The sequence below is a fragment of the Marinomonas sp. G8-14 genome (genome assembly GCF_055808935.1).
The window spans coordinates 288,358-346,028 of sequence record NZ_CM147891.1 but is presented as its reverse complement, the minus strand read 5'-3'; the positions used below and the strand labels follow the sequence as shown (position 1 = coordinate 346,028).

Sequence of the window (57,671 nt, the reverse complement as noted above, 5' to 3'; positions counted from 1 at the left end):
AAACTCGCTTATTCAAAAATACCAAAACTTTTAAGCCATCGAGTTGGATGAGTTAGCATGATCAAATTAACTGTAGACATAAACAGATCTATTCTAGGTCGTTTGTCGAATCTATTTGCGCTAACGGGTGGTTTTATCATGTTAATGCTGGCGGTGATTACCGTCGCCAGCATTATCGGTAGAACAACCATTGGTCAATCGATTGAAGGCGATTATGAAATCACTGAAATGGGTCTCGCCATGGCAATATTTCTTTTTCTGCCTGAATGTTACATCAGAAAAGGCCATGTTGTGGTTGATCTATTTACAGCACATTGCAAACCAAGCACGCTGTTTAAATTAGATACGCTTAGCGATTTGATTTTTACTGTAGTCGCGTTTCTCTTTGCCTATCGCATGAGCCTTAGCGGCCTCGAAGCCAAGGAATACATGGAGCAATCCATGTTACTCGCCTTACCTACTTGGTGGATATACGTTGTTGGCGTTGTCACCATGACACTTTGTGGCATGTGTGGTCTGTATAACCTGTTCCACGCGATCGTTGGAGACAAACATGAGTAATATTGAGCTGGCCTTTTTCATGATGGCAGCCCTGCTCGTTCTAATGAGCATCCGTATTCCGATTGCATTAACCATGCTCGTTTGTGGCGCGGTTGGCTACTCTCTTATTGGTGGCTTTCCAGCCTTGTTGGAATACCTTGGTACGGCGCCCATTTCTAAATTTTCTACTTACGATTTGTCGGTCGTCCCTTTATTTCTATTGATGGGAGAACTCGCTACCCGCTCAGGCATCACAGCGGAGCTATTCCGTACTTGTAATACTTGGATTGGTCGTCAACGGGGCGGTATCGCCATGGCCGCCATTGCAGGTTGTGCGGCATTTGGGGCAATTTGTGGCTCATCTTTGGCAACAGCGTCCACCATGGGTAAAGTGGCGCTCCCTGAAATGAAACGCCTTAATTATTCTGGCAGTTTAGCGGCTGGCGCACTGGCCGCTGGTGGAACTCTAGGTATCTTAATTCCGCCATCAATGGTATTGATCATTTTTGCAGTATTAACAGAACAAAATATTTCAAAAATGTTCATCGCGGCTTTTATACCGGGCTTTTTAGCAGCGGGTGGTTACATTCTTGCCATTGCTATCTATGTGCGTATTTATCCGAATTCCGGACCTAGAGGTGAAAAAACCACCTGGTCTCAAAAAATTAAATCCACGAAAGATGTGTGGCACATTACGGGGATTTTCTTGACCGTATTGGGTGGCATTTACATGGGGATTTTTACCCCAACAGAAGCCGCCTCCGTCGGGGTAATTTTAACCGCTATTCTTGCGCTTACCCATGGGAAAATGCGTTTAGATGGCCTGTTAGTCTGCTTAATGCGAACCGCTGTTTCTTCCGCTATGATCTTTTTCATCGTGTTAGGCGCGGATCTTTTTAGTGTCTTTATTGCCCTATCCAGATTGCCAGACTTAGGGGTTGAACTCATACAGAACTCAGGTTTATCGCCTTATACCATACTCGTCTGCATGCTACTGACTTACTTGGTAATGGGCTGTTTCTTAGACAGTCTAGCCATGATATTGCTGACCATTCCTATCTATTTCCCGATGATAATGGTGATGGATTTTGGCATACCGCAAGCGGACTTGGGGATTTGGTTTGGTATACTCGCGTTGATTGTCGTAGAGGTTGGACTGATTACACCACCAGTGGGTATGAACGTCTTTATCATTAAATCCTTTGATGATGCCCTAAAACTCAAAGACTGTTTCAAAGGGGTCATTCCCTTCTTGATCTCAGACTTTGTTAGGGTCGCCTTGCTGATTATCTTCCCAGGCATCAGCTTAGGACTGGTTCATCTAATTAGCTAATGGTCACCTCGACACAATAAGCAACAAAAAGCTGGCACAGCGCCAGCTTTTTCACCTATAGAGTCCTCAACAGTTTAGCATTACACCAATATCAATTTTTATATTACAATGCCTGTTTACCCAATAAAAAGAATGAGACCCACATGGCTGACGATACAAAAAACACAGACCAATCGGTAGATTTCGGCATACTCAATAACCTCGTTGGCTATCGCCTACGCCGTGCCCAACTGAACTTTTTTAGCAAGTTCTCCGAAGTATGTTCTGACTTGGGTATTAGCCCTGGTCTATTTGCCATTATAGCCATCGTAGAACGCAACCCTGGCTTAACACAAACCGCCGTGGCACAAGCCCTTGGCAATGACAGATCCGCCATGGTCGCTGCCGTGGATAAACTTGAAAAAATGGATATCCTAGAGCGCCGACCTGCTGTTAATGATCGTCGCTCATACGCCCTATTCATGACCAAATACGGCAAAAAGTTTTTCCAAACGCTCAGTGGACGAGTTATGGAGCATGAAAAAAACATGGCGTCACGCTTAGAAGGCGAACAAGAGCTAGAGTGGTTACTTAAAACCCTCGATATCTTATCTCAGTAAACAATAGAAAAGGGGGCAGGACAGGTAAGATGCCTCCCCCTTTCTCTTGCGCTACGTCAAGCTTTATAAATGAAACCCAAGCGTTATCGAGGTTTTTAAGTTATAAATAACAGACCCTTTTAAACAAAACGACAGGACCACGTTTTATGAAAGTTGCTGTTTTTTCCTGCAAACCTTACGACAAAAGAACCCTCGCCACCTTCACAAAAGACGCAGACGTGTCCATGACCTATTTTGAAAGTCGCCTCAGTATGGAGACGATCAGCTTAGTAAAGGGCTTTGATGCGGTGTCTTGTTTCGTCAACGACGACGTTAATGCCGACGTCATTCACTTGTTAAAACAACAAGGCGTCAACACCATCGCCTTGCGCTGCGCCGGCTTTAATAACGTCGACCTAGAAGCCGCCAAAGCCGAAGGCATCAAGGTATTTCACGTGCCAGATTACAGCCCGACCTCCGTTGCCGAACACGCTGTTGCACTCATTATGACCCTGAATCGCAAAACCCATCGTGCTTACCACCGAGTCAAAGAAGGCAACTTTGCCCTTGAAGGACTAATGGGATTCAACCTAGCCGGAAAGACCGTTGGCTGCATCGGCACAGGACGCATCGGCGCGGCATTTTGCCGCATCATGAAAGGCTTTGGCTGCCGTGTTCTGTGTTATGACTTATACCCATCACAAGAACTTATTGACCAAGGCTGCCAATACATCACACTGGATGAGATCTACCAACAAAGCGACATCATTAGCCTGCATTGTCCTTTGAACGCCTCCACTCATCACCTCATCAACAAACACAGCTTAGACAAAATGAAAGACGGTGTAATGATCATCAACACCAGCCGTGGCGCCCTGGTCCACGCGCAAGAAGCCATCGACGCTCTTTACAGCGGTAAAATCGGCTACCTCGGCTTAGATGTCTATGAGCAAGAAAACAAAATCTTTTTTGAAGACATGTCTTCCCACATCATCCAAGACAGCGTCTTCCAGCTCATGCTCACCTTTCCAAACGTCGTCGTAACAGGCCACCAAGGCTACTTCACCATCGAAGCACTCAACCACATCGCCCAAACCACCGTCGACAACCTACTGCACCACCAAAGTGACAGCAGCGGCGCAAGGCAATTGGCGTAAATACCCTTATTTCAACTAGATACGCTTGTTTAGTATGATGGCAGAATCATTAGCTAAACAAGCGAAAGGATAGTATTTTTGTGATACGACCTTTATCATTGTTCTCAAGAACAAAAGACTGTTGAGAGACCAAGAAATAATGTCAAAAGCTGATGAAAAAAGACTGCTATTAAAAATAGCGACACTCTATTACCAAGATGGTTTAAAGCAAGCAGACATAGCAAAAACACTACGATTATCACAATCTCAAGTGTCTAGAGCGATTACTCGATGTCTCAAAGAGGGCATAGTAAAAATCAGTGTTATTCAGCCGCCTTCTGTTTTTATTGGTTTAGAATCCCAAATTCAACAGCGTTTCAACGTCTCTAACGTAATTGTCGTCGACATTGAAGATAACCCCAGTGATGCACAGATCAAACGTGTAATAGGCTCTTCAGCCGCCCATTATTTAGATACATCATTACGAGACGGTGACCTAATTGGTATCTCTTCTTGGAGTGATACCATTCGCTCCATGGTCGACCACTTACACTCAACCAAAGCAAAAGCAAAAGGCGTTATTCAAGTGTTAGGTGGTGTCGGACACAATGGAAATATTCAGGCAACCATACTAACGCAAAACATGGCGGATATTCTGTCCTGTGATGCCTTTATGCTGCCAGCACAAAGTATTGAGCATTCTCTAGAAGACAAAAATAAACTGCTCAGCACAGACGAAGTATCAGAAGTAGTGGAAATGTTTAATAAAGTAAACCTTGCCATTGTCGGCATCGGCATGCTTGAACCATCGAACCTACTACGAAATTCTGGCAACTACTACGATACAAAGATATTAAAAGAACTGGCTAGCAAAGGTGCCGTAGGCGACATTTGTCTACATTACTACGATAAAGAAGGTAAGCCGGTTATTAAGCTTGAAGATGACCCTGTAATAGGTATGTCGCTAGAACAACTTGAATCATGTGAACTCGTCGTTGCCCTAGCGGGCGGCCTAGATAAAGTAGAAGCCATAAAAGGCGCTTTATCTGGAAACTACATTGATGTGCTAATCACTGATAGAATCACTGCTGAAGCGATTTTGAAACATTAACATAAGCGACATTTCTTAACAGCCAATGCCCACTCCTGATAACGATTTTGCCAGTAATCATATTTACCTTGTCTAGGGGTGAATAAAGTTCCATCACTTTCAAATGCTGAAAGCGCTTCCTTATTATTCCACCAGCCAATTGCAAGCCCAGCAAGATAACCAGCACCAACCGCGGAGACCTCAGCAACACCTCCTCTACGAATAGGAACACCAAGTAAATCTGCCTGGGCCTGCATCAACCAATTATTCAATGTTGGACCACCATCGACGCAAAGACACTCTATTGCTTCTGGTAATTCTTCGGCAATCATATAAAACACATCTGCTACCTGAAAGAGTACCGACTCAAAAGCCGCTCGAGCAAGATCTGCTCGCTCTGTTGCGCTTTTCAACCCACAAAAAATACCAGTCGCATCTAAATCCCAGTAAGGTGCACCAAGTCCAGACAAGGCCGGTACAAAAAATACAGAATGATCGATATCCGCCTGAGCAGCCAACTGGCACATAGCGTCCATGCTTTCGACACCTAGCATGCGTCGAGTCCAATCTATCGCCGAGCCAGTGTGAGTAATATTACCCTCTAGTCCATAAAATAATGTCGAATCCTCCCACGCTATTGTGGTACTGATCTCATTGCGAATACTCGGTAGTGTCGGCATCGCAGCCATCACTGAACTGCCAGTCCCATAGGTTGCTTTAACAACCCCTGTTTTATAACCGCCATGCCCAAACAAAGCAGCATGAGAATCGCCTATTTGAGATGCCACAGGAATACCTTGCTGAAGCACACCAAACTCACGAGTCAAACCAACGATATGAGAAGAAGCCACAACAGGAGGCAACGCTGCATTAGGAATCCCTAATCGCTCTAAAACAGTGTCATCCCAAACTTGCTTACCAATATTATAAAGCTGTGTTCGAGAAGCATTAGAAGCATCGGTCACAAATACGTTATTGGTCATATTCCAGACCATCCAAGTATTAATAGTACCGATGCAAATATCTCCTTTTTCCGCTCGAATATGACCATCAGGAATTTGTTGCAGAGCCATGGAGACTTTCGTAGCGGGAAACATCGGATCAAGCGTTAACCCAGTCGATTGTTGTACATAACGACTAAATACATCATCTTGACGCAAGATCTCACAAAGAGACTCTGAACGCCTACATTGCCAGCTTATGACTTGAGTCAAAGGCCTACCAGTACTTCTTTCCCAAAGTAAAACAGATTCCCGCTGATTACTGATTGCAATCGCTTCTATTTGAACACTTTCAGCAATCGAGCCAACTGCTAGTGCAATAGACTCTTTCATCTTTTCGATGATTTCAAGAGGATCCTGCTCAACCAACCCAACTGAGGGATGACTAATAGACAAAGGGACAGAACCTTTACCAATGACCTTTCCGAGCGGATCCAAAAGTAACGACTTAACATTTGTCGTTCCTTCATCTATGGCTAAAATCACCTTACGCATTCAATGTCTCGCTTTGCAACAGCTGTTGGCACACAGCAACAATCCCCATACTATCAATAGATAGCATTTTACGAGTATAAGGGCGGTCTCCTGCGGCGGCATAACCACCATCTTCTACACCAAGACGCACTAACTTAGCAACAATGCCCTGTTCCGCCATAATTTCAGCAACCACGCTACCCAGTCCGCCGTTAATATTATGCTCTTCCACACTAATAATGTGCTTCGTCTCGCCGAACATCTTAGCTAAAGTCTGTTTATTAAGAGGACGAATAGATGACACATTGACCACAGAAACGTCTATTCCTTGTTCTTTCAATACATCAGACGCAGCTACCGCTTCGTGAACCACAGACCCCAAAGCACAAATGACCACCTGTTTTCCCGAGCGAAGCAAAGACGGTTCACCAGCAACAAACTGATAATTTTCATCATGCAATTCAGGTAATGCTTTACCATCCATACGAATGTAAACGAGTGCCTCCTCTGCTATCGCATAATCGATGATTTGCTTACATTCTAGTGGGCAACTGGGTGCAAAAATCCTAATATTACCAAACCCTCTCATGACACTAATATCATCTATTGAGTGATGAGTACTCGCTAAAGGTCCGTAACTGGCACCAGAATTCAACCCAAATAACTTCACATTGGTATTGTTATAGCAAACATCCACTTTTACCTGCTCATTTGCACGAGAAATTAAAAAAGGTGCTGCATTACAAGTTACGGCCACTTTTCCCGCCAACGCCAAGCCAGCGGCGGTACCGACTAATACTTGCTCGGCAATCCCAACATTAACAAGGCGATCAGGAAAAGCATCTACAAAAGGTTTAATCTTTGCAGTAGAAGTTGAATCCGCAACGACAGGAACGAGATCTACACCATTTTGAACGGCATCGATAAAGCACTGCACCATAATATTGGCAAAATGTTCACTGTTAGACATCACTTAACTCCTTTAATGCAAGTTCCACTTCATCACCTTTAGGCACTCTATGATGCCATTCTGGACGCCCGGCAATAAAAGAAACCCCTGCACCTTTTATTGTATTGGCAATCACCACATTAGGTTTACCTTCTGCTTTAAGCCCTTCTAGAGTCTCAACAACCGAGGCCACATTATTGCCATCACATTGAGTGACATTAAAACCAAACGCCTGCCACTTTTTATCTAGCGGGTCCGTTTTCATAATTGATTCAGTGGATCCTGCTAGCTGCAAGTTATTCTTATCATTGATCACAATAAGGTTATCAAGTTTATAGTGAGCCGCCACCAAAGCCGCTTCCCAGTTACTCCCCTCCGCTAATTCACCATCTCCCGTTAGTACATACACTTTCCTTGGATTAGCATCACGTTTCGCTGCCAATGCCATCCCTACTGCAACAGGAAGACCATGCCCCAAAGCACCTGTGTTTAATTCCACTCCTGGGGTTTTCTGACGAACAGGATGACCCGGTAAATGAGAGTCATTATGTTGATACGTTGACAGCCACTCTTCAGGAAAATAACCCGCCTCAGCAAGGCAGCAATAATAACCACCAACAGCATGACCTTTAGATTGAATATAGATATCACGAGTATCATCAGTTAAACGATCTGGCGCACAATTCAATATACGAAAATACAAAGCGGTAACGATTTCTACCTGAGACAAATCAGCCCCTGTGTGCCCGCCTGCCGGACTGTTCGCATTTAGGTTAATTATCTTTCTTCGGACTGAACGCGCTTTGCGTTCAAGCCCCTCAACTTCTAGTTTAAAAGGATTCATATATCCTCCTGTTAAATAAGGTGGTATGAATTAAATTTCTTACATGAATATTTATTCGATTTAATCAAAAAAATCTGCTGATTTACCAGCAGACAAATCCACCATCAACCAATAAGTCTACGCCCGTACAAAATGACGCAGCATCAGAAGATAAAAAGATCGCAGGACCTACCATTTCGTCAACTCTAGCCATTCTTCCCATGGGAGTTTGACGCTCAAATTCTTTAGTTTGATGAATCATTTCTGGTCGAGTATTCATTGGTGTCGCTGTGTAGCCAGGACTGATAGAGTTAACACGTATGTTTTTATCGACCCATTCCATTGCTAGACTTTTTGTTAGATGGATTACGCCGGCTTTAGATGTGTTGTAATGAGCCTGCTCCAAGCCACGGTTCACAATCACGCCAGACATGGAAGCGATATTGACAATTGAGCCTCCACCGCTTTTTTCCATTAATTCAGCTTGAGCTTTACAAGAATGCCAAATACCAGTCAAATTAATATCAATCACTCGCTGCCATTGGTCTAGTTGCATATCTAACGCAGGATTGGCATTAGCAATCCCAGCAGCATTCACAGCAATATCAAGACGGCCATAAGTGTCTTCTGTCAACTGAACAGCAGATCGTAAAGATTCAAAATCACACACGTCGCCAGTATAAGAAATCGCGTCACCACCCATGCTTTTAATGCTTTGCACCGTGTCAGCTAAACCGCCGTCATCGCGTAAATCAAAACAAGTAACCTTAGCGCCAGCACTAGCCAAGGCCTGAGCAATGCATTGCCCTATCCCACTTCCAGCTCCAGTGACCATAGCCACTCGTCCAGATAAATCAAAAAGTTTGGCTGCATTTATATTGAAATCAAGCATCATATTTACCTAATTGAAGATATTTAAAATTTACAATCATAGACAAACCCTACCTATCCGAAGGCTGTCGCTAACTCCATCACCGAGACATCATTCGCCTTATCACGATCCAAAATCCCCGTCATTTTTCCTTCAGCCATGACCATAATGCGATTGGAAATGCCCAACACTTCTTCAAGATCCGAACTCACCACAATGACAGCAATGCCTTTATTAGCTAATTCAACGATGATTTCGTAGATAGAGGATCGAGCACCAACATCAATACCTCGAGTGGGTTCATCAAGGACAACTACTTTAGGATCTTTTGCCAGCCATTTAGCCAAAATCACTTTTTGCTGATTGCCACCAGACATTTCACCTGCGTTTTGCCCACCGCTACCCTTTACACCAAAACGAGCTATACCCGCTGCTGCGTATTTTTTGATACTACCAGGGCTAATAAAACCGAATTTGGAAATCGTGGATAAATTCGCATAGGCGATGTTGTCTTCTATGGAATGGTCGAGTACCAACCCCTGTAGCTTTCTATCCTCAGGCACAAGTACCACACCATTTTCAATAGAATGCGTAGGTGTACTAGGCGTAATATCCTTACCATGCAAAAAAACTTGTCCCGTTGCGATCGGGTCTGCGCCAGTTATCGCTCGAACCATTTCAGTTCTACCTGCACCGATAAGACCAGCAATACCAAATATTTCGCCTTTTTTAACGGAAAAATTAATATCGTGGAACGTACCATTTGGCGAAGATAAGTTTTTGACTTCTATGCATACCTCGTCTTTAGGCACCGGTATGGTGGGAAACATTTGGTTGAGATCTCGTCCTACCATGCTTTCAACAATAGTTCGAATTGGGACATCACCAGTATCAAAGTTCTCTACTGTATTTCCATCACGCATAACCACCAGACGGTCTGCCACCTTACGTATCTCTTCTAAGCGATGAGAAATATAAATAATCCCAACACCATCAGCTTTTAACCGTTCAATTTGTTTAAACAAGAGGCTCGGTCTCGGCTCCACCAAGGGCCGCCGTCGGCTCATCTAATATTAATAGCTTAGCGTTTAGAGCAAGAGCTTTAGCTATTTCTATCAGTTGCTGGTTGGCCGTTGAAAGACCGCGCACCAAAGTGGATGCCGAAATGTTCAGACCAAGTCTTTCTATCTGAGCTTGCGCTCGCTGCTCCATCTCTCTACGGCTAACAAAACCACCTTTGCTCGGCCAACGACCGATAAAGACATTTTCAGCAATAGATAGATGTTCCAGTAGTCGCAGCTCCTGATGGATAAGTACAAGGCCTGAATTAATTGCTTCTCGCGGACTATTAGGCGAATAAGTTTCACCCATCCATGTCATTTCCCCAGAGCTTTGGTGAAAACCACCAGCAATGATATTGGAGGTTGTCGACTTACCAGCGCCGTTTTCACCCAACAACGCCACGACTTCTCCGGGTAAACCTCAAGATCTATACCGTGTAACACTTCTGTCGGACCAAAGCTTTTACGGATTTGACGCAGAGTGAGAATAGGTTTTCGTTCAGTCGTCATGATTTTGTTAGCTCCAGAATTAACGATTACGGATGATCAACAATAAATGCATCAACGTTTGCAGACGTCGTTAAGACCGCATCAATAATCTGCTCTTTTGGCACCGTACCACCAGCTGCAAGTTTGATGACTGAATCAACAGCTAAACGTCCCATGGCACGTGTACTCTGTGTTGCAGTCACATCAAACACACCTTTTTGGATAGCAAGCAATGCACCAGTATCACCATCGTAACCGCCGATAAACACTCTTTGTTTCGTCCCCGAAGCAGCTACAGCCTTAGCGGCCCCCATTGCTAAACCATCAGCTTGCCCAAAAATCAGATTAACTTTTGGGTAAGCCTGAAGTAGATTTTGAGTAATAGAAAAGCCTTCGTCTTGTGACCAACGCTCACTCCATTGATTAGCAACCAGTTTTACTCCAGGGTTTTCTGCAATCGCTTGCTCACAGCCTTTGGTACGATTCACTTCCGGCGTTACGCCCTTTTGGCCATGAATCATAATCATCTCACCCTTACCATTTGCTAAACCGATAATGTGATTACAAACCTCATAAGCAGATTTAACCCCTTCACCCGCGATAAAGGTATCACCTGGCTCAGTTTCAGCATTACGATCTAAGTTCACTACAGGAATACCGGCAGCACGAGCCAAACGAGGTGGTACAGTCGCCGCAGCAGCACCAGCTGGAATATACAAAAAAGCATCAATATTTTGAGTCATTAAATCTTGAACTTGGCTTACCTGCGTAGAGCTGTCGTCATTGGCATTAACCGTAATAACCTGAATGCCCTTTTTCACAGCATATTCTTCAACAGATTCTTTAATCTGGATAAAGTAATTAGCAGACAAGTTAGGTACAGCCAAACCTATTTTTTTGACTTCTGCTGCGCCAGCACCAGCGGACACGAGAGAAGCAGAAACAGCACAAGATAATAGCAATTTTTTAGTTTTCATAAGGGGTTCCCCTCCTAGATTATTATTTTTATTAAATACCGCTTAACACTTATCCGCGGCTTCTAAGATCATCCGATAAAAGCATCGGATGATTTACACTTCGATCTAAAATCCATTCATTTGATTACCAACGCATCCATTTTTATTTCTTTTTCAATGCCTCGATAGAGACAGCTAACGCAATAACAAGACCAATCACCACTTGTTGCATGAAAGGAGAAACGCCTAAAAGATTCAGCCCATTACGCAGAACACCAATAATCAAAACCCCAATAATGGTGCCAACTAAACTGCCTGTGCCGCCCGACAAACTAGTGCCACCAATCACCACAGCAGCGATCGCATCAAGCTCATATGAAACACCTGCCTGAGGCTGTACAGAATCAAGCCTAGCGCCAAGTAATACTCCAGCCACACCAGACAAAACCGCAGCAAAGACATAAACACCGACCGTATGTAGCTTCACTTTAATACCTGCAAGACGGGCAACTTCTGCGTTACCACCAATAGCGTATAGGCTACGTCCGCCCGAAGTGAATTTTAGATAAGCCCAACAAATAACAAACACAGCGAGCATGATGCCAACCGTAATCGTCAAGACACCGCCATAACGGATGACCGCCATCAAATTAAACCATGCAGGAAAACTAATAATTTGATGCCCATCACTAACCATATTTGCTAGTCCACGGGCCGCAGACATCATCGCTAACGTAGCGATAAATGCAGGAACTCGAAAAAAAGCAATTAACAACCCAGACACAAGACCAGCCAAAGCAGAAACAAGTAAGCCAACCGCGATAGCTGCTTCCATTGACCAACCTAACTCTTTAGCAAAATAGCCCATAACCATGCCGCATAGAGCAAGTATGGAGCCAACAGAAAGATCAATTCCACCGATTAAAATCACAAATGTCATTCCAACGGCAAGAATACCTAGAACCGTTATTTGGTCGAGGATGTTGACAAAATTTCGTAACGAAAAGAAAGAATCAGTCGTAAGAGAGAGGAAAAAACAGAGTAGCAACAGGCCAATTAATGGTCCTGTAGAACCACCGAATAAGAAAGATGCACCAACTCGGCTGCGCAGCATAGGTATCACTCCAATAAATTATTTTGTTTTTATACTATATTGAATATTTATTCATATATGTTTAATTATTCATTTAATACTAATCATTCACCGGACAAGCTGTCAAGCATTAAAAAAGAACTTACAAGACAACTTTTTTGTTGACCTTTTTTGATTAAATATTCTAATGTGGATTTTTATTCAACAAACAGGAATTAACAGGTGACTTTATGACTAATAAATATAAAAACGTCGTCGTATGTGGTGGTAACAAAGGAATAGGTTTAGGTATTACAGAGCGCTTTCTACACGACGGGTTCAATGTTGTTGTTGGTACAATTGATAAAGATTACGCCCAAACGATAGAAAAACTAAAAAACGACTATCCGCAACAAATTATCAGCTTCCTCGAATGCGACGTAAGCTCGGTAGACTCTATTAAAGTGTTTTATAAACAAGCCTTTGAATTGATGGGATCTATTGACATTTCCATTCAAAATGCAGGGGTTATTCGCATTTCAAAGCTAGAAGATGTCACTGAAAAAGACTGGGATATAACTCTAGATGTAAATACCAAAGGCATGTTTTTTTGCTGTAAAGAAGCCATCAGCTACATGAAAAAAGCAGGTAACGGTGGTCGTCTAATCAACACAGCCTCAGGTCAAGCAAGAGATGGTTTTATCTATACACCTCATTACGCAGCTAGCAAATTTGGCGTCATAGGACTAACACAAAGCTTAGCGAAAGAAGTGGCAACAAATAACATTACGGTGAATTCCATCTGCCCTGGCATCATACATACCGATATGTGGGACTACAATGACCGTGTATGGGGACAACTAATGGGCGACTTTAAACCAGGAGAACTAATGAATTCTTGGGTAGAAAACATCCCGATGAAACGTGCAGGCACAGTAGAGGAAGTTGCAGGGTTAATCGCCTTCCTAGCTGGCTCTGATGCTGGTTACATTACAGGACAAGCAATCAATGTCGATGGTGGACTTATCATGTCTTAATCAGCACTCATTGTATAAGGTGATATCTAACTATAAAAAAAGATCTAGTGATTATTCAATAGATCTTTTTTATGCATGAAATCGACTCAAAACTAAACCAATTACCCATTAATTCTCGTATTCATCAGGTATAATTCGTGAACCTTGGGGAATGCAAAAGGAGTGACGAAAGATGAACCTCGATAAAGCAACGCAAGAAAGACTGATCAATATCGTCCGTCAAGCTGGCCAAGAGATCGTCATGCCTAATTTTCGTCAATTGAGCGCGGCGGATGTCGAAACCAAAAGCAGCCTCACCGACCTAGTCACCATGGCCGACAAAGCCAGCGAAGCCTTTATTACCAAAGAAATCCAACACGCCTTTCCAGACTGGGACATCGTCGGTGAAGAAGCCGTGGCGGAAGACCCTTCTACCACAGACAACATTGCCACCGCTGACACCTGCGTCATCATCGACCCTATCGACGGCACATGGAACTACGCCCATGGTTTATCCGAGTTTGGCATGATACTCGCCGTGGTGGTGAAAGGTGTAACACGTTTTGGCTTGCTGTATGACCCAGTGAACGATGACTGGGTTTATGCCAATCGAGGCGAAGGGGCGTTTTTTCAACGCAACGCCATGAATAACAAAGGCACGCATCAAACGCCAACTCAAGCTCCATTGGCCTTACATCTCAGCACCACCGCAGAGACCGACCTTGATAAGCTCTTTGGCATCATGTCCGTTAACTCCTACACCGGACAGAAAAAACAAGACTTCGCCCTCAAAGCAAGTCGCTTTGTGCGCATCAATAACCTGCCCTCTTGCCCAGCGTATCGCCAAATCGCCCAAGGCCACTTTCACTTCAGCCTCACCTACAAAATGCTGCCATGGGATCACGCCGCTGGCGTACTGATTTACAACGAAGCGGGCGGAGTTTGTCGAACACTCGACGGCCAAGAATATAACCCAGCCATGCTAGACGGCGAAATGCTTGCAGCCCAGTCAGAACAACAATGGCGAGCCTTGGCGGAGTATTTTTGTCGCTAAGCGTTAAATTCACGCTATAATTACTTTCAACACAACAACATGGGTGTTAAGTATGGATAAGCATCGTGCTTTAAAAATACTAGCAGATAGTAAAAAAGAATTAGCAAGGCGCTATGGTGTTATCGACCTAGCCTTGTTTGGTTCTACTGCACGCAACACTGCAGCGCCACAGAGTGATATTGATGTGTTAGTCACCTTTGATGGCCGTGCCACGGCAAAACGCTATTTTGGCGTCCAATTCTATCTGGAAGATTTACTTGGCTGCCCAGTTGACTTAGTAACGGATAAAGCATTGAGACCAGAATTTCGACCTTATATAGAGCGAGACAAAGTCAATGTTTAATGCGGGACAACGAGAATGGCGACTCTATATTGACGATATGATCGGCTTTGCCGAGAAAGTACTTTCCTATACAGAAGGTATGGATCAGGCCAGTTTTATAAGCCATCACCTCACGTACGATGCGACACTTAGAAATATTGAATTAATAGGTGAAGCTGCTACTCACATACCTGACGATATTCGCGCTGAAAATAGTGGCATCCCTTGGAGAATGATTGTGGCAACACGCAACCGTCTGATTCACGGCTATTTAGGCGTAGATGATGATATTCTCTGGAGCATTATAGTCGATGAAATCCCTGCTCTGTTATCAGGTCTACATAACATATCTTCAAACAAAATCAGTTAAGAAACACTTACAAGTAACGCTTAAACACACCCATTCGAACGTAGAAAACAACCTACCTTCCACTCAACGTAATCTGTGGCATAATGCCATAATATATAGGCCAAAGAGATAACAAGGGCATGACCGAAGAAAATCTACCATCAGCACGTTGGAAGCAGCGATTTGAGAATTATAAAAAAGCGTTGTTGCAACTCAACGAAGCCGTCGAAGCCTACGACGAACAATCGCCAAACATCATAAAAGAAGGTGTTCTACAGCGATTCGAATTCACTCACGAACTTGCATGGAAGGTGTTAAAAGACTATCTAGAATACGAAGGTCATCAGAACATCACAGGATCAAGAACCGCCACAAGACTGGCGTTTAACATTGGCCTAATTAAAGATGGTCAAACATGGATGGACATGATCGAAAGCCGAAACAAAACGGTACACGCCTACGATGCCAGTATTCTTGAAACAGAATTTTCAAAGGTACGAGAAAGTTATAACGCCTGCTTCATCCAACTCAAAGAAAAATTGTCTACCCTATGACACTTTCCCAATACGGTATTCCAAATCAATTACTGGAAAAAATGTCAGAGACCTTTGCAAAGTATCCAGACATTGAAAAAGTGACTCTGTTTGGCTCCCGCGCCACAGGAAACTTTCGCAACGGATCAGACATAGACCTGTCTATTTCAACACCAAAACCGGACCTCATTGCTACGCTTCGTATTGAACTAGACGATTTAAACAGCCCATATCTGATCGACTTGGTGGATGAAAACAACCTCACCAACCAAGCCTTGTTAGCACAGATTCGAGAATCAGGAAGAATCATTTATACCCGTTAAACACTTGAGCTTCCTTATTGCCCAACTAAATTTGGTAAAGCCAAAATCAATCTATCGCCAGCAGTTTGATCTCGTGAATAGTGGTGGTTTCCCATACTTTGTGTACGGTGAATGGATCAGAATCCAACCAAGCTTGTAAAGCGGCTAAATCAGGGAACGCTACATGAACGTTGGAACCAATCATCTTGCCTTCCTCATTAACCATGGCACCACCGCTAATAAAAGTCCCTTGCTTTGCCATAGCTCGTAGACCACTCAAATGCGCTTCACGATGCTCTAAACGACGTTCTAAAGCATCTTCATAATCAAACGCAGTAACCACAAATTGCATATCAACCTCTTTTTATTTTTTAGAAAACTTTTGCTTCAGAATGCGCCAGAATGGCGTACTAGAAAGCGCAACAAATACAATAATAAGCAACAAAGTAAGTGACAAAGGACTGCTGAAAAGATTCGCCCAAAATGCCCCCAAATCATTACGCTCCGCCAAAATGGCACGACGCCAATTCTCATCCATAAGATGACTTAAAATGACCCCTAAAATAATAGGCCCCAGCGGATACCCATGACGACGCATGAAATACCCCATCACACCAAACGCCAACATCCACCAAATATCCGAGACACTGTTATGGATCGAGTAGGCTCCGACAATCGATAACAAAAAGATAATAGGTATCAAGATGCCTTTTGGACACTGAATAATTTTAGAGAAGACCTTGATGCCAGTGAGACCAAAAATCAGCAAAAAGACGTTCGCTAACAATAATGCTCCCACAATAAACCAAAACATATCTGGGCGAGTTTCGATCAATAAGGGACCTGGGTTCACACCATGAATAAACAAGGCACCAATAAACACCGCTGTCACAGCATCGCCCGGAATCCCAAGCGTCAACATGGGAATAAACGCCCCACCCACAGCAGCATTATTAGATGATTCAGCTGCGATTAGACCTTCTTTTGCGCCTTCACCAAAAGGCACCTCAGGCTTTTTCGTTACACGACGAGCATGGTCGTAAGCCATTAAAGAAGCAATTTCACCGCCTGTTCCTGGCAATGCGCCTATCGCCACACCGATAAATGAACTTTGAAGACTCAACGACAGATGTTTCTTAATATCTCTAAATTTAGGGACAATCTTATCCACCTTCTGCTTAATCATCGCCTTATCAAGATGATGCAACTGCACCAAGGCTTCGGTTAAACCGAACAAGCCGATCATCACCACAACAGGGCTAATACCACTCCACAACTCAACATAGCCAAATGTGAATCGTTCTTCTGCCGTAAGCGGGTCTAACCCCACTGTGCCGATACCAATGCCTAAAGCACCAGCGAAAATGCCTTTTATTAAACTTCTACCCGATAAAGCCCCAACCAAGGTGATCCCCATAACCCCCAACAGCAAATAATCACGAGGTTGGAACAACAAGGCAAAATCACTTACCGCAGGGGCCGCCACCGCTAACACGGCAATACCAACAAAGCCACCAATCACCGACATAATGGTAGACAAACCAATCGCCTGCCCTGCTAACCCTTTCTTCGCTAATGGATAGCCATCAAGCGCAGTCACAATGGCCGCGGGAGCACCCGGAATGTTCAATAAAATAGCAGTACGTGACCCACCGTAAACCCCGCCCATGTAGATACCAATCATCAAACACAAGGCATTGTTAATATCCCAAGAGAAAGTAAATGAGATCAAAATTGAGACCGCCATAGTGACAGACAAACCAGGAATGGCGCCCACATAAATACCCAGTAACGTCCCTAGCGCCGTCAGTAACACGTAATCAAGGGAGATCCACGCATTGAGCATATACATTAAAGAATCCAAAGCTTTCTCTCCTTTAATTAAACAAGTTCTTTAGGTAAAACAAGATTTCACGCTCAGGAATCATTCCCTCAGGTAACATCACCTTAAAAACAATTCGGAAGACTAGGTACGTCACCAATACCACCAGCAAGGCCAAAGCAAACGACGTCACTAAGCGAGAACCATTAATAGCGAAAACCAAAACGCCAATGAACACCAAAGAAGAGATCAAAAAACCAATGTCTTCTAAAAAAAGCGAGTACAGTAGAATCATCAACAGAACAAGGAACACAGCCTTAGGTATTTTCTCGACTGGCCTAGCACTGGAGAAAATAGACTTACCAAGAGCCATAAGAGATGCCATCACCATCACGCTACAGGCCATAATTGGAATCGATGCCGATGATCCTAAACCACTGTCTTCCGTAATGTGAAAAGCGTGGTATAGAAAAAATGAGCTGAATACAAGCAACAACAAATTAAAGAATTGCTCAGAAGTAATACACATGCGGTTCATAACAAAGAATTACCTACTAAAGAAAGCAAAGGCGATGGCAGTAATAGCATCGCCTCCTTTGCGCTGATTATGGACGCGGGATGTTAAAGTCTGCTGGCGACTTTTTCGCAAAACCTGAGTCGTAAACAATCCAAGACGAAACCGAACGATAACGTTCTAGAAAGGCCTCTGCCGAAGCACCGGACTCATTCATTATTTCAAAACCACGCTTTGCCATAAGTTGCTTAAATGACTCATTTTCAGCAGCAGAATGGAACGCCGCAACCAGCTTATCAACGGCTTCTGTGGGTGTACCTTTCTTCACAAAAATACCGAAGAATGGCCCCCAAGGTAGGTAAGACGACAACTTAGGATAAGTATCGGTAATGGGCGCAACGCCTGGTAATAGATTATTTTCTTTCGCATCAATAACCGAAATCACCTTCATGCGACCTGCCTGAATATGATCCAAAGCCGCACCAATCACCGATGACATCACATCAATGGTGCCACTTTGCAAAGCAGTCAAGGCAGGACCATCGCCATTATAAGGTACAGGCGTTAGGTCTAATTGCACCTGAGACTCCAACATAGCTAACACAATGGAAGTTAAACCGCCGTTCCCCGTCATCCCCGTTCTCACTTCACCAGGATGCGCTTTAACATAAGCAACAAACTCTTCAAACGTGTTATAAGGCGCGTCATTATTGGCGACAATGATCGGCGTACCACGGGCCAGAATATTAATCGGAATCATGTCGCTGTAGTCGATAGAAGATAACCCCAGTACTTTATGCATCTGTGGATTTTCAGCTCCCATCAACAAGGTATAGCCATCGGCTTTTTGGCTGTAAACGTATTTGGTGGCAATCGCCCCAACACCACCAGAGCGGTTAGTCATGATGACATCAACACCCAACTTTTCTTCAGCATAAGGCGTAACAGAGCGCATGACGGAATCGGTTGAGCCACCCGCTCCCCACATGATAATGCCCTGAATATCTTTATTCGGATAGTCAGCCAAAGACTGCCCAGATGTCACTAAAGCCATGGAGGTTAACGATCCAAGCAAGAGGTTTTTTATTTTCATAGTGGTATCCTCATTCAATAATTTGTTTTTGTTTTGAATTGATTTAGAAAATCATATCGCTCTAAAGTGAATTGATTGATTTCCAAATTAGTAAAAAGCTCTGAAAGCTGGTTACAAAGCGGCTCGGCATCCTCCACCTCGACTAACACAAGCATTTTTTGCACGTCTTTAGCCTCCTTGTGTGGCGCCCAAGGCAGTGCCGCTACCGCCGTATCCTCCATGGCAAAACGCCACGACTTTACCTGCTCAGCAAAGCGGGCTAGGCATTTCTCCTTAAAAACATGCGGCGACAACTGTGCAGCCGCCACCGTAATAACCAACAAGGCTTGCGCAGGCTCACCAAGATTGGGCGACGATTCAATGCCCTGACACACCACCCGTCGGATATGTTTAAAATGTTGACGCATTTTTTGCGACCAAGGCGTCGGATGAGACAACAAACGCTTGTACTCTGGCGTCTCCAATGTAGAAAGATCACGCATTTCATAGAGCGTAAAATATGGATACAAGGTATTTTCTGCATTTTTATAACGATAAGCATTGAGCATACCGGGTACTGTTAAACGCTCAGGCACATGCTCACCGGCATGCCATTCATTGTATTCTTGATCCAACGTAGGCTCAGTATCGTTCCAAAGAGCGAGCACGCCTTTTCCATCACAACGCATGGCTACTCCGGCTTTATCACGATTTTGGTTGCTTTGCCCGCGATCGATAATCGAAAGCCCTCTTCGCCGCGCTCAAGAGGCAAAACATGAGACACCATGGGTTTTAAGCGGTCGGCATGTTGACACAAGAATGCAACCATCTGCGGCCAAATACTTTCTAAAGGACGGAACGAACCTTTAATCTGAAATTGTTTACGCACCAGACTGGTCAGGTCCACAGGCACATCTTGCCCATATATTCCCGCCACCACCAAAACGCCGTTTGGCTCAAGGATTGACATCGCCTTAGCCAACACGGGGGCAGCGCCTGCGGCTTCAAATACAACATCAAAAGCGCCATCACTAATCAGGCTATTTAAACGCGCATCAAAGTCCGCATCGTCCCAATCCAAGGTGCTTTCGATTCCCACTTCGCGGGTACTTTGAAGACGGAACGCATCATTTTTACCAATGACAGTCACACGACAGCCCGCCTCTTTGGCTAACACAGCAATGGCTTGACCAATCGTGCCAGGACCAAACACGGCTACCTTTTGATTTGGTTTGAGTTCCGCGATATTCACCGCTTGCGCGGCAATAGTGAAAGGTTCGGTTAACGCCGCAATGTCTGCAGGTAAGGAGTCAGGAATAACCAAGCAATTTTTTTCAGGCACAAAGACTTGGCGAGCAAAACCACCATCACGAAGCATTCCAATGCTATCACGGGTACGACAACCATCAGGATTATTCGCCTTACAAGCCGCACACTCACCACAGGTTACAGACGGACGAACAACAACCCGCTGTCCAACTTTTAGTCCTTGAACCTCAGCGCCAATGGCATTGATCTCACCCACAAACTCATGACCGAGAGTAACGGGCAATTTAGAACGCATCCATTCGTAGCTCTTCGTCCACTCATAAACATGCAAATCACTACCGCAGATGCCTGCTGCCAAAACCGAAATACGAACTTCCTTTGCCTCAGGCAAGCCCAACTCAGGAACCTCAGTTAACTCAATGCCCAATTCAGGCTTCGACTTTCTTAACGCAAGCATCAGATCTATCCCCAATCATCACAAAGCTCCATGGCACACCTTACAAAAGGAGGCATGGAAAAATTCATTATTGTGGGAAGCAGTATCTGACATTCAATTGATATATAACAAATATCAATTTAGTATGCTTTCTATATATTAAAGATATAGGTAAAACATGGAATTAAGACATTTACGTTATTTTATTACCGTCGCAGAAAGCGGTAGCTTCTCTGCCGCAGCGGAAAAGCTATTCATTTCTCAACCGCCTTTATCTATGCAAATTAAACAGTTAGAGGAAGAAGTGGGCGTCCCCTTATTAACGCGATTACCCAGGGGCGTGCGACTCACCCAAGCTGGCATTCGCTTCTTAGAAGAATCAAAAGCCATCCTGAACCACATTGAGCGAGCCAAAGATCTCGCGAAACATGAAGACAACGAACACGGTGGCCTCCTCAGCATTGGCTTCGTCCCTTCTGCCAGTCACACCGTATTGCCCAAATTGATCAGCAAACTTCGCAGTCTGCGGCCTAATATCGAAATCAAAGTCAAAGAAATGGTCACGGCAGAGCAAATTACCGCCATTGAAGAACACAAAATTGATGTCGGCATTGCACGACCTTCCACAGTCACACGAAATAATACCAACATCGTCGCTGAGCTTAATGACCCTTTTTGCCTAGCGTTGCCTCTACATCATCCTCTAGCTAAGCAAAAATCGTTAACACTGAACCAAGCAGAACATGAGCCATTTGTTTTCTTCACCCGTTTCATTGCGCATGCCTACTACGACCAAATCATTGGATTGTGTATCGATGCAGGCTTTTTCCCAAAGACTCAATGCGAAGCCAGTACCATATACGGCGTATTAGACCTCGTCAGTTCTGGGCTTGGAGTGGCCATTGTACCCGCGTCAACCGTATTGCTGAGCACCAAAAACGTACAAATCGTTCCCCTCAAAAACCCAAGCCGCCCCAGCGGCATCGCACTCATGCACTCAGAAGAATCCGACAACGCCATAATCAAACTCGCCTCAACCTGTATGAAAGAAGCCCTATCAGACATTGAAGCCGAAACCCGCGAACGGCTGATGCTCTGATAAGCGTGCAAATGCTTAATTCTTTTGGATAACGAACAGGGAAAGAAATGTGTTCAGCAATATCATCAGGATTAGGATATTAGCCGGTTGGAACAGCATACTCTGTCATTATTAGACTAGGCGATTTAAACAGCCCATACCTGATCGACTTAGTTGATGAAAACAACCTCACCAACCAAGCCCTGTTGAAACAGATTCGAGAATCTGGGGTGACTGTCTACGAAAAAGCGCAATAGATTAAGATAGAAATATTACTCACTCGCTTTTATGTACACGGTAAGATTCAAATCATTTACATGAATATCATCCCTTAAATTTCTTCTTTATAAACATGACTATTTAATACACTAAGTTGTGTGCTTATTTCTTCATGCAATGAGCCAGTATAAGCCAAAGAAGTCTCCATATTTTTATACTTCCCTTCTCTAACAGCACTTGCCCAGTTATAAGATCCAACACATAGATAAACATCATCCCCCATAACGAGTTTGCTATGCACTTTCTCCACCACCTTGACAACAACACCATAACCCATCAATTCAGAACAGTTTTCCTCAAATAGATTACTTTTTGCAGTATCAGAACGATTATTAGATTGGGTATTAAAATAGCGATCTGTATAAACGATAACCTCCACTCCACGTGTTATGGCATCCTTAAATGCGTCAATAAAGCCCGCTTCTCTTAATTTATCCAAAGATAACCAAGGCGATACAATAGCGACTCTTTTTTGAGCATGCTGTAAGACTTCTTTTAACCATTGGTCGTGGTCTTCAGAATTACTAATTAATTTTGGTTCCTTACAAAATTTAAGTAAATCTGGCCGCGCCTTATTGACGCGAAAAACCAGTTGACTGTCTTCATCCTGCAACAAATATCTTGCCAGTAATGCTCTCGGTGTTCCCGTAGCGGCATGAGTGATGACTTCCATATCGCCAAATACAACAAAACTGTCTTTTGCTCTAGAAACAGCCACATTCAAAATTGAAGGATCCTGATCAATGAATGTTCCATCCGCATGTCTAGAATAAACCATAGAGAATATAACAACCGGGCGTTCCGCCCCCTGCAATGCGTGAACAGTTCCGACTGTCACGGCTTCAGCGTTACTTCCCACTTCAATACCAAGCTCTTGGCATTTTTCTTTAATAAGCTCAGATTGTGCTTTGAAAGGCGAAGCGATACCGACAATTTTCGCCAATGGCAGGCCATGAGCGCTTTCAAGACGATCCTTCTCACTTCGAAGCCACTCGGCAATAGTGATTGCCTCCAACTCATTTACTCGACTACCAGACGACAACCGCTCTGAACGACCATCGACATGGACGTAAGCAAAAGGAGGGATCTGAGAATCTACTGCAGCTGTATTTCTTAATGGCTGTAATAATCCTTCATAGCAAAGGTCATTGCAGAACGAGATAATAGGCTCTAAACAACGACGATGTTCACGTAAATACATACCGAGTTCAGCTTGGGATAGATAATGGTATTGACTAGACGCTTGTGCCACGTGCATAGCACTTCCACCAACCACAGATCGACCAGATGCTTTTAAAAGCTCATACTCTTCTTGTGAAGCCATTAAATTATTAGCAAACAAATTGCCCAAATTAACGGAAGGCGTCACCCCAACAACTGGCTTAATTTGAGAAACATCGCCAATCATCACCGCACGCTTAGCCAAACTGATTGAAGCTCCAGCGACTTCTGGTGCTACTTGTCCCGCTTCATCAATAATTAACAGATCAATTTCTTGCGTTAAGTATTCTTTACGGTACTGAGCGTCACCTTCAAAAACCTGATGTGTCATATGGCTGGGCAAAGCATAAAGCGTCGACACAACACAGGGGGTTAACTTCATTCGACGTTGCCAACGCTGACGCACGGCTTTTCTTCCAGTTTTTTCTTTTCCTGTATTCGCCTGCTGCTTCAATACTTTATGTTGCTCGGCACAATCTTCTAACCAACGGGCTTCCCAGTAATGAGTTGCCAATTGAAAAAGAGTAAACCGTAACGAAACATCCAAAACACAATCTAATTCATCAAAAGAATCAGGGACAGGCTGTGTCATGTCTAACCGAGACCAAAGTGCTGCAAACGATTCTTTCGCTTTTTCAAAATTCGCTTTTATCGTTTGTAATCCTTGAATATCCGCTTGATACGCGTCGCATATCTGAGTTTGATCATCTAAATATTGTTTTAAAACTCGTTCGACTGTTTGTTCAGATGAACCATCAGCGTCTTTAATTCGGCGCTGACCGCCCTCACTAATGTTAGCCTCAATAAAAAGCTCTCTTCTTAATCGGCGTTTACGTGCAACCAAAGGAAGGAAACTCAACAAGGACAACATCCAAGACTCATCAGCACAAAAATGACGCCATTTATTCAAGTCCTGTTTAATGACAGACTTCAGCGTTAATAAACCATCTAACTCGGTTTGTTTTTTAACGATAAACGCTTCTGGATCAAGATCTATTGCTCGCCATGCCACTTCGCTATCAAACTTCGTTTGCCATACGGCTAATACCTCTTCCAAAGATTGATAGGCAGCTAACAAACCAGCATGAAGGCGCTTTTTCACCTTGTTAACGCTTAGTAAAGAGTCATCATCAAACGCCGCACGGGCATTTTCTAAAAAGTCCTCTTCTGCCTGACTTACAACGTCTGGGCGTTCTATTTCTTTATAAAAGCTGACTGTTTGATAATGCTGGGCTTCCTTTGCTTCCTTACTTCGAGCAGGAAAATACCCACCATAGCTCTTCATTGTTGATAGCCAGCGCCCACCAAAAGGGCCTTTTGTCATTTCAAAACCCTTTTCGAAGGCTTCTAAAATATTAGTAACAGCTTGGTTATTAGTGGATGCTGCGACAATTAGCGGAGGTTCTGACTGATCTATGGCAGCTTGCACCCAACTGGATGCCACTAAAGATAAAACGAAGGTCGTTTTACCTGTTCCTGGTGGCCCATTTACCGCCAAGATTTCACCCTCTTTCATTGCTAATACCTGCCCGAGTGCATCTCGCTGAGCCAACGCAAGAGGATATTGAGAGCTTCCATGTCCCAATCGATGCTGAAAGCTTTGTTGGCTTGTCATACAGGGTATAAGAGGTGGGCGATCCGTAGCCGCATACTGAGTTAATAATGGCAGGGACGATTTCTCTTTCGATAACCAATCATAAAGTTCGATTATGTGACGCGATGCCCCCATTTGCGCCTGAGATTTAACAAGATAAGCATTCTCCAGCCTCATAAAGTTATCTTGTAACAGCTCTCGATCGCAAAGCTTCAGCAATTCGCGCGCCACATCACAATAGCTTTGCCAGAATGTCGCACCCTCGTCTTCTAATAAATTAACCGCTTCATCATAAGGCCAATATTTAGGCTCATGCTTGGTTAAAAATTCATCCTGTTTCTCGACCGAAAGAAGAGTAAAGCTGTCTTCAGGTAATGGGCTTAAGATATCTCTAGGGATGACAGGATACGCAGCAGGTACAAAATGCCCAGTTCGGCTAACCCACAGCCGACAAATTAACGGCGCTACATAGTCAGGGTATAATGACGATTTTTTCTTACCATGCTCTAAGCGAACCTTATGAACCATGGGTCGAAACACGACTTGCACAAGCTGAGTATCTTCCGCTTCATTATGAAACAATGTGGCGAGCAAATCAGAGTCAGCTACTAAACAACCTTCTTTAAAAACACTTAGATCAACCTTAGCTAATCCTTCAATATCACTTTTACTGAGAGCCCCTTTGCCGCTCTCAGCATCCGCTAACGAGTTACGCCAATAAGATAACCATTGCTTGGTCTGCACCCACGTATCCTTACTTGTATTCTCAGAGTTTATGTCTTTATTTGGCATAGATTAGGTTACTTTTTCTGCCCAACTTTCTTCGCGGCCTTGGCAAGGGCTTCACTTTCGGCGCGGGCGGCGGCGATGCGTTTGAGCAATTCGTCGGCGGGTTCGTCGGTCGGATCTTGCGGCACCAGTTCACCACGAAACGCCTTGGCGAGGATCGATTGGGTCAGTTTATCGACCCGCTGTTGGGCTTTTTGCACTTGTTTTTCGATGGTGTCGGCAAAGGCAAAGTATTGATCCACAAGGCGGATGATTTCGGTTTGTTCTTCTAAGGATGGTACTGGAAGATATAGAACCCGAAACTTCTTCAAATTAACTTTTTGTTGAGCTACACCAGCAGAAATAGCCGAAATTGCTTTTTGAAATAAACTAGATTGCATTGCGTAAGCAACGTATTTGGTAAGTGCAGTAACTGGATTGACAGTTAATTTTATACAGTCTGCAGTGATAACAGCTTCCGGTCTATCATTTGGATATATCGCAATATCACCTGGTGGATCTCCCATTTTTGTAATTAGGATATCTCCCGGCTTTACTCTGTGAGCTTTAAGTTCTTCAAACTTGGAATCAGAAACAAATTTAGTTTTATCTGAATCAAATACTTTAGAACGAATTTCTCTTACAAAAACTAAAGGGTGGCCCTGTGATTCATAATCATCAACTTTAAGATTACTTCCAAAAGGCCCAATTCCTAATGAATATCTCTGCTTACAAGCAATATCATCTACTTTAAGATCTTTGTAACCTGCTTTAACTCCTCCCCTCCACTCCTCGGTCAATTTCCCACTTACGGCGGCGGCGAGGACAGATTGGCGGAAGCGTTTGAGAATGGCGGGGATGCCGTCGAGGCGGGCTTTGATGGTGTCCACCTGCGCCAAAACTTGATCCAGTTTTTCGACGATGCGTTTTTGCTCGGCTAGGGGAGCAAGAGGAAAGTCAAGGTCTTTAAGAACTTCTAACCGAATGCCTTTTACTGTTGTTCCCGTTCCTAAAGATTCAATTTTCATTCCTTGAGAGCGATACCAATGTTCAAAATAATATTGATTCACTTCCTGATTGATAAAAAGTGCTTTTAGGTCTTGATTGATGGCTGAGTCAAAACTTGCTCTGATAATTTTTCCTAAACTCATCCTTGTCGCTACAATAGGTGTCCCAGCTGGAATAATATTCGTACTGCTATTTTCGACTGCTTCTTGAGTTATATGATCAACGGTATCTGTTAAGAACGATTTATTCATATCCTTAACAGTCATCCAAGGAATATCTCCCATAAAGTAGGACGGTTGAGACTTGCTAGGCGTTCCACCACCTACAATTTTATCCACAACGCTTTCAAGCTTGACGGACACCCACCCTTTCGGCAATTCGCTCACGCTTGGCCTCCAAATAGTTCGCCTTGGCCTTTCTTATTACCTTGCTCTTTGCTCTGTTCGACGGCTTTTTCTTCCAAACCAAAGGCTTGCTCTAAAAGCTGCTTTTGCGCTTCGGCTTCGTCGTCGGCACCGAGGGCTTGCATCAGTTGGTAAAGTTCGCCCATGGCTTCGGTGAGTTCCGCCATGGCTTCGCCTGCCAATACGTCTGGCTCGGGGAGATTTTCCGAGTTACTGGCTTCGAGGTCTTTAAGCCATGTGATGTCTAGGCTGTCGCCTTTTTGCTCGCGAATGTAGTCACGGCTGAATTTGCGCCAGCGGGCGTTATCAACGCCTTCCTCTTCACTCAGCCCTTCGATTTCACCGAGTTGCTGGCTTTTCCCAGTAAAAACGCCCTCTTCCCGTGGCGATTGGCCGTTAGCGTCTTCCCCGTAGGCGGCAATAAAGGCATCAAAGTGGGCTTCGGTGAGCATGCGGCGTTTGCCAAAGGTTTGCATGTTGGTGCGCATGTCGTACACCCACGTTTCTTGGGTGCAGTGGGTGTCTTGATGTGGGTTGTCTGGGGTGCCTTTTTGGAAAAACAGCACGTTGGTTTTCACCCCAGCGGCGTAGAAAATGCCCGTGGGCAAACGCAGAATAGTATGCAGGTTGCATTTGTTCATTAGGTCGCGGCGAATGTCGGTGCCCTTGCCGCCTTCAAACAGAACATTATCTGGGATCACCACAGCGGCGCGGCCACCGGGTTCCAGCGTTCCGATAATATGCTGCATAAAACACAATTGTTTATTGCCCGTTTGGTGAACAAATTTACGGGTAATGTTGCTGCTGGACGCGCTGCCAAACGGCGGGTTAGACAATACAAGGTTAGCCTTGGGAATGTCTTCCCCATCGGCACCCAAGGTGTTGCCAAGGTGAATAGCGCCGTGTTCGCTGTCGCCTTCGATGTCGTGCAACAAGCAGTTCATTAGGGCAAGACGACGGGTTTCGGGGACTAATTCAAGACCAATAAAAGCGCGCTCCATTTGGAACTTTTGGATGTCGTCGGGCAAGTCTTCTAAGTTATTAGTCTGATCTTTAATGTATTTATCGGCTTCGATCAAGAAACCTGCTGTGCCTGCGGCAGGGTCTTGGATGATCTCGCGCGGTTGCGGCTTCATCAGCTTCACAATGGCGTTAATCAAGGGGCGTGGCGTGAAGTATTGCCCTGCGCCAGATTTGGTTTCGTTGGCGTTTTTCTGTAGCAAGCCTTCGTACATATCACCAAAGTCATCACGGCCTTTGCCGCTGCCATCGTTGTCGTACCAGTCCAACTTGTCCATGTTGTCGATCAGTTCGGTCAATTGGGCGGGCTGGGTAATAGTCGTTGTGGCATTAAGGAAAATCGCTTGGACGATGGCGTGATGATCGCCATCCAGCTTGTTTAATAAGGTTTTGTAAAAGCTGTGCTGTTCAATGCCGATTTTGCTTTTTAAATCTTTCCAGCGGTAGCCTTCGGGCAGTAACTCTTCTTCTTGCCCGGTTTGTTCGCACATTTTTAAAAACAGCAAGGAAGCCAGTTCGTTCACGTAGTTTTGGTAGGACACGCCACCATCGCGTAAGTTGTCGCACAGCTTCCAGAGTTTGGCGACCAGCTCGTTGTTGTTCATAAAACGTCTCTATGTTGTAACACTAGTAAATAAGAGCGCTTTAGCCGATGTTGGGCTAAAGCGCATTAAGAGGATAATGGGCGAGTATGATACTCACCTAGGCCAGTTCGTCCCAGATGTACTCGTTAAATTTTTGCAGAATCTCGTCCAGCTCGTTGTCTAGGGCGTCTTGCAAGCGGCGTTTGCCGCCGTCTCGTCGGTAGTTGCCGATTTTGTACACGTCGTCGTCCAGCACGACTTTGTCTTTAATGGAGCTAGCAAGACGATCTAGCCATTTGACTTGCACGGCGTTCCAGTCGCGCTCGGCTTTGATCTTTTCTAGGGCGTGATCGACCCGCACATCAAAAGGCAAAAGCTGTGGGTTCTTCATGCTGGCGCGGCGAATGTGCCCCACCAGTTTGGCGGCAATGTCTTGGTTGGTTTTCTGTTTCCATGCGGTTTGCAAGGCGGATTCGTCAAAGCGCTTGGCGTCAAACCATTCTTGTAATTCCACCAGCCCTTTGCGGGTTAAATCGCGGGGGCGATTGACCACGGCATCCAAGGCCGCCAGTTGGTTAATGTTGTCACGCACTAGGCGATCAAAGGCATCCAAAAAGTCGTCTGGCTGGTTGTAATCACCATACAGGGTTTCCACGCCAATCACCTTGTCGGCAATGTCGGTAAAAATCGGGCGGTCACGTAGGCTGTTTAGGGTGCGTTTTAGGTCTTCAATTTGTTCAACCAAGTTAGGCAGCTCGGCAAAGTACTGAGCGGAGACCCGCGCCCCTTGGCTTTTTAAGGTTTTGCCCAGTTCCGCAAAAGAGCAACGGGTGACGTTCTTCAAGCGTTCGTCGAGTTTTTGTATCTGCTGCTCTACGTCTCGGCTGCGCAATTTTTGGTAATTGGCTTGGGTAATGACGCGCTGTAGTTTGGACACCAACTGTTCGTGGCTGTTTTGTGCAAAAGATTGATCATTGCTTTCAATCAGCTCGTAGGCTTTGTCGTCACTGATTTCCGCTACCAAGGTGGTCAGGCTGACCTCTGGGCGCACCACCACGGCTTGCATGGTGTCGACGGATTCTAGCGTGCGGTATAAGTCCACAGCGTCGAAAATACGGAAGTTGGTTTTGCCTATGTCGGGGCACAAACGTGTGGCACGGCCTTTCATTTGTTCGTACAAGATACGGCTGCGCACTTTGCGTAAAAACACCAAGTTACAAATACTGGGCACATCAATGCCTGTGGTAAGCAGGTCTACGGTGACAACAATATTTGGTAAACGATCTTTTTCGTAGCGGGTAATCAGGCTTTGTACCTTGTTGGCGTCTTTATCTGAATTGCCTGTGATTTTGATAATGACGTTGTGTGCTAGGTTGGCAAATGCCGGATTGCCAGATTGTCTAAAGGCTTCTCTTAGCGCATCGACCACCGCATCCGCGTGTTCGTTGTTCACACAGAAAATGAGGGTTTTCTGCTGGCCGTTTGGGTCAAGCCAATTGGTCAGCTCTTGGCAAATGGCTTGGGTAAAGCTGGGGGCGATAATTTGCTTGTTAAACTGGTCTACTTCGAAGTTCTGTTCGTCTTCTAGCTGATCAAGCTGTAGGTCGCCATTCACCGTCAGGCGCTGTACCTGCTGCCCTTTGGCAAAGGCAATGCCTTTGGTGTTCAGTTCGGTGTTGATCTTAATCGGCGGTTGATAGTCATTTAAATAGCCGTCAATCACGGCGGTTCGGTAAGAATAGTTAAAAATCGGCCGGCCAAAGATCTCTGTGGTGTGCAACGCCGGTGTGGCGGTGAGCGCCAATTTAAAGGCATCAAACTGGTCGATCACACGACGATAAGCGGAGATGTAGTCCTGCTGATCGCGGAAGGCAAGCTCCCCTTCGGTTTGCTCTTTGTCCAGAATATAACCACGGTGGGCTTCGTCTATGATGATGGCATCGTACAAACCCACGGGGATAAATTCATCACTTTGCAGTACGCGTTTCACCAGTGACTGCACGGTGGCAACGTGGATCTTGGTACTGTCTTCGGGGAAGCGATCGGTCAGGCCTTTGATGTTGAAAATACGGTTAAAGCTTTGCTCTTGAATCCGTGTGTCGTCAAAGGAAGCAAGGGCTTGCTCACCCAACGAGCGACGATCCACCAAGAAAAGCACGCGTTTAAAACGCTGGGACTGTATCATGCGATACATAATGGCAATGGCGGTTCGGGTTTTGCCTGTGCCCGTCGCCATGGCTAATAAAGCGCTACGCTTGCCCGACACCACGGCGTTTTCCACCGCGCGCACAGCGTCTTCTTGGTAGTAACGCAACCCCAGTTCGCTCATATCTTGATGGGTGGCAAACCAGTTGTTTAGCTGCCCGGTATTTTGCTCTAGCTTGGTTAGTAGCTCTTTCGGGGTGAACCATTGGGGTAAAGCGTCTGGCTGGTTGGTGGCAAGGCGTGTGTCTCGATACCAAATGCCACTTTTGCTTTTAACGGCGGCACTGTAGCCGCGCCCATTAGCGGAAAAGCAAAAAGGTATCTGATAGCCCGTGGCATTGTATTGATTGATTTTAAACTCACTGACAGCGGCCATCATTTGCTCGTCGTTCGCGGCGCGCTTCGCTAATTCTTCTCGATAGGCGAGTAAATCAAAGTGTTTGCTGTAGCGGTAAGCTTCGTTGAGTTTATCGGCTACGTCTTGGTTATAACGCTTGGCCTCCACCACACCAACGGGGATTAATCCTGCAAACAAAACATAATCGGCAAAGCCCACCTTACCTGTTTCGTCTTTGCCTGTTGGCCATTCGGCAATGGCCATATTGCGACCGATAACTGGGCGCGTGCCATTGCTGTATTTGAGGTGCTGAGTGTCCGCATCCCAGCCAGCAAGACGCAGTTGCTCATCGATCAAATAGCGCGTTTCTTGCTCATCCAAATTGAGAGGAGTTTGGCTGGCCTGTTTGGCGGTAGTCTTGTAGAAAATATGACGATCTGGCTCGCTCAACTTGGCTAATTCGTCTTCTTTGGCCTTGAGCTGGGTTTCTAGGGCGGCAATGCGCGCTTCGCTTTGCGCTTGGGTTTCTTGCTGGTCACTTTCCAATACCGACAAACGACCTTGTAGCTCGGTCAGTGCACGCTGTTGGGCGTCTATTTCCGCTTGGCTTTTGTGCTCTTGCTGCTCTGCGGCTTTTTCTGCTTGTGCTAGGGCGTCTTTTAACGCGGCGATTTCTTGCAGGTAGGCCTGTGAATTTTGCTGGCTTGGTAATTGGAACAGTGGCGCTGCGAAGTCTTTGTCACTACTTGTTAAACGGTAATACCAAAGCGCCAAACGAAACGCCAAGCGCAAGCACATTTCGGCATCGTTTAGGTCATTGTGGTATTTGTGTACCGCGTCGTTGCCAATGGTGCGCAGCTTATGAAAGACATTGATGATATTTTCATCTATGTTGGTTTTCTTTTGGATTTCAGCGAGCAGTTTAAACTGGGTGTCTTGTGGTTCGATGTTAAATATCTTACCAAGATGGTTCGCCACCGACTCACCAAAGATACGCAGTTTGACTAAGGTGGTGTTGGGGTCGTCTGGATAGTTGTTTTCAGCGGCTTGGGCGATAGAGAGAAGAAAGTCGTTGTGACCTTTTAGAAAAGCAAAATTAGATTGAGTTATTGTCATTGCGTTCTAAAGTCCCTTCTGCGCTTAATGTCATCATCTTGGTTTGTCAGTTTACCCTGACAATTCAACTTGCGGAATCCCTGCTGATTGAATATCCCTTGAATTCTCACCAAGGATGCTTGGCAAAGTAGCTTTCCAGATGGTCGATCAAGGCACGAACATTGGGCGATAAGTGTTTTCTAGAAGAATACAGGGCGTAGATAATTAGGTCTTTGGGTTTCCATTCCGGTAAGACATGGCACAGGCTGCCATCGTTAATATAACGACTCGCTAAATAAGTGGGTTGCAAACAAACGCCCATGCCATTTAATGTGGCATGCAAAAGCGCTGTTGCTTCGTTAATGCTTAAACGACAGTCCAACGAGACAGATTCAAATTGGTCATTTTGGGAGAGGTGCCAGATGTGACGCTCTAAGTTTTTGTACCCCAAACAATCGTGCTTAATTAGGTCTTGCGGATGTTGGATTTCGCCTAGGGTTTGCCGTACTTTTTCAAGGTAAGCCGGAGAGGCCACCAACACAGATTCACACACAGCAATAGGCTTACCAATTAAAGAAGGGTCTGGGTTCGAGGCGATTCGAATGGCAAGATCGATGCTTTTTTCGGTTAAATCAGCAGCGCTGTCTTCTAAATCCATATCAATATGAAGTTTGGGATGCTGCGTCATAAAATCTTGAATGGCTGGCATGAGTTGGGAGAAACCAAACGACATGCTCGAGGTGATTCTCACCAAGCCTGACAACTCCTCGCTGGTATTCACCAAGGATATAAAATTATCGGCTTGCTCCAACCAAAGCTCGACGTCTTTTAAACAGGCTTCACCAGCGCTAGTCAGGGATATTTTTCGTGTCGTGCGATGCAACAAACGAATCTTTAACCAATCCTCCATCGCTTCTATATACCGCGTCACCATTGGTCGTGACATATTCAAGCGGTCTGCGGTGCGGGAAAAGCTCCGCGATTGGGCAACATCGATAAAAACTTTAGCGGCTATCACTCTGTCCATAATTCTACTCACCCACTTGCACGATATAAGAAACAATCATGCTCATTTTTGTGTATTTTTCCGAGCACGTCAATTCTCTATGATGACCACATAAATTAAACAATCACTCTTTGGAGAGAAACATGAAAAAATTGATTACATTGGCGGCTTCTGCACTTATCGCTCATTCTGCTTTTGCGGCAGACGCAAAGCCGTTAACACTAGATGTATATAATGCCGCTCCTAGCAGCTTTGGTGTTACGTCTACTTTGGTTTATGGCGAAACCGAAGCCATGGTTGTTGATGCTGGATTCACCAAAGCCGATGCACTGCGTATTGCTGCAAAAGTATTGGATTCCAATAAAGAGCTAAAAACGATTTTCATTAGCCAAGCGGACCCCGATTACTACTTCGGTGCCGAGACGCTACACGCTATTTTCCCTCAAGCGGATATCATCACGACACCTGCAGTTAAAAAGATCATTGAAGAAAAACTGGCAGGAAAATTGGCTTTTTGGGACCTCAAATGGGGGCAAACGCACCAGTAGCTCCTATCGTTCCTACGGCTTACACTCAGTCTACTTTAACGGTTGACGGTCAAACAATTGAGATTCGTGGTACTGAAGGCGTTTTGGCTCACCGCCCTTACCTTTGGATTCCGACAAATAAAGCTATTTTAGGTAACGTTGCTGTATTCGGTAATATGCATCTATGGATGGCGGATGCACAATCTGATGAGAGTCAAGCTGCATGGAAAGCACAGTTGCAAGAAATGCTGGCGCTGAAACCGACAACCGTTATTCCTGGTCATATGACTCAAGGTACCGAGTTGACTGCAGACAGCATTACTTTCTCGCTTAACTACATCACAGATTTTCAAAAAGCGAAAAAAGACAGTAAAAACAGTGCTGAATTGATTAAAACCATGACTGCGAAATACCCAGAGGCGCAAGGTGCGTTGAACCTAGACATCGCAGCAAAAGTCCATAAAGGTGAAATGAAATGGTAAGAGTCCATTACTTCTTCGATCCTATGTGTGGTTGGTGCTATGGCGCAACAGCCTTAGTCGAAATTTTGGCAGAAATGTCTGAGTTTGAAATCACTTATCACCCTGGTGGCATGATTCCGAAACGAGCAATTGATCCGTCTTTTAGGCAGCATATTTTGCAGGCTGACAGTCAAATAGCCACTATGACGAAAGTACACTTTGGCGATGCTTATAAAGCGAGAGTTGCTGGCGCTGGTGATTTTATAGTGGATTCGTATTCCACAACTCGCGCCTTTCTTGTTGGTCAAGAAATGGGCATCGAAGCACACAAGATGCTAGCAGCGATTCAAAAAGCGCATTACCAAGATGGTAAGCATTTAGATGAGTTGAATATTTTAGCGGATCTAGCGGTTTCGTTGGGATTGGATAAAACGATTTGGGAGGAAAAAATGGCCCAGTCCGAACCTAATATGTTAATGCAGGTAAAACAAAGCCATCAATTAATGGCAAAAATGCAAGTCAGTGGCTACCCAATGCTAGTGGTTGAAAAAGACAGCAAGCTACAACGCCTCGCTCACAGCTACTATTATGGTAAAACACTGGAATGGAAAAACTATTTGACTGGCTTTATCTGAGTATCTGACACCCTAAAGCCTTCTTTACTTAAGTAAAGAAGGCTTTCTATGCATGCTCACACACCGTTAAATCTGCCAAGCAAAAGTTAACGTGCCGTAACGAGTATATTTATCCATTTCTCGGTCATGCTCATCGCTACTAAAGCTAAAAGGAGAATTGATGGCAAAAGACAAAGCAGAATCTCCCCAAGAATAAGTGACTCCTGAAGTGAACATATTGTTGTTATGATCGTAATCTATCGAACGGCTATCACGAAAAGTATTACCATCGGTGAATATTTGGTTGAATGTATAACCGAGTTCAACACCTGCAAAAACAAACCACCCTTTGCTGACGGCAATGGGATTAGACGTTCTAGAGTCAACTAATAATACAGTAGAAAAGGAATCATCAAGACTTCGCCCATATCGCAACATGAAGCCACTGCTAACAGAACTTCTTAACGTACCAACACTCATTGCTGCGCCCGTTAATAAGTCTGTATGGCCACTATCGGACACCCAAGACCGCCAAGTTCGACCACGCGATAACTCAAATACCACTTCATTTTCTAATTGTGTGTCCCACCCTCTTGGATTTTTAGCACTGATCACCCGGTGAACCGCTTTTTGAGTTTGCTCTCCCATGGCGAGAGGTCCAACCAGTCCAATGGTGGTGGCAACCCTATCGGCATAATCAGGCATAACAGCAATATAGGTATTGGTAAAACTCAATAACGCAGAATAAGGAAAGGTTCCCTCTGCTGGCACTTCTACTTCGATATCATAGGGCGTTGTCAGTGTTTGACCGCCACTGTAGATATTAACCGAGGCTCTCGAATGTTGACTTGGCATACTCCACATCAAAGGCCTCACCATAAAACCAGGTTGTTGTGCTTTATCAGGAGAGTCATTAACGTCAAAATAAGAGACATAGATTCCGTTGGTGTAACCATTGTCTTCATTGACAAAAAAGTCATTGTCTAATGTCGCAGACAACCAATGTGTATCAGCGTAAGCCGAAGACCCGAATAACAAAGAGATGCTCAAAAAATAGTGTTTAAACACCAAGGTACCGTTATTACGGGGAGATTTTTTCCCTTGTCGACCGACCATCGTTCACCCATTTGATACTGAAAATGGGGAGTATTATAAAATGGCTTCGATACTAAAACTGCAAAGAGTGGCACATATCACAATTTAGCCATATAAGGATGCTTTATAAGGAGTTTGTCTTAAGCGTTCTTATTTTTTGCAATTATCTTAATCGGTTAGGACTTCAATTTTTCATTTGGAAAAACAAGTTCGTCACATCAAAAGCTAGTTAAAATTGCCAAGCTAGAGTCAATGTTCCAAAACGATTTAACTGCTCTGTTTGACGACTACGCGCTGTATCGTCTTCTGAAAATGAGGATAGATAAGCAAATGACAAAGAACTCGCTTGACCTATAGAGTAAGTAATACCAGTCATGTAAGTATTGTAATGGTGATCATAGTCAATAGAGCGACTCTCTCGAAACGTGTTCCCATCCGTCATAATTTGATTAAAAACATAATTCGCCGATACACCGGCATAAACAAACCAACCGTTATTTACAGCAATTGGGTTAGCGGCTCTAGAGCTAGCTAATAAAACTGTTGAATAAGAGTCTCTAAGGTTTCGACCATAGCGCAGCATGAGACCTAAACGTCCTCCGCTTTCAATGGTTCCAAGACTCACATGTCCGCCTGCTAATAAATCCATTGTATCCAAGCTAGATGCAAGCACCCTAATAGCTCGGCCACGCGAAAAGCCAAAAACGATTTCATTCTTTAATTGCGTATCCCAACCCATCGGCTTTTCAGCACCAATAAGTGCATGAAATTCAGTTTGTGTTTCTTTGCCCTTTGCTGCTGGACCCACAATACCAATAGAAGTACTGACCCAATCTGCATAGTAAGGGCCTGCAATAATATGAGCATTGGTATATTTCAATAACCCTGAATAAGGGATAGCATCTGCCGGAGGATTTGCCTCGGTAATGTCCTCAGCAGTCGTTAATGTCTGGCCTATACTATGTACATTTATTCTATTTGATCCGTATCCACTTGGCATTGTCCATAAAAGTGGACTAACCAAAAAATTGGGTCTTAATCGACCTCCTACTGTGTAAAAAGAAAAATACATACCGTTAGTGTAGCCATTATCTTTCCCTACAAACACATCGTTATCTAGAGTAAAAGATGCAAAATTGATATCAGCATAGGCATTCATACCGAGCATAAGAAGAACGGCAACTAAACACTTTTTTAACCCTCCCCCTTTAACAGTATCAAGCTGTGTGTTCTTTTTGACAATCATTAAGCACCCGTTAAAAAATAAAATGATCGTCATTATAAATCGAACTTTTACAAAATATTCATACACATAACATCTATAACATTTCAACACATTCGGGGGACAAGCCACATTTTAAATACCTTGAAGACATCGGCAAACCCAGCTAAGTGGAGGATAAGTAAAAGTAAAAAACCACTACTTAGGTTTCCCCAAATAGTGGTTTTTTGCATGCGCTCTACACAAAAGCAACACTAAAATTTTTTAGAAAATCAAAAAACCTAGTGAAATAATCACACCAGAACCGATCAAGGCCATCAAGCAATAACCCATTACGTCTTTTGCACCCAACCCAGCAATAGCTAACGCTGGCAATGCCCAGAATGGTTGAATCATGTTTGTCCACGCATCCCCCCAAGCAATCGCCATGGCGGTTTTCGCAGCATCCACACCCAACGCTGCGCCCGCTGGCATCATGATAGGCGCTTGTACCGCCCATTGACCGCCACCGGAAGGAACAAAGAAGTTCACTATGCCGGCACTCAAGAAGGTAAATAGAGGAAAAGTCGTTTCATTAGAAATGGATACAAACGCCTGAGAAATCACCCCCGCTAATGACGCACCAGAATCCCCCGTTGCCGTCATCATACCCATGATGCCAGCGTAAAATGGAAACTGCAGCAAAATACCAGAACAGTTTCGTGCACCTTGGGAAATCGAAATCAACAAACTTTTTGGTGTGCCATGCAGTAAAATAGCAGAAAACAAAAAGATAAAATTGACCAGATTTAAATTCAGTGCAAAACCATTATCGATAAAATAATAAATAATGTAAGCAAAGCCCATTACGCCTAACACTAACGATAAAACACGGCTATTTTCCAAACGCTCCGCTGGCGTCATGTCGGCTTTATTGGGTGTGTCAACGTCGGGTTCTTTCAACAATTCAGCGTCAATCGTAATGGTGTCTTGCGGCGCTGGGTGCATCAAACGATTCAATAACGGAATCGTGACAAACATCACTGCCAAAATGGTTAAGTTCATCGTGGAGAAAATAGTCTCAGAGGTTGGAATAGCAGCCGTCACCGCGCCATTAGTGACTTTCTCTATATTCGCACCGCCCGCAATAGACAAGGGAATGGAACCCGACAAGCCACCATGCCAGAACAAAAAGCCACTGTAAGCAGAAGCAATCAATAAACGATAATCCACGCCCTTTACACGAGCGGCGATTTCTTTGGCGAAGATAGCTCCCACCACCAAACCAAATCCCCAGTTCACCCAACACGCCATTGCGCTGATCACTGTGACCAAGATAATCGCTTGGCCTGGGGTCGTTGCTACACCTGCCAACATGGCCAATTTACGTTTAAATGCTGGCGCACTCGCCATGGCATGACCGGTTACCACGACCATGGCCATCTGCATCGAAAAGCTCAGCAAATTCCAAAAGCCACCCGCCCATGCATTCACCACTTGCATTGGACCCTGACCCGTACTCGGCATCACAAAAAGAAACACTACAAAGGTTAAAACTATAGCGAAAATGAAAGGATCGGGTAGATAACGCTGTAAAAGCGCCACAAAAAATTGACTGACTTTCTGTAAGCCAGTTTGTTTTTGTTCAAGAGTTTTATTCATCGGTTTATCCTGTTTTTTTATATTTTTTATTGGACGAAAAAAGCAAAAGCAACAAAACGAGACAGACTAATAGCCGTTGCTTTTCTGCCTCACCTTGTTGCGTTTATTGATTCCATTTTCTGGCAAAACGTTCTAACGAGACACCAGCATAGCAACGCCCATTCCGCCACCAATGCACAAGGTCGCCAGTCCTTTTTTAAGGTCTTGACGTTGCATTTCATGGAGCAATGTAACCAGAATTCGACAACCAGAAGCGCCAATAGGATGACCTAATGCAACAGCACCACCATTGACGTTAACCTTGCTGGTATCCAAACCAAGCTCTTTGTTGACACACAAAGCCTGTACCGCAAACGCTTCATTGGCTTCAATTAGGTCCAAATCCGCCACTTGCCAATTGGCTTTTTTCAGCACTTTTTGCGTTGCTGCAATCGGACCGGTTCCCATAATGTCAGGATCAACTCCCGCACTGCTCGCAGCGTCAATCACAGCAATAATTGGCAGCCCTAAGCGCTTGGCTTCTGCATCCGAAGTGACTATCACCATGGCCGCACCATCGTTTAACGTAGAAGCATTACCTGCCGTAACCGTACCGTCGTTGGTAAACGCCGCACGCAATTTGCCAAGAGATTCCGCTGTGGTATCCAGGCGAATTTGTTCGTCCGCATCAACCATAAGCGGCTCGCCTTTACGCTGGGGAATGGAAACGGGCAAAATCTCGTCAACAAAGCGACCCGAGGCCTGAGCTTGCGCCGCTTTTTGCTGGGAGTTTGCCGCAAAGGCGTCTTGCTCTGCACGGCTAATATCCCAACGCTGGGCGATATTTTCAGCCGTTTGTCCCATGTGATAATCGTTAAAGGCATCCCACAAGCCGTCGGTCACCATGGAGTCCAACAGCTCCCAGTTGCCCATTTTTTTGCCTGAGCGACTATTGGGTAATACATGTGCCGCTTGACTCATGCTTTCTTGTCCGCCAGCAACCACCATCTTAGCGTCGCCATTCAACACAGCCTGCGCTGCCAGTTGCACGGCTTTTAACCCCGAACCACAGACCTTGTTAATCGTCATAGCAGATACATGCTTTGGTAATCCTGCATGAATCGCTGTTTGACGAGCTGGGTTTTGACCACAACCCGCTGCCAGTACTTGGCCTAAAATGACCTCATCAATGTGATCTTTGAGTAGCGGCTGCTTTGCCAACATACCAGACAATAATTGTGTCCCAATTTGAACAGCACTGAGGGAAGATAAAGCGCCATTAAAAGCACCAATGGGAGTTCGTGCTGCGGCAACGATAACGGCTTTCATAAACGAGTCCTTTTCACGATTGGTTAGATACGTTGTTAAGTAAGGAGTTAAGCGAATTGCATTTCTGGCACATGATCAGGAACGATCAATTTACCCTGTGTTTTTTCAATAATCTCCTCTACTGAAACACCAGGCGCTCTTTCTTTCAACACAAAAGCACCGTCAGCAATTTCCAGCCAAGCTAAATCGGTGAGGACTTTTTTAATACAGCCTTTGCCAGTGAGCGGCAAGGAACAATTAGACAAGAGTTTGGATTCACCATCTTTAGAAGCATGAGTCATGGTGACAATGATATTCTCTGCGCCTGCGACCAAATCCATGGCACCGCCCATACCTTTGATCAGTTTGTTGGGAATCATCCACGAGGCAATATTACCGTTCACATCTACTTCAAACGCCCCCAATACCGTTAAATCCACATGACCACCACGGATCATGGCAAAGGATTCAGCGGAGGAAAAAATCGACGCGCCCTTTACTGTGGTAACTGTTTGTTTGCCCGCATTGATCATGTCTGCATCGATGGTTTCTTCCGTTGGGAACTCACCCATTCCCAATAAGCCATTCTCAGACTGCAGCATAACGTCCATATTGTCAGGGACGTAATTGGCGACCAAAGTCGGAATACCAATACCAAGGTTCACGTAAAAACCATCTTGTAATTCTTGGGCAACACGTTGCGCCATTTGTTTTCTTGTCAGTGACATAGGAAACCTCTTTTTATTCTGTTGTCGTACTATGCTGTTTTAACGGTTCTTTTTTCGATGCGTTTTTCAAAAGTACCCAGTACAACTCGATCCACATAAATACCGGGCGTATGGATGTGAGCAGGATCGAGCTCGCCCACTTCGACAATTTCTTCCACTTCTACGACGGTAATTTTGCCGGCCGTCGCGGCGAGAGGATTAAAGTTTTGCGCGGTATGACGATAAATGACATTACCGTAACGGTCGGCTTTCCAGCCTTTAACGATGGCGAAGTCGCCAACAATAGCTTCTTCCAACAAGTATTCACGGCCATTAAAAACTTTGGTTTCTTTGCCTTCCGCCACCGGTGTGCCGACGCCAGTTGCAGTATAAAAAGCAGGAATACCGGCGCCACCAGCGCGCATTTTTTCTGCCAGCGTGCCTTGTGGAGTAAGTTCTACTTCTAATTCACCATTTAATAATTGCTTTTCGAACAAGGCATTTTCGCCAACATAAGACGACACCATTTTACGGATTTGCCTGTCTTCCAACAGAATGCCCAAACCAAAACCATCGACACCACAATTGTTCGACACGACGGTTAAACCTTTTGTGCCTTTGCGTTTGATCTCAGCGATCAAGTTTTCTGGAATACCACACAGACCAAAACCGCCCGCCAGCACCGTCATATCATCTTCTAGTCCGACCAAGGCGTCTTCAAAAGAGGCAACGACTTTATCAAAACCGGCCATAGTTCTTCTCCTAATTTGTTATTTTTAGCTTCCAGCCAGTTTGACCTAAGGACATAAATTAATTAAATTTGTTTTTTCTATTTATTAATAAGTTTTTTAAAACAATAATCACAAAGAAGTATTTTTAAATGAACGTCAAACAAGTGAAAGCCTTTCTCGCTGTCGCCGAGTCCATGAGCTTTGCCAGCGCTGCCACTCAGCTGCATTTATCACAGCCCGCTTTAAGTCTATCGATTAAAAGTTTAGAAGATAACTTAGGAGGGAAATTACTGACTCGCACAACACGCCACATCGCCTTAACACCCGAAGGCGAAGCCCTAGTGCCACTAGCCAGACGATTGTTAGCGCAATGGGAAAACGCCGAAGACGAAATGAAGCAACGCTTTGCATTGCAATTGGGGAAAATCACCATTGCTTCCATGCCGTCGTTCGCCGCGTCATTGCTGCCAAAAGCGATTCGTAATTACCATGCATCCTACCCGAATATTCAGGTCGCCATTGATGATGTGTTATCCGACATCGTCGTCGAAATGGTGCGAAATAACCAAGTAGAACTGGGAATTTCTTTCGAACCAAGTAACCTTGTGGATTTGTCTTTCCATCCCCTTTATGAAGACAGATTCATCGCCATCTTACCCAGAGATCATCCACTGGAAACCCAAGAAACGATTGCTTGGCAAGCCCTGTTAGAATACGACTTCATAACCTTACAGCGCCCTTCTAGCGTGCGCACCATGATAGAAAATACACTTCAAGAAGCTGGCATCGAACTCAATGTTGCCTTTGATGCGCACCAATTAGCCACCGTGGGACGCATGGTCAGCGAAGGCATGGGCGTGGCCGTCGTTCCCGCCCTATGTCGACAGCAAGCCATAGAACAAGGTGCCATCTGCCGACCCGTAATAGAACCGGAAATTCGCCGACGCGTTGGCGTCATCTGCCAACCCAGATCCAACCTCTCCATCGCTGCCGCAGCCATGCTCGATGTGCTGATTAATACTTATGCTTAAAAGCAAAATAATGAACAAAATAAGGAACGATGATAATCTTTTGCATTTAAGTCGCTTTCAGCCCTTATTTCTGTCGCTCAAAGGACTATCCTTTTTGTGTCTGGTGACAAAATAACCAGTCACGCACACAACAAAAACAACAGCAAAAAAGGATGTCGTTATGAGTACTCATGCAAATCGCGGTGTTATTTATCAAGGTAATGGCACGGTTAAAGTCGACGCTATTCCCTTCCCTGAATTGGCTATTGGCAAGCGCCGATGTGATCACGGTGTGATCTTGAAAGTGGTCACGACGAATATTTGTGGCAGTGATCAACACATGGTACGTGGTCGTACGACGGCACCAACTGGGTTGGTGTTGGGCCATGAGATCACGGGCGAAGTCATTGAATGTGGCCGCGATGTCGAATTCATTAAGGTCGGCGACCTTGTTTCCGTTCCCTTCAACATTGCATGCGGTCGTTGCCGCAACTGCAAAGAAGGCAAAACGGGAATCTGTCTAAACGTTAACCCTGCTCGCCCCGGTGCGGCTTATGGTTACGTAGACATGGGCGGTTGGGTCGGTGGTCAAGCCGATTACGTTATGGTGCCTTACGCTGACTTTAACTTATTGAAATTCCCAGATGCCGATCAAGCTCGTGAGAAAATCCAAAGCCTCACACTGCTGTCTGATATTTTCCCCACCGGTTTTCATGGCTGCGTGACCGCAGGTGTTGGTCCAGGTTCTACCGTGTATATCGCGGGCGCTGGCCCTGTTGGTTTGGCCGCGGCGGCTTCTGCGCATTTACTGGGTGCCGCCTGCGTGATTGTCGGTGATATGATCGAAGATCGACTCAATCAAGCGCGTTCTTTTGGCTGCGAAACCATCGATCTTAAGCAAGATGGCGATATTCAAGATAAGATCGAAGCGATTCTTGGAGATAGAGAAGTGGATGCGTTTGTGGATTGTGTGGGGTTTGAAGCGCATGCCTGTGGTTGTAATCACCATCAAGAATCCCCTGCTGTGGTATTGAACTCGGCAATGCAAATGACTCGCGCGGGCGGTCAAATTGGTATTCCTGGACTGTATGTTACCGAAGACCCAGGTGCCGTAGACAGTGCCGCACAGCAAGGTAGCTTGAGCATGCGCTTTGGTCTAGGTTGGGCAAAATCGCACTCTTTGCATACTGGACAATGCCCTGTGATGAAATATCATCGCGCCCTAATGCAAGCCATCTTGTTTGATAAAATCGACATTGCAAAAGCTGTGAATGTGCAGATGATTTCTCTTGATCAAGCACCACAAGGTTATGCGGATTTTGATGGCGGCGCCGCGAAGAAATTCGTGATCGACCCTCACAGAATGGTGAGTTAATCCTACTCTTCCTTTTCTTACGAAAAAACTCGTCAACGCTATGTTGACGAGTTTTTTTATGTGCAAACAAATAACGCGTTTTACGGATTTAAACCGTTTGTCAATGTAGAACCATCAATCGGTGCTGGCTGACCACCACCAAAACGATAGGTTAAAGAGCCTAAAACCCGCGGTGATGAGGTATCATAGATATCGGATACCGACTCTCCACCCACTTTTTTCCATGCAGCAAAAACATCGGCACTCCAATCACCGCGTTCATATTTTAATCCGACACCCGCACCTGCTAGATTACGTGTTTCACTTAGCAAAGAGGCGGTTGGTTTTGCATAGGTATTTATTCTACCCGCATCGTAAAATACATAAGGTGTGAAGTCGTTAATGTTATAACGCAGCTCTAACTGTGTGTAGTATCCCTCGTCGCCACCGCCGTTCTCGCCCGCTTCTCCAGAAGGGTATGCACGTACTGCACTCGTTCCGCCCAAATACAGGTCTTCAGAAGAGTCTAAGTTTTTGTTGGCATGTTGAGCGCTGCCTTTGACAAATAAACTGAACCCAGAAGGCAATGACTGAATACGCGCCACTTCTAATGTGGTTTTTACAAAATCGCCGTCACTATTCACTGTGTCATCATTATTAGAAAGATTACCCAAACCTACCGTGAGTGCTCCATAGGTAATACCGCCACCCAAATACTGATCTCGTGTATCAAATGTAAGAGCTAGAGGGACGCTGTTCACAAATTTTGTTAACTTGCTGTCGGCTGAACGATAAAAGTCCATCAAGTCTTTACGCTCTATATTGGCTTTTGCGTTCACGTTCGTCAGCTGTGAGCGAATCAACGGATAACTTAGCCCTACACTGTAAATACTTGAACTCCCAATGGCGTCCAACGATTCGTACTCTCTACCCAAGCTGTATTCGGTTCGGCTGAATGATGCATTAGCTCTTAAACCATTTGGCATAACTGGCAAGCTGTATCCCAAATAACCAAACAACATATTTTCATCGGTATACATCGCACGTGCATTAACTTCATCACCAAATGTGAGCATGTGTGCTTTTTTGACACCCGCCTGCACTCGGTTATAGCCAGTATAACGGCTGCCTTGGTTATCAATCGTGACATCGCCAAACATTTGCTGTTCTGGAATGAAAAGAACGTTTAGGTTGGCCGTTCCAGTTTTATCGCCAGGGCTAATAGAGGGTAAAGCTTTGTAGCCTGGAATATCATTCATGATCAATGAGATACGCTCTAGTTTACTGGATTCAATTACCTCATTAGGCTCAATAGTGGATAAATACGCTTGCGCTTTGGCTTGTATATCTTGAGTCGCTTTTACCGTTGCACGACCGTATTTTCCTTCCAATACATCGATTCGCAACTCTCCATTTTTCATACTCTGAGCTGGTATATAAGCTCTGGCAAATGGATAACCACGGTCACGGTAAAAAAGACTGATCTTATTGGCTAAGCTACGATAACCAGCCAAGTCATAAGGCTTGTCTAAAATATCACCTAAACTGGCCAATAATTCCTCTTCTGTAAATACTGACAAACCTGTAATTTGCAGTTTGCTCAATACAGCTTGCGGGCCTCCAGAAGACACTTCGGTTAGTGCATTTCCATCAAATTGAATATTAAAATCCGACGGTTCAGGCGCCACTAATCCTTGCTGAGTTTGTTGGATCAATGTTCCAGAGTTAACTGGTGGTAATGACTCCGCATTAGATGTCACAGAAGAAGTTGCCAATAACATCGCTACCGATAAATTCAAAGGTGTTGCTATACTTTTTTTGAGTAATACTCTTTTCATAAAATCTAACCTTAATCCTAATTTTCGGAAATTTATTATTCAACAGTCTCTTCTGTATTCGCGGCTTGATCAGGATTAACTGTATTTATGCCACCGTCCACTATAAACACCTGATTATCAAAGCTATTGCCGTTGTTAACTTGCGACAATAACATAGTATCCACTGAGGCTTCGCCTTGCGCTCCTGAACTCACCGAAGTCGTTGAGCTTGTAGACGCTATCGCAACCACTTGCATTCCCCCAACAGCGACCACTGGAGCATTACCCAAATTTGGTCGAGGAATAACCACAGGTGCTGGTGGGGGAGCAGGAATGAATACCACAGGAGGATTGTTAGGGTTGATATCAGCAATTGTTGTCATTGTGCTTGCTGGTGCGGTTAAACTGCCCAAAGCATCTTTCACCATAACAATGTAGTTAGCTGCATCGATACCAGCAACGCTTAGACCATTAATGGTCACCGTTTTATCTATTCCTACCATTTCATCCGAGAAGTTCGCATCGGTAAAAGTCAAAAAGACGTTTTCATTGCCAACCACACCATTGACGACCAATGGATTATTACTGTCGTTAAGGTTCCTTAGATTAAGATTTTCTGCTGCTATCGTTAACGTTGTTTTAGCCTCTGTTTTCGCATCGAATATTTTATCTTGTGTTTTTGCGACAGCCACTAGCGGACGGACATTGATTGTCGCGCCACCTGTTGCGGTGATAGGTAGAGTGTAATTTGATTTTAAAGTGTCATCGCCAGCTTCAAAGTCACCTGAAACCAAACGGGTAGTGACACTGTTAGCATCAGCAACATCTTTATCGTTATAAGCCCCAGTTGCTTTATTAACGGTAAAACTTTCACCGGTAACTAGGTTGGCTATACTGTAATTGTCATTAGTGAGCGTAGCAGTCGTATTACCGTCATACACTTTTGTTGGCGTATTGATTATAGAAGCCGTCAGCGTTCTTACCGTAATGCTGCCTGCACCTGTCGCGGTCACTGGCATGATGTAATTGCTTGCTAGAGTGTCATTCTCTTGAGTGAAATCTCCTTCAGCTAAACTGGTCGTGACAGTGCTAGCGTCCACAACGTCTTTATCGTTGTAAGCCCCTGTTGTTTTGGTAACAATGAAGCTTTCGCCATCGACCAAGTTAGCAATGCTAAAATTGCCATTGGTCAATGTTGCATCGGTATTACCATCGTACACTTTTGTTGGCGTATCAATAATCGAAGCAGTAAGCGTTCTGGCGGTAATACTACCCTCTCCTGAAGCAATCACAGGCATAGTGTAATTACTCGCTAACGTATCACTTCCTTCAGTGAAGTCCCCTTCAGCTAGGCTAGTAGTAACATTGCTGGCGTCAAGCACGTCTTTATCGTTATAAGTCCCTGTTGATTTACTAACGGTGAAGCTTTCTCCATCCACTAAGTTCGCTATGCTGAAATTAGCATTAGTCAATGTCGCATCCGTATTACCGTCATAGACTTTAGTAGGTGTATCAGTAATCGAAGCGGTCAGCGTTCGTTTAGTAATGCCACCAGTACCTGTTGCCGCAGTCGGTAATACGTAGTTGGAAGCTAACGTTCCATCGGCTTCAACGAAGTCACTCGATGCCAAACTGGTTGTAACACTACTGGCATTAACAACATCTTTAGAATTATAGGTCCCAGTTTCCTTACTAACCGTCAGCATTTCACTACCAATAAAACCACTTAAATCAAAATTACTATTGGTCAACGCTGCCGTTGTATTACCGTCATAAACCTTGGTAACGTCAATTAAACTTACCGTTAAAGCTTTAGGCGTAACGATATAAGTATAGGTGTCGTTAGGACCTGATACGTTGTAACCCAACTCTTCTGCACCTGTTACAGCACCAGTATGAGTGATTGTATAAGTGTCCGCATTTTTAATCGTTTTATCATCTGCAACTTGCCAAACTAATGAATCTGTAAACTGTGTTTTATCGTTATTTACATCACCTGTAATCCCACCAGTTGAAGGCACTAAGGTAATACCGTCATACTCTTTTCCAGAAGCAAACCCTATGGTCAATGTAGGTTGCTCACGGTAAATAGCGTAATTACCCGTGCCTAAAGCTGCCGTGTAATTGGTATTTGTTTCATCGCTGTTGTAGCGGTAACGACCGTTACCAAAATTATACGAACCACTGTCTTCGATACTGCCGGTATATACGGTTGCTCGCCCTCCACTTCCTGTAGACAAAGTACTGTTTAATAGAACATTGCCACCTGTAGCCATACCTACTGTAGTATCTGAGCCTGCATTAAGCGTTATTGCACCATTTGCCGCTGAAGTGGTCGTAATGTTGTTATTCACCGTTAAATCATCGGTTTTAGTGGCAATATTTATGGTACCTGTTGCTGATACGCCACTTACAGAAGACAAACTACCGATAGTCAGCGCCTTGTTGGTTGTAACATCTAGGTTAGCAACGCCCGTTGCTGCTAAGGTTCCAGCGACAAAATCACCACCAGTAGTCGTCCCTATATTGCCAGTGATGGTGTAGTTCGCAGGTCCTTTCAATAATAAGTTACCCGCACTTAGATCACTCCAAGTAAAAGAACCGCCGTCCAGTTGACCAACAGTAAGTAAGCCCGTCGTAGAATACTTAGTGATATCAAAGGCCGTATTTAAATTACCGCCACCTATCATACTGAAGTTATTAAACGTTGTTTCTGTAGAATCTCTCAAAGTTATCGCGCCATTGTTGGCTACGAAAGTCACTGCTCCCTGATTACCACTGGTGTCTATTGCAAAGGAGTTGGCTGGATCATTATTAGTAAGCTTGGCACCTGCGCTACCAACGGTTACAGATCCTGCAGAAACGCCCGATGTCGTTGATATTTGGCCAAAAACAAAACCGGTGTAGGTATCAATCGACACATCGTTGGCTAATACTACTTCAGAGCCTAATACGTCAATATTAGCCTGATTGGATTGTAAGCTACCGTTAAGGGTAATAGTGGACCCAGTATAACTTTGCGCACTGGTTGTTGTGTAAGAAGAACCTGAATTTTTAGTCGTGGTGACCGCTGGCAATATAATTGTGCCAGAGGACGTTGACCCCGAAGTATTAACCGTCATCGAACCTGCGCTAAATGTGCCTGTGGTTGAGGCAGGGTACAGATTAACGTCGCCACCATTACCTCCTGTCGCACTGGTATTGAAGACATAATTACGAACTGAGCTGCCTGATAAGCTGTAACCAGAGAAGGTGATATCACCACTATCAGCGATTGACTGATTAGTATCAATGGTCACTCCTGGGATATTCGTTGCGGATGAAGTCGATTCTCCACCACTTAAAGCAACATTACCTGTTGCTGTAAAATCACCATTAAGCGCAAAACTTGCCCCCGTTAATGAAATCGAACCATCTTGTTCCGTCGTTACTCCAGAGCCTATGAAGGATAGTCCTGTTAAGTATGAACCTGCACTATTGGTGGCATTCATGTCTGTGGTGATACTTCCACCTGAACTGTCATTGGAGCTTGAATCAAGCGTTAACGTAGCCGATACGCCTGTATTGGCGGAAATATCAACGCCTCTACTGCCCGAACTATTATTCAGTGAGATGCTACCTGAACTTCCTACTGATGTTGTATTGCTGGCATTATCTGCATTGCTATCAATGCGCGATGAACCGGCAAGTTTAAACGTATTACTCGTTAGTGATATATTTCCGCCATTGGTATTCACATCGCCATTTAACGTAATACTGTTATTGTATGAAGTCACATTAAAATAGCCGGTACCACCATAAATGTTGTTAACTTGAATGTCTTTATAGTAGGCATACAAATCAAAATTACGATTAAAACCAGACAAATCTATGCTACTAGCGTCTAGGGTAATAAGACCGTTGCCCGTATCTGAGTAATTAAGGTTTTCAATGACAGAATCATTGTCAAACAAATCAATAGCTACAGTATGCGCTCTTGCCGTGCTATCAGTGCTTGAATAATTGACTTTAATGGTTTTAAAGTGCTCAGCAGACAGCTCATTAATAGCAATATCACCGCTTTCATTATTAATAGTCAGTACATTACTGCCCACATTTGCTTCACCCGTTTCTCCGCCTTTGGCGACTTTAAGGGTATAGCCATCGCCACCAATTGAAGCGGTACTTGTCGTATTATAGGCCGTTGTTAAATTCAAGTTACCAACGGTCACAGTAGCAGTATTTGGATTAGCCAGTGTTGTAGGCGTTATTGAACCATTACCCTGAACATGATTAGTAGAGTAGGCCGAAATACTTTTTCCATAATAGGATGTCAATGAAAGCGTTGCGGCACCAATATCAATGGCATTATCTGCCATGATAATATCTCTTGATTGAGAAATAGATAAGCCAGTCTTTAAGCTAACATTTTTATTGTCTGTTTTAATACCTGACAATTTATTCGTATCATCAATGGTATGAACAATAGTTTTCGCATCCGCGGTGGTTTCTATGTTGAAGAAGTCACCATTGGTGGACAGAATGTGATGATGGCCAGCGACATTCGCATTGCTATCAACAGCCGAAAAGGTAATGCTGTTAAAGTCACTATTACGAAGCCAAGTTGAACCACCAGAGTTATTCACATTTAATGTATTAGCTGTCACCTCTAGAGCATTACTCCAGTCGTCACCACTATTTTTAACACCAAAGTTACTGGCATTTAAGTTTAATGTTCCATTTTGGATATAAATTTCTTTATTACTAAAGTCATCTGGTGCTGACGTTGAACTGTAATCCACTGCAGCATTATCTGCCTTAATTTCACCGTAAGTGGATCCAGATAGTGCCGTTAACGTTAAATTCAATCCCGTTCCGTCTAAAACAGAATTGTCAGACGAATTAACTGATGTCGATCCTCCCGTTGCGACAATGGCACCATTTTCCAAGGTGATATTGGGTGCTTGAATCGTTATATTTTTATAAGAAGTTGTATCAACTAATCCACCTGTGGCAATGGTGAGCAAACCGTTTTCATCCGTTGTCGCTAGCAGTCTATGCGAGCCATCGTCATTAAACTCTATACGTTGAGTTGTGTCTGCGGTAGTGGTATCTGTTGTTAAGTTTAGGGTCGAAAAATTAGCATCATCGTACCCATTGGCAAATTTAATATATGAGTTTCCGCCAGTATTGGTAATATTAATGGTTCCATTACTACTAGAGAATAATACTAGAGAGTCTTCAGAACCAATATTCTCAGCACTCGTCACATTTACCATTGCGGACGAAGAGTTCGTGCTAATTTTGGTAGAGTCTGTACTTGCGCCAATAATTGAACCGCCGGCTTCTAAAGTTAAAGAAGTCGGAACCGTGGCTACCTGCTCATAATTAGGCGTACCAGAACGATTAGCGTTGGTTTCCGTTTCATTATTATAGCCGGAAGAACTGGCTGTAGAATTTATCGAGTAAGATTTACCAGTGGCATCTCCAGTCGGCAAATTAATATCATCTGTCACCTTTAATACTAAAGAACCGCTGCCAACATTTATTTGACTGCCCGTATTCATGGTGAAGTTTTCAGCAGAAGCGGTGACAATGTCATGATAGGTCTGGTTATTATAGGCAAATACAACGCCATTAGTCGCTTGCCCTAATGTCACTGAGCCAACATAAAAATTGCCATTATTCGTTGTTACACTGCCGTTAGAACCAAAAATAACATCACCGCCACCAGTCGCATCGTTATTCGCGGTAAGAATCAGGTTGAGACGTTGCTGTTCTGAACTGATTGCGCCATTCACCGTAATATTGCTAGTTGACGTAACGGTCAGTGTTGTGTCTGTTGTAATATCATAAACTGGTTGCGGTGCGGTACCACTGGTACCGGCAGATACTTTGGTGATGCTATTGTTAATCGTAATACCACCAAAATCGGCGCTAGTAATCTCGGTATCGGTTAAATCTTTTAGATTATTTTGGCCCGCTAAGGTTTCACTTAAGGTCACTTTGGCGCTACTGGCCGTCAGCGTATAATTGGCTGTTTTTAACGCATCAGATATGGTTTGCCCAGTAATATCACCTCCGGTTGCCGCTACGACGGTATCAAACGTCGAAACGGGCGTTTTCCAGATTCCGTTTGCTGTATTACCCGCTGTTGTGACGTTAGCACTGGTATTTAAAAACACGGATTGACCATTGGTGATAATCGTACCACCTGTACCATTGGTCGTGCTGGCGTTTAACACGCCCTCAAGACTAATAAAGTCCGCCGATGTAGAAGCATTTTTTGCTAAAGTAATGTTACCACCATTAGCCGTTGTGCTACTGGCATCCAAAATGCCCTTCTGAGTGATGTTTGTACCATACAAAGTAATACTTGCTGGAGACGTAAGGGTTTTACCACTCTCTACGATGATGTCATTCGCAGACGTTAGCGTTAAAGCACCACCCGCGGTTAGATTTTCAGATACGGTAATATCACCGTCTACAGTCGAAACACTTAATGCCCCAGACGTGATAATAGAGCCTAACTGAGAAGTCTCTGTCGTTATATCAGATGCGCCTACTAGTTCTTTTGCACTGACAAACTCAACACTTCCAGTATTAGCGGTTAGTGTTCCAATAGAGTTGCCCTCATTCGTCAGAGTATGCGAGCCACCAGCGCCCAGTAAGTTCAAGTTTTGCCCACCGGTAATCGCACCAGTTTGAGTCACTGTGCCCGTTGACTGTAAAGTCAATGCGTCGTTAAACGCAGTGGCACCAATGGTAATATCGCCTGATTGACTGGAATCACCAATCACAATGCCTGAGAAACCATCCGCAATTTTTGAGACAAAATCAGCAGAAAGTAGTTGAAGTGTGTCCACTGCATTATCGTCAATCGTATCCACAATACTAATCGCGTCGCTGGCGGCATCGCTCGTAATATTCAATGTACCCGAGCCAGAAATGACTTTGCCTTCGGCTGCCGAAAACTCACCCACTTTTAACGTCAGATTATTCGCACCAGCGGCTAGATTATTACTGACTGACAAAGCACCACTGGTTTGCAGTGTTGTTGCGTCTTTAAAGGTTGTGTCTGCACCAATTTCAATACCGCCGGTATGATCGGCGCCACCTATGATTATATTTGCAAACCCATCAGCAAAATCCGTACTAATGTTTGTGGTCGTTAATTGCAGAGCACCGTCTGTTGTACCACCTACATCAATGAGTTTATCTGCTGTTTTAGTGGTAATTTGCAAGTTGCCTGAACCAGCCAGTGTTTTTCCATCCGCTATCGTTAAAGCGTCGGTATTGAATGTGATGTTACCAGCACCAGTGACGATATTGTCATTAATGGTTAACGAGTCAGACGTCAGGCTCAAAGCTCCTGTTGTCGTAATATCACCAGTGGTTTGCGCGGAACCATTTACCAACTCCACGCTACCAGTGTTGGCGGTTAGATTGCCAATGGCATTATCTGCATTAGTCAGGGTATGCGTGCCACCTAAGCCAAGTAAATTCAAGTCTTGTCCACCGGTAATGGCTCCGGTTTGGGTGACTGCGCCAGAAGTTTGTAATGTTAATGCATTGTCTAGAGCAATAGCGGCAAGAGTAATGTTGCCTGATTGGCTCGCACTACCTATTACAACCTCCGAGAAACCTTCGGCAAAGTCAGTATTAATATTGTCTGCTGTCAGTTGCAGATCCCCCTCTGCTCCACCGATACCTATGGTTTTGCTGTCAGTATTAGAAGCAACAGTCAGTACACCGCTACCAGAAATGGTTTGATCAGTAGCAACTGAAAGAGTACCCACTTTTAACGTCAGATTGTTCGCACCAGCCGCTAGATTATGGTCAACAGATAAGTCTCCACTGGTTTGCATTGTAACAGCGGCGGCCAAGGTAGAATCTTCTACAATATTAATGTCACCTGTTTGATCTGCTCCACCAATGACAATGTCAGAAAAACCATTTGCAATTTTGCTACCAAAATCCGCTGCATTTAATTGCTGGCTTGTCCCACCAATGTCAATCGCTTCGTTGTCTGTTTCAGAAGCAACCGTCAACACACCTGTACCAGAAATGGTTTTATCATCTGCTATAGTGAGCTGGCCTACTTTTAGCGTCAGGTTATTTGCGAGGGCATCTAGATCATTGTTAACCAATAAAATACCGTCCGTTTGCAATGTTGTCGCATCATTAAGCGTGGTGTCTGCACCAATTTCAATGCCACCAGTATGACCAGTATGATCGGCACTGCCTATGGTTATAGCTGAGAAACCATCGACAAAATCACCAGTCAAAATTTGCAAAGTCCCAGAACCGCCATTAACACCAATCGTTGTGGTGGCTGTTTTGGCGGCTATCTGTAAAGCCCCCTCTCCAGCAACCGTCTTGCCACTCGCAACCGTTAGAACGTCGGTATTAAATGTGATGTTACCCGCACCTGTGGCAATGTTTTCATTGATGGTTAAGGAATCAGAAGTCAGGTTAAGTGCACCGGTTGTGGTAATCGCGCCAGTGGTTTGTGCAGAGCCATTCACCAATTCCACACTGCCAGTATTAGCCGTAAGCGTGCCAATCTGATTGTTAGCGTTGGTAAGAATGTATGTTCCCTCTGTGCCAAGCAAGCTTAAAGCTTGCCCCCCTAAAATAACACTGTCTTGCGTCACAGTACCCGTTGAAGAAAGTGCGACTGCCCCTGTCGTGGCAATCGTCCCAAGAGAAAAATCATGATTGTTGGTAACGCTTAAGGTGCCGGTATTAGCGGCCAACGAAGCAATCTCATTGCCAGCGTTGGTTAGAGTATATGTGCCTGAACCTTGTAAGTTTAGAGCTTGCCCTCCTGTAATGGCGCCAGTTTGCGTAACTGCACCAGTGGAAGACAGTTCAACATCGCCTGTGGTGACGATAGACCCGAGGGAAAAATCTTGGTTGTTGGTAACATTCAAGCTACCTGTATTTGCAGTAAGCGTGCCAATCGCATTAGATGTATTGGTTAGGGTGTATGTTCCCCCTGTGCCAAGTAGGTTTACATTTTGCCCGCCAGTAATAGCACCTGTTTGTGTTACTGTACCAGTGGAAGACAGCTCAACATCGCCTGTTGTTATAATAGATCCAAGAGAGAAATCATGATTGTTGGTAACACTTAAACTGCCTGTATTGGCAGCCAACGAAGCAATGTCATTGCCCGTGTTATTTAGAGTATACGCACCATCCACACCAGATAGAATTAATGCTTGACCGCCCGTGATGGCCGTATCACTCGCTTGTGTAACGGTACCCGTACTGGATAACTGAACAGCACCTGTTGTAGCAATATTTCCTAAAATAAAGCTCTCACCTCGGAAGGTCAAGGTGCCGCTGGTGGCCGTTAACTGGCCTATCGCATTGTCAGCATTATTTAACGTGTGAGACCCACCACCTACCAATGTCAGGTTTTGATCACCGGTAATAGCGCCGCTTTGAGTGATGTCACCTGTGGTTTGCAGTGTCAATGCATCATTTAATACGGTGGCATCAACATCAATGTTTCCTGACTGATTCGCATCACCAATCGTGATATCTGAGAATCCATCGACAAAGTCTGTACTAAAATTAGTCGCCGTGATTTGCAAAGTGCCTGTTCCACCACCAATACCAATGGTTGTGGCTGCTGTTTTGGCCGCTATTTGTAGTGAACCCGTACTTTTGACAGTGCCGCTGGTAACAGCCAGTGCATCAGTATTAAATGTTATGTCCCCAGCACTGGCATCGATATCTCCATTGATCGTCAGCGCATCAGAGGTCAGGCTCAATGCGCCTGTTGTGGTAATTTCACCAGTGGTTTGAGCTAAACTATTCACCAACTCCACACTGCCAGTATTAGCCGTAAGCGTGCCAATCTGATTGTTAGCGTTGGTAAGAATGTATGTTCCCTCTGTGCCAAGCAAGCTTAAAGCTTGCCCCCCTAAAATAACACTGTCTTGCGTCACAGTACCCGTTGAAGAAAGTTCGACTGCCCCTGTCGTGGCAATCGTCCCAAGAGAAAAATCATGATTGTTGGTAACACTTAAGGTGCCGGTATTAGCGGCCAACGAAGCAATCTCATTGCCAGCGTTGGTTAGAGTATATGTGCCTGAACCTTGTAGGTTTAGAGCTTGCCCTCCTGTAATGGCGCCAGTTTGCGTAACTGCGCCAGTGGAAGACAGTTCAACATCGCCTGTGGTAACGATAGACCCAAGAGAAAAATCTTGGTTGTTGGTAACATTCAAGCTACCTGTATCTGCAGTAAGAGTACCAAACCCATTAGATGCATTGGTTAGGGTGTATGTTCCCCCTGTGCCAAGTAGATTTACATTTTGCCCGCCAGTAATAGCACCCGTTTGAGTTACCGTGCCAGTGGAAGATAGTTCAACCGTACCTGTTGACGTAATGCTCCCTAAACTAATATCACCCGAGGATAAAATGTTAACGTTACCCGCTGCTGTAGTTATAGCTTGTGTCGTCACACTTGCCGCAGGACTCGTGTCTGTTGCACCACCAATCCAAACATCACCGCCATTCGTGTCAATCGAAGATCCAGCCCCCATGCTGACACTACCTGAACTATTACTGTCGTTGTCTGCACGAAGCACGGTGTTCAGTGCTCCAGTTGTCGAGGTAATAGACACGTTTTCATTAATAACAATATTATTTGCAGCGGTTAGGGTAAGCGTTGCATCCGCCCCCGATGATTTCAAAATATTCGCAGCAACGGTGATATCACCCTCACCAGCCACTTCTGAATCTGTCTGAACCGTAACACTGGTACCTGCATTTAACGCCGTCTCGATTGTTTCTGCGCCAATATCGCTTTCGGTTTCGCCACTTGTCAAACTACCACCGCTGCCTGCGCTAATAGTTATATTTGTTGGATCAAGCAACCATTCTGAGGCTTTTACTGTGGTGCCTTTCGCAACATTCAACACACTACCGGAGGTTTCGATTTTACCACCCTTTGTGTTCTTACCTTTTCCTTGGGCACTGAGGTTGCCAGCCACTTTGGTCACACTGTCAGCATTCTTTATGTCTGACCAAACAACAACTTTACCGCCGTCACCCAGTGTCGTAGCGTTGGCTGAAATTTGGCTAGTTTCAGTCAAAGTCACTTTAGTCGCATGTGAATACTGATCGGCATTTTCACCCTGCCAATCACCACCGATTAAGATTTGGCCACCACCTGTTGCCCCGTCAGCGACTAATGTGCCGCTATTAGTAATGTCATCGCCCATAAAGACGATTTCGCCACCTTGAGATACCAAGCTCGTGGCTTCCACAATACCGGTATTATTAACAACACTCGCAGCAAGATCACCAGCCGCTTTTGCGGTAAGCAAAATATGTCCGCCGTCGGCTCTAATTGCTCCACCATTTTGAATCAATGCATCAATCGCGCCTTTTTGCACCTCGATACTTACTGTGCCACCCAAATTCACTAATACAGAATCACCTGCCGCCAACCGAACGCTACCTTGGTTAGCGAGAATATCACCCGTATTTTCAATCTTTGCGGCAATCATAACGACATAGCCACCTTCCGCTGCAACCAAACGCCCTTGG

44 protein-coding genes (1 of these 44 running past the window's edge) are annotated in these 57,671 nt (G+C 44.6%); 17 read left to right on the top strand and 27 right to left on the bottom strand.

Annotated features, from left to right (window positions below; all coding sequences use genetic code 11):
• The first annotated feature begins 57 nt into the window (after positions 1-57).
• From AC0L6V_RS01690 to AC0L6V_RS01670, 5 genes are all read left to right on the top strand, one after another.
• A complete protein-coding gene (locus AC0L6V_RS01690; RefSeq protein ID WP_265217008.1) occupies positions 58-561 on the top strand; it encodes a TRAP transporter small permease in 504 nt (167 codons plus the stop codon).
• A complete protein-coding gene (locus tag AC0L6V_RS01685; protein ID WP_265217007.1) occupies positions 554-1,873 on the top strand; it encodes a TRAP transporter large permease in 1,320 nt (439 codons plus the stop codon). The genes AC0L6V_RS01690 and AC0L6V_RS01685 overlap by 8 nt, the downstream gene beginning before the upstream one ends.
• A 143-nt stretch (positions 1,874-2,016) precedes the next feature.
• Positions 2,017-2,472 carry a MarR family winged helix-turn-helix transcriptional regulator gene (locus tag AC0L6V_RS01680; protein ID WP_265217006.1) on the top strand — a complete coding sequence of 152 codons (456 nt, stop codon included), beginning with the start codon at positions 2,017-2,019 and terminating at the stop codon, positions 2,470-2,472.
• Between the two features lie 146 nt (positions 2,473-2,618).
• On the top strand, positions 2,619-3,608 hold the full coding sequence (locus AC0L6V_RS01675) for a 2-hydroxyacid dehydrogenase (protein WP_265217005.1): 990 nt from the start codon (positions 2,619-2,621) through the stop codon (positions 3,606-3,608).
• 139 nt (positions 3,609-3,747) lie between these two features.
• On the top strand, positions 3,748-4,698 hold the full coding sequence (locus AC0L6V_RS01670; protein ID WP_265217004.1) for a sugar-binding transcriptional regulator: 951 nt from the start codon (positions 3,748-3,750) through the stop codon (positions 4,696-4,698).
• On the opposite strand, the gene AC0L6V_RS01665 is transcribed toward AC0L6V_RS01670, so the two are convergent.
• The 8 genes from AC0L6V_RS01665 to AC0L6V_RS01630 all read right to left on the bottom strand — a co-directional run bounded on the left by AC0L6V_RS01665 (position 4,695) and on the right by AC0L6V_RS01630 (position 12,415).
• The gene (locus AC0L6V_RS01665; protein ID WP_409419265.1) at positions 4,695-6,173 is read right to left on the bottom strand and encodes an FGGY family carbohydrate kinase; all 1,479 of its coding nucleotides are present in this window, start codon (positions 6,171-6,173) and stop codon (positions 4,695-4,697) included. The two genes, AC0L6V_RS01670 and AC0L6V_RS01665, sit on opposite strands and share 4 nt — an antisense overlap.
• Positions 6,166-7,122, bottom strand: a complete 957-nt coding sequence (locus AC0L6V_RS01660) for a transketolase family protein (protein WP_418138708.1) — start codon at positions 7,120-7,122, stop codon at positions 6,166-6,168. The genes AC0L6V_RS01665 and AC0L6V_RS01660 overlap by 8 nt, the downstream gene beginning before the upstream one ends.
• The gene (locus tag AC0L6V_RS01655; protein WP_409419263.1) at positions 7,115-7,945 is read right to left on the bottom strand and encodes a transketolase; all 831 of its coding nucleotides are present in this window, start codon (positions 7,943-7,945) and stop codon (positions 7,115-7,117) included. Before AC0L6V_RS01655 ends, AC0L6V_RS01660 begins: the two co-directional genes overlap by 8 nt.
• Positions 7,946-8,027: 82 nt before the next feature.
• Positions 8,028-8,816 (bottom strand): SDR family oxidoreductase, encoded by a 789-nt coding sequence (locus AC0L6V_RS01650; RefSeq protein ID WP_265217001.1) that lies wholly within the window; start codon positions 8,814-8,816, stop codon positions 8,028-8,030.
• Between the two features lie 53 nt (positions 8,817-8,869).
• Positions 8,870-9,820, bottom strand: coding sequence for a sugar ABC transporter ATP-binding protein (locus tag AC0L6V_RS01645; RefSeq protein ID WP_265217000.1), 951 nt, complete (start codon positions 9,818-9,820; stop codon positions 8,870-8,872).
• Positions 9,813-10,259: an ATP-binding cassette domain-containing protein gene (locus tag AC0L6V_RS01640; RefSeq protein ID WP_418138707.1), complete on the bottom strand. Its 447-nt coding sequence runs from the start codon at positions 10,257-10,259 to the stop codon at positions 9,813-9,815. The genes AC0L6V_RS01645 and AC0L6V_RS01640 overlap by 8 nt, the downstream gene beginning before the upstream one ends.
• Before the next feature lie 133 nt (positions 10,260-10,392).
• Positions 10,393-11,322 (bottom strand): substrate-binding domain-containing protein, encoded by a 930-nt coding sequence (locus AC0L6V_RS01635; protein ID WP_265216998.1) that lies wholly within the window; start codon positions 11,320-11,322, stop codon positions 10,393-10,395.
• 142 nt (positions 11,323-11,464) lie between these two features.
• Entirely contained in the window at positions 11,465-12,415 is a 951-nt protein-coding gene (locus AC0L6V_RS01630; protein WP_265216997.1) for an ABC transporter permease, read from the bottom strand.
• Positions 12,416-12,624: 209 nt separating this feature from the next.
• Between AC0L6V_RS01630 and AC0L6V_RS01625 the strand changes: the two genes are divergently transcribed.
• The 6 genes from AC0L6V_RS01625 (at position 12,625) to AC0L6V_RS01600 (ending at position 15,970) form a co-directional block, all read left to right on the top strand.
• A complete protein-coding gene (locus tag AC0L6V_RS01625; RefSeq protein WP_265216996.1) occupies positions 12,625-13,410 on the top strand; it encodes an SDR family oxidoreductase in 786 nt (261 codons plus the stop codon).
• A gap of 172 nt (positions 13,411-13,582) precedes the next feature.
• On the top strand, positions 13,583-14,443 hold the full coding sequence (locus AC0L6V_RS01620) for an inositol monophosphatase family protein (protein WP_265216995.1): 861 nt from the start codon (positions 13,583-13,585) through the stop codon (positions 14,441-14,443).
• Between the two features lie 52 nt (positions 14,444-14,495).
• Positions 14,496-14,786, top strand: a complete 291-nt coding sequence (locus AC0L6V_RS01615; RefSeq protein ID WP_409419261.1) for a nucleotidyltransferase family protein — start codon at positions 14,496-14,498, stop codon at positions 14,784-14,786.
• The gene (locus tag AC0L6V_RS01610; RefSeq protein ID WP_265216993.1) at positions 14,779-15,135 is read left to right on the top strand and encodes a HepT-like ribonuclease domain-containing protein; all 357 of its coding nucleotides are present in this window, start codon (positions 14,779-14,781) and stop codon (positions 15,133-15,135) included. The genes AC0L6V_RS01615 and AC0L6V_RS01610 overlap by 8 nt, the downstream gene beginning before the upstream one ends.
• A gap of 119 nt (positions 15,136-15,254) precedes the next feature.
• Positions 15,255-15,668 carry a nucleotidyltransferase substrate binding protein gene (locus tag AC0L6V_RS01605; protein WP_137169441.1) on the top strand — a complete coding sequence of 138 codons (414 nt, stop codon included), beginning with the start codon at positions 15,255-15,257 and terminating at the stop codon, positions 15,666-15,668.
• Positions 15,665-15,970 carry a nucleotidyltransferase domain-containing protein gene (locus AC0L6V_RS01600; protein ID WP_265216991.1) on the top strand — a complete coding sequence of 102 codons (306 nt, stop codon included), beginning with the start codon at positions 15,665-15,667 and terminating at the stop codon, positions 15,968-15,970. The genes AC0L6V_RS01605 and AC0L6V_RS01600 overlap by 4 nt, the downstream gene beginning before the upstream one ends.
• 46 nt (positions 15,971-16,016) lie before the next feature.
• On the opposite strand, the gene AC0L6V_RS01595 is transcribed toward AC0L6V_RS01600, so the two are convergent.
• From AC0L6V_RS01595 to AC0L6V_RS01570, 6 genes are all read right to left on the bottom strand, one after another.
• Positions 16,017-16,301 (bottom strand): YciI family protein, encoded by a 285-nt coding sequence (locus tag AC0L6V_RS01595; protein ID WP_265216990.1) that lies wholly within the window; start codon positions 16,299-16,301, stop codon positions 16,017-16,019.
• Between the two features lie 12 nt (positions 16,302-16,313).
• Entirely contained in the window at positions 16,314-17,813 is a 1,500-nt protein-coding gene (locus tag AC0L6V_RS01590; protein WP_409419260.1) for a tripartite tricarboxylate transporter permease, read from the bottom strand.
• 13 nt (positions 17,814-17,826) lie between these two features.
• Positions 17,827-18,309, bottom strand: coding sequence for a tripartite tricarboxylate transporter TctB family protein (locus AC0L6V_RS01585; protein WP_265216987.1), 483 nt, complete (start codon positions 18,307-18,309; stop codon positions 17,827-17,829).
• A gap of 67 nt (positions 18,310-18,376) precedes the next feature.
• Entirely contained in the window at positions 18,377-19,378 is a 1,002-nt protein-coding gene (locus AC0L6V_RS01580) for a tripartite tricarboxylate transporter substrate binding protein (protein ID WP_265216986.1), read from the bottom strand.
• A 14-nt stretch (positions 19,379-19,392) separates the two neighbouring features.
• A complete protein-coding gene (locus AC0L6V_RS01575) occupies positions 19,393-20,046 on the bottom strand; it encodes a DUF4286 family protein (protein ID WP_265216985.1) in 654 nt (217 codons plus the stop codon).
• A gap of 2 nt (positions 20,047-20,048) precedes the next feature.
• A complete protein-coding gene (locus AC0L6V_RS01570; protein WP_265216984.1) occupies positions 20,049-21,083 on the bottom strand; it encodes a zinc-dependent alcohol dehydrogenase in 1,035 nt (344 codons plus the stop codon).
• A 157-nt stretch (positions 21,084-21,240) separates the two neighbouring features.
• Here AC0L6V_RS01570 and AC0L6V_RS01565 point away from each other — a divergent pair, with 157 nt between their 5' ends.
• Positions 21,241-22,161 carry a LysR family transcriptional regulator gene (locus AC0L6V_RS01565; protein ID WP_265216982.1) on the top strand — a complete coding sequence of 307 codons (921 nt, stop codon included), beginning with the start codon at positions 21,241-21,243 and terminating at the stop codon, positions 22,159-22,161.
• A 310-nt stretch (positions 22,162-22,471) separates the two neighbouring features.
• Here the strand turns inward: AC0L6V_RS01565 and AC0L6V_RS01560 are convergent, their stop codons facing one another.
• From AC0L6V_RS01560 to AC0L6V_RS01540, 5 genes are all read right to left on the bottom strand, one after another.
• The gene (locus tag AC0L6V_RS01560; protein WP_265216981.1) at positions 22,472-25,978 is read right to left on the bottom strand and encodes an AAA domain-containing protein; all 3,507 of its coding nucleotides are present in this window, start codon (positions 25,976-25,978) and stop codon (positions 22,472-22,474) included.
• A 56-nt stretch (positions 25,979-26,034) separates the two neighbouring features.
• Complete coding sequence (locus AC0L6V_RS01555; RefSeq protein ID WP_265216980.1) at positions 26,035-27,396, bottom strand: restriction endonuclease subunit S; 1,362 nt, start codon at positions 27,394-27,396, stop codon at positions 26,035-26,037.
• A complete protein-coding gene (locus tag AC0L6V_RS01550; RefSeq protein ID WP_321160236.1) occupies positions 27,393-29,039 on the bottom strand; it encodes an N-6 DNA methylase in 1,647 nt (548 codons plus the stop codon). Before AC0L6V_RS01550 ends, AC0L6V_RS01555 begins: the two co-directional genes overlap by 4 nt.
• Before the next feature lie 97 nt (positions 29,040-29,136).
• Positions 29,137-32,676: a type I restriction-modification system endonuclease gene (hsdR, locus tag AC0L6V_RS01545; RefSeq protein WP_265216979.1), complete on the bottom strand. Its 3,540-nt coding sequence runs from the start codon at positions 32,674-32,676 to the stop codon at positions 29,137-29,139.
• Positions 32,677-32,782: 106 nt separating this feature from the next.
• Positions 32,783-33,682: a LysR family transcriptional regulator gene (locus tag AC0L6V_RS01540; RefSeq protein WP_265216978.1), complete on the bottom strand. Its 900-nt coding sequence runs from the start codon at positions 33,680-33,682 to the stop codon at positions 32,783-32,785.
• Between the two features lie 122 nt (positions 33,683-33,804).
• Here AC0L6V_RS01540 and AC0L6V_RS01535 point away from each other — a divergent pair, with 122 nt between their 5' ends.
• From AC0L6V_RS01535 to AC0L6V_RS01525, 3 genes are read left to right on the top strand one after another with little or no spacing between them, the layout of a single operon-like run.
• Complete coding sequence (locus AC0L6V_RS01535) at positions 33,805-34,209, top strand: MBL fold metallo-hydrolase (RefSeq protein ID WP_418138706.1); 405 nt, start codon at positions 33,805-33,807, stop codon at positions 34,207-34,209.
• Positions 34,188-34,670 carry an MBL fold metallo-hydrolase gene (locus AC0L6V_RS01530; RefSeq protein WP_265216976.1) on the top strand — a complete coding sequence of 161 codons (483 nt, stop codon included), beginning with the start codon at positions 34,188-34,190 and terminating at the stop codon, positions 34,668-34,670. The genes AC0L6V_RS01535 and AC0L6V_RS01530 overlap by 22 nt, the downstream gene beginning before the upstream one ends.
• Positions 34,664-35,284: a DsbA family protein gene (locus AC0L6V_RS01525; protein WP_265216975.1), complete on the top strand. Its 621-nt coding sequence runs from the start codon at positions 34,664-34,666 to the stop codon at positions 35,282-35,284. Before AC0L6V_RS01530 ends, AC0L6V_RS01525 begins: the two co-directional genes overlap by 7 nt.
• A 66-nt stretch (positions 35,285-35,350) precedes the next feature.
• Here AC0L6V_RS01525 and AC0L6V_RS01520 read toward each other — a convergent pair whose 3' ends face one another.
• From AC0L6V_RS01520 to AC0L6V_RS01495, 6 genes are all read right to left on the bottom strand, one after another.
• Complete coding sequence (locus AC0L6V_RS01520; protein ID WP_265216974.1) at positions 35,351-36,379, bottom strand: lipid A deacylase LpxR family protein; 1,029 nt, start codon at positions 36,377-36,379, stop codon at positions 35,351-35,353.
• A 208-nt stretch (positions 36,380-36,587) separates the two neighbouring features.
• Positions 36,588-37,604, bottom strand: a complete 1,017-nt coding sequence (locus tag AC0L6V_RS01515; RefSeq protein WP_409419258.1) for a lipid A deacylase LpxR family protein — start codon at positions 37,602-37,604, stop codon at positions 36,588-36,590.
• Between the two features lie 240 nt (positions 37,605-37,844).
• Positions 37,845-39,221: a short-chain fatty acid transporter gene (locus AC0L6V_RS01510; RefSeq protein WP_265216972.1), complete on the bottom strand. Its 1,377-nt coding sequence runs from the start codon at positions 39,219-39,221 to the stop codon at positions 37,845-37,847.
• 132 nt (positions 39,222-39,353) lie between these two features.
• The gene (locus AC0L6V_RS01505) at positions 39,354-40,529 is read right to left on the bottom strand and encodes an acetyl-CoA C-acetyltransferase (protein WP_265216971.1); all 1,176 of its coding nucleotides are present in this window, start codon (positions 40,527-40,529) and stop codon (positions 39,354-39,356) included.
• A gap of 47 nt (positions 40,530-40,576) precedes the next feature.
• Positions 40,577-41,236, bottom strand: a complete 660-nt coding sequence (locus tag AC0L6V_RS01500) for a CoA transferase subunit B (protein ID WP_409419257.1) — start codon at positions 41,234-41,236, stop codon at positions 40,577-40,579.
• Between the two features lie 29 nt (positions 41,237-41,265).
• Positions 41,266-41,967 carry a CoA transferase subunit A gene (locus AC0L6V_RS01495; protein WP_409419256.1) on the bottom strand — a complete coding sequence of 234 codons (702 nt, stop codon included), beginning with the start codon at positions 41,965-41,967 and terminating at the stop codon, positions 41,266-41,268.
• A 128-nt stretch (positions 41,968-42,095) separates the two neighbouring features.
• On the opposite strand from AC0L6V_RS01495, the gene AC0L6V_RS01490 reads away from it, so the two are divergent.
• On the top strand, positions 42,096-42,977 hold the full coding sequence (locus AC0L6V_RS01490) for a LysR family transcriptional regulator (RefSeq protein ID WP_265216970.1): 882 nt from the start codon (positions 42,096-42,098) through the stop codon (positions 42,975-42,977).
• A gap of 160 nt (positions 42,978-43,137) precedes the next feature.
• A complete protein-coding gene (fdhA, locus tag AC0L6V_RS01485) occupies positions 43,138-44,331 on the top strand; it encodes a formaldehyde dehydrogenase, glutathione-independent (protein ID WP_265216969.1) in 1,194 nt (397 codons plus the stop codon).
• 80 nt (positions 44,332-44,411) lie between these two features.
• On the opposite strand, the gene AC0L6V_RS01480 is transcribed toward fdhA, so the two are convergent.
• Together AC0L6V_RS01480 and AC0L6V_RS01475 are read right to left on the bottom strand one after the other, a co-directional pair.
• On the bottom strand, positions 44,412-46,148 hold the full coding sequence (locus tag AC0L6V_RS01480; protein WP_265216968.1) for a ShlB/FhaC/HecB family hemolysin secretion/activation protein: 1,737 nt from the start codon (positions 46,146-46,148) through the stop codon (positions 44,412-44,414).
• A 35-nt stretch (positions 46,149-46,183) separates the two neighbouring features.
• Positions 46,184-57,671, bottom strand: the 3' portion of a protein-coding gene (locus AC0L6V_RS01475) for a two-partner secretion domain-containing protein (RefSeq protein ID WP_409419255.1). The gene runs 560 nt beyond the window's last position; only the last 11,488 of its 12,048 coding nucleotides appear in the window; its start codon lies beyond the right edge, outside the window; it ends in the stop codon at positions 46,184-46,186.

Coding starts and splice junctions, on each gene's coding strand:
- AC0L6V_RS01690 (WP_265217008.1), top strand. CDS start 58: ATGATCAAATTAACTGTAGACATAAACAGATCTATTCTAGGTCGTTTG.
- AC0L6V_RS01685 (WP_265217007.1), top strand. CDS start 554: ATGAGTAATATTGAGCTGGCCTTTTTCATGATGGCAGCCCTGCTCGTT.
- AC0L6V_RS01680 (WP_265217006.1), top strand. CDS start 2,017: ATGGCTGACGATACAAAAAACACAGACCAATCGGTAGATTTCGGCATA.
- AC0L6V_RS01675 (WP_265217005.1), top strand. CDS start 2,619: ATGAAAGTTGCTGTTTTTTCCTGCAAACCTTACGACAAAAGAACCCTC.
- AC0L6V_RS01670 (WP_265217004.1), top strand. CDS start 3,748: ATGTCAAAAGCTGATGAAAAAAGACTGCTATTAAAAATAGCGACACTC.
- AC0L6V_RS01665 (WP_409419265.1), bottom strand. CDS start 6,173: ATGCGTAAGGTGATTTTAGCCATAGATGAAGGAACGACAAATGTTAAG.
- AC0L6V_RS01660 (WP_418138708.1), bottom strand. CDS start 7,122: ATGTCTAACAGTGAACATTTTGCCAATATTATGGTGCAGTGCTTTATC.
- AC0L6V_RS01655 (WP_409419263.1), bottom strand. CDS start 7,945: ATGAATCCTTTTAAACTAGAAGTTGAGGGGCTTGAACGCAAAGCGCGT.
- AC0L6V_RS01650 (WP_265217001.1), bottom strand. CDS start 8,816: ATGCTTGATTTCAATATAAATGCAGCCAAACTTTTTGATTTATCTGGA.
- AC0L6V_RS01635 (WP_265216998.1), bottom strand. CDS start 11,322: ATGAAAACTAAAAAATTGCTATTATCTTGTGCTGTTTCTGCTTCTCTC.
- AC0L6V_RS01630 (WP_265216997.1), bottom strand. CDS start 12,415: ATGCTGCGCAGCCGAGTTGGTGCATCTTTCTTATTCGGTGGTTCTACA.
- AC0L6V_RS01625 (WP_265216996.1), top strand. CDS start 12,625: ATGACTAATAAATATAAAAACGTCGTCGTATGTGGTGGTAACAAAGGA.
- AC0L6V_RS01620 (WP_265216995.1), top strand. CDS start 13,583: ATGAACCTCGATAAAGCAACGCAAGAAAGACTGATCAATATCGTCCGT.
- AC0L6V_RS01615 (WP_409419261.1), top strand. CDS start 14,496: ATGGATAAGCATCGTGCTTTAAAAATACTAGCAGATAGTAAAAAAGAA.
- AC0L6V_RS01610 (WP_265216993.1), top strand. CDS start 14,779: ATGTTTAATGCGGGACAACGAGAATGGCGACTCTATATTGACGATATG.
- AC0L6V_RS01605 (WP_137169441.1), top strand. CDS start 15,255: ATGACCGAAGAAAATCTACCATCAGCACGTTGGAAGCAGCGATTTGAG.
- AC0L6V_RS01600 (WP_265216991.1), top strand. CDS start 15,665: ATGACACTTTCCCAATACGGTATTCCAAATCAATTACTGGAAAAAATG.
- AC0L6V_RS01595 (WP_265216990.1), bottom strand. CDS start 16,301: ATGCAATTTGTGGTTACTGCGTTTGATTATGAAGATGCTTTAGAACGT.
- AC0L6V_RS01585 (WP_265216987.1), bottom strand. CDS start 18,309: ATGAACCGCATGTGTATTACTTCTGAGCAATTCTTTAATTTGTTGTTG.
- AC0L6V_RS01580 (WP_265216986.1), bottom strand. CDS start 19,378: ATGAAAATAAAAAACCTCTTGCTTGGATCGTTAACCTCCATGGCTTTA.
- AC0L6V_RS01575 (WP_265216985.1), bottom strand. CDS start 20,046: ATGCGTTGTGATGGAAAAGGCGTGCTCGCTCTTTGGAACGATACTGAG.
- AC0L6V_RS01570 (WP_265216984.1), bottom strand. CDS start 21,083: ATGCTTGCGTTAAGAAAGTCGAAGCCTGAATTGGGCATTGAGTTAACT.
- AC0L6V_RS01565 (WP_265216982.1), top strand. CDS start 21,241: ATGGAATTAAGACATTTACGTTATTTTATTACCGTCGCAGAAAGCGGT.
- AC0L6V_RS01550 (WP_321160236.1), bottom strand. CDS start 29,039: ATGAACAACAACGAGCTGGTCGCCAAACTCTGGAAGCTGTGCGACAAC.
- hsdR (WP_265216979.1), bottom strand. CDS start 32,676: ATGACAATAACTCAATCTAATTTTGCTTTTCTAAAAGGTCACAACGAC.
- AC0L6V_RS01540 (WP_265216978.1), bottom strand. CDS start 33,682: ATGGACAGAGTGATAGCCGCTAAAGTTTTTATCGATGTTGCCCAATCG.
- AC0L6V_RS01535 (WP_418138706.1), top strand. CDS start 33,805: ATGAAAAAATTGATTACATTGGCGGCTTCTGCACTTATCGCTCATTCT.
- AC0L6V_RS01530 (WP_265216976.1), top strand. CDS start 34,188: ATGGGGGCAAACGCACCAGTAGCTCCTATCGTTCCTACGGCTTACACT.
- AC0L6V_RS01525 (WP_265216975.1), top strand. CDS start 34,664: ATGGTAAGAGTCCATTACTTCTTCGATCCTATGTGTGGTTGGTGCTAT.
- AC0L6V_RS01520 (WP_265216974.1), bottom strand. CDS start 36,379: ATGGTCGGTCGACAAGGGAAAAAATCTCCCCGTAATAACGGTACCTTG.
- AC0L6V_RS01515 (WP_409419258.1), bottom strand. CDS start 37,604: ATGATTGTCAAAAAGAACACACAGCTTGATACTGTTAAAGGGGGAGGG.
- AC0L6V_RS01510 (WP_265216972.1), bottom strand. CDS start 39,221: ATGAATAAAACTCTTGAACAAAAACAAACTGGCTTACAGAAAGTCAGT.
- AC0L6V_RS01505 (WP_265216971.1), bottom strand. CDS start 40,529: ATGAAAGCCGTTATCGTTGCCGCAGCACGAACTCCCATTGGTGCTTTT.
- AC0L6V_RS01500 (WP_409419257.1), bottom strand. CDS start 41,236: ATGTCACTGACAAGAAAACAAATGGCGCAACGTGTTGCCCAAGAATTA.
- AC0L6V_RS01495 (WP_409419256.1), bottom strand. CDS start 41,967: ATGGCCGGTTTTGATAAAGTCGTTGCCTCTTTTGAAGACGCCTTGGTC.
- AC0L6V_RS01490 (WP_265216970.1), top strand. CDS start 42,096: ATGAACGTCAAACAAGTGAAAGCCTTTCTCGCTGTCGCCGAGTCCATG.
- fdhA (WP_265216969.1), top strand. CDS start 43,138: ATGAGTACTCATGCAAATCGCGGTGTTATTTATCAAGGTAATGGCACG.
- AC0L6V_RS01480 (WP_265216968.1), bottom strand. CDS start 46,148: ATGAAAAGAGTATTACTCAAAAAAAGTATAGCAACACCTTTGAATTTA.